At 70.8% G+C, this 57671-nt stretch carries 38 protein-coding genes (1 of these 38 running past the window's edge); 18 read left to right on the top strand and 20 right to left on the bottom strand.

Going from position 1 to position 57671, the window contains the following annotated elements; translation table 11 throughout:
- From QM619_RS00720 to QM619_RS00690, 7 genes are all read right to left on the bottom strand, one after another.
- Positions 1–2097: the 5' portion of a tetratricopeptide repeat protein gene (locus QM619_RS00720; RefSeq protein WP_415103287.1), read on the bottom strand. 201 nt of this gene lie to the left of the window's left edge; 2097 of the gene's 2298 nt are visible here — the first part of the coding sequence; it begins with the start codon at positions 2095–2097; the stop codon falls past the left edge of the window.
- Positions 2094–3224, bottom strand: a complete 1131-nt coding sequence (locus QM619_RS00715; protein WP_415103285.1) for a hypothetical protein — start codon at positions 3222–3224, stop codon at positions 2094–2096. The genes QM619_RS00720 and QM619_RS00715 overlap by 4 nt, the downstream gene beginning before the upstream one ends.
- Entirely contained in the window at positions 3221–4465 is a 1245-nt protein-coding gene (locus QM619_RS00710; protein ID WP_415103283.1) for a hypothetical protein, read from the bottom strand. The genes QM619_RS00715 and QM619_RS00710 overlap by 4 nt, the downstream gene beginning before the upstream one ends.
- The gene (locus tag QM619_RS00705; RefSeq protein ID WP_415103281.1) at positions 4462–6069 is read right to left on the bottom strand and encodes an AAA family ATPase; all 1608 of its coding nucleotides are present in this window, start codon (positions 6067–6069) and stop codon (positions 4462–4464) included. Before QM619_RS00705 ends, QM619_RS00710 begins: the two co-directional genes overlap by 4 nt.
- On the bottom strand, positions 6066–6620 hold the full coding sequence (locus QM619_RS00700) for a hypothetical protein (protein ID WP_415103279.1): 555 nt from the start codon (positions 6618–6620) through the stop codon (positions 6066–6068). The genes QM619_RS00705 and QM619_RS00700 overlap by 4 nt, the downstream gene beginning before the upstream one ends.
- Before the next feature lie 42 nt (positions 6621–6662).
- The gene (locus QM619_RS00695; RefSeq protein ID WP_415103277.1) at positions 6663–7886 is read right to left on the bottom strand and encodes a toxic anion resistance protein; all 1224 of its coding nucleotides are present in this window, start codon (positions 7884–7886) and stop codon (positions 6663–6665) included.
- A gap of 200 nt (positions 7887–8086) precedes the next feature.
- On the bottom strand, positions 8087–8290 hold the full coding sequence (locus tag QM619_RS00690; protein ID WP_298130889.1) for a cold-shock protein: 204 nt from the start codon (positions 8288–8290) through the stop codon (positions 8087–8089).
- A 202-nt stretch (positions 8291–8492) separates the two neighbouring features.
- Between QM619_RS00690 and QM619_RS00685 the strand changes: the two genes are divergently transcribed.
- Positions 8493–11666 carry an ATP-dependent helicase gene (locus QM619_RS00685; RefSeq protein ID WP_415103275.1) on the top strand — a complete coding sequence of 1058 codons (3174 nt, stop codon included), beginning with the start codon at positions 8493–8495 and terminating at the stop codon, positions 11664–11666.
- On the top strand, positions 11663–14803 hold the full coding sequence (locus QM619_RS00680; protein ID WP_415103273.1) for a UvrD-helicase domain-containing protein: 3141 nt from the start codon (positions 11663–11665) through the stop codon (positions 14801–14803). Before QM619_RS00685 ends, QM619_RS00680 begins: the two co-directional genes overlap by 4 nt.
- 154 nt (positions 14804–14957) lie before the next feature.
- On the opposite strand, the gene QM619_RS00675 is transcribed toward QM619_RS00680, so the two are convergent.
- A complete protein-coding gene (locus tag QM619_RS00675; RefSeq protein WP_415103271.1) occupies positions 14958–16241 on the bottom strand; it encodes a hypothetical protein in 1284 nt (427 codons plus the stop codon).
- A gap of 271 nt (positions 16242–16512) precedes the next feature.
- On the opposite strand from QM619_RS00675, the gene nudC reads away from it, so the two are divergent.
- Positions 16513–17379, top strand: coding sequence for an NAD(+) diphosphatase (gene nudC / locus QM619_RS00670; RefSeq protein WP_415103269.1), 867 nt, complete (start codon positions 16513–16515; stop codon positions 17377–17379).
- Positions 17380–17386: 7 nt separating this feature from the next.
- Here nudC and QM619_RS00665 read toward each other — a convergent pair whose 3' ends face one another.
- Positions 17387–17617, bottom strand: a complete 231-nt coding sequence (locus QM619_RS00665) for a hypothetical protein (protein ID WP_415103267.1) — start codon at positions 17615–17617, stop codon at positions 17387–17389.
- Positions 17618–17675: 58 nt separating this feature from the next.
- On the bottom strand, positions 17676–17942 hold the full coding sequence (locus QM619_RS00660; protein ID WP_415103265.1) for a DUF4342 domain-containing protein: 267 nt from the start codon (positions 17940–17942) through the stop codon (positions 17676–17678).
- A gap of 121 nt (positions 17943–18063) precedes the next feature.
- Between QM619_RS00660 and QM619_RS00655 the strand changes: the two genes are divergently transcribed.
- The 3 genes from QM619_RS00655 (at position 18064) to QM619_RS00645 (ending at position 22453) form a co-directional block, all read left to right on the top strand.
- Positions 18064–18603 (top strand): RNA polymerase sigma factor, encoded by a 540-nt coding sequence (locus QM619_RS00655; protein ID WP_415103263.1) that lies wholly within the window; start codon positions 18064–18066, stop codon positions 18601–18603.
- A complete protein-coding gene (locus QM619_RS00650) occupies positions 18596–20005 on the top strand; it encodes a hypothetical protein (protein WP_415103261.1) in 1410 nt (469 codons plus the stop codon). The genes QM619_RS00655 and QM619_RS00650 overlap by 8 nt, the downstream gene beginning before the upstream one ends.
- Before the next feature lie 78 nt (positions 20006–20083).
- Entirely contained in the window at positions 20084–22453 is a 2370-nt protein-coding gene (locus QM619_RS00645) for a hypothetical protein (RefSeq protein ID WP_415103259.1), read from the top strand.
- Positions 22454–22471: 18 nt separating this feature from the next.
- On the opposite strand, the gene recD is transcribed toward QM619_RS00645, so the two are convergent.
- From recD to QM619_RS00630, 3 genes are read right to left on the bottom strand one after another with little or no spacing between them, the layout of a single operon-like run.
- Positions 22472–24226, bottom strand: coding sequence for an exodeoxyribonuclease V subunit alpha (gene recD, locus QM619_RS00640; RefSeq protein WP_415103257.1), 1755 nt, complete (start codon positions 24224–24226; stop codon positions 22472–22474).
- Positions 24219–27431, bottom strand: coding sequence for a UvrD-helicase domain-containing protein (locus QM619_RS00635; protein ID WP_415103255.1), 3213 nt, complete (start codon positions 27429–27431; stop codon positions 24219–24221). Before QM619_RS00635 ends, recD begins: the two co-directional genes overlap by 8 nt.
- The gene (locus QM619_RS00630) at positions 27428–30535 is read right to left on the bottom strand and encodes an exodeoxyribonuclease V subunit gamma (RefSeq protein ID WP_415103253.1); all 3108 of its coding nucleotides are present in this window, start codon (positions 30533–30535) and stop codon (positions 27428–27430) included. The genes QM619_RS00635 and QM619_RS00630 overlap by 4 nt, the downstream gene beginning before the upstream one ends.
- Positions 30536–30958: 423 nt before the next feature.
- Between QM619_RS00630 and QM619_RS00625 the strand changes: the two genes are divergently transcribed.
- The gene (locus tag QM619_RS00625) at positions 30959–32278 is read left to right on the top strand and encodes a hypothetical protein (RefSeq protein ID WP_415103251.1); all 1320 of its coding nucleotides are present in this window, start codon (positions 30959–30961) and stop codon (positions 32276–32278) included.
- 48 nt (positions 32279–32326) lie between these two features.
- Entirely contained in the window at positions 32327–34378 is a 2052-nt protein-coding gene (locus QM619_RS00620; protein WP_415103249.1) for an ATP-dependent DNA helicase UvrD2, read from the top strand.
- Positions 34379–34450: 72 nt separating this feature from the next.
- Here QM619_RS00620 and QM619_RS00615 read toward each other — a convergent pair whose 3' ends face one another.
- The 4 genes from QM619_RS00615 to QM619_RS00600 all read right to left on the bottom strand — a co-directional run bounded on the left by QM619_RS00615 (position 34451) and on the right by QM619_RS00600 (position 38759).
- Complete coding sequence (locus QM619_RS00615) at positions 34451–35776, bottom strand: ABC1 kinase family protein (protein ID WP_415103247.1); 1326 nt, start codon at positions 35774–35776, stop codon at positions 34451–34453.
- 35 nt (positions 35777–35811) lie between these two features.
- Positions 35812–36684, bottom strand: a complete 873-nt coding sequence (locus tag QM619_RS00610) for a hypothetical protein (protein WP_415103245.1) — start codon at positions 36682–36684, stop codon at positions 35812–35814.
- A gap of 162 nt (positions 36685–36846) precedes the next feature.
- Entirely contained in the window at positions 36847–37008 is a 162-nt protein-coding gene (locus QM619_RS00605; RefSeq protein ID WP_298132887.1) for a DUF5679 domain-containing protein, read from the bottom strand.
- Positions 37009–37409: 401 nt separating this feature from the next.
- Positions 37410–38759 carry a zinc-dependent metalloprotease gene (locus QM619_RS00600; protein WP_415103243.1) on the bottom strand — a complete coding sequence of 450 codons (1350 nt, stop codon included), beginning with the start codon at positions 38757–38759 and terminating at the stop codon, positions 37410–37412.
- Between the two features lie 130 nt (positions 38760–38889).
- On the opposite strand from QM619_RS00600, the gene QM619_RS00595 reads away from it, so the two are divergent.
- From QM619_RS00595 to QM619_RS00555, 9 genes are all read left to right on the top strand, one after another.
- Positions 38890–39939 carry a PDZ domain-containing protein gene (locus QM619_RS00595; protein WP_415103241.1) on the top strand — a complete coding sequence of 350 codons (1050 nt, stop codon included), beginning with the start codon at positions 38890–38892 and terminating at the stop codon, positions 39937–39939.
- Positions 39936–40442, top strand: coding sequence for a PPA1309 family protein (locus tag QM619_RS00590; protein ID WP_415103239.1), 507 nt, complete (start codon positions 39936–39938; stop codon positions 40440–40442). The genes QM619_RS00595 and QM619_RS00590 overlap by 4 nt, the downstream gene beginning before the upstream one ends.
- Positions 40443–40463: 21 nt before the next feature.
- Complete coding sequence (locus QM619_RS00585) at positions 40464–43331, top strand: UPF0182 family protein (protein WP_415103237.1); 2868 nt, start codon at positions 40464–40466, stop codon at positions 43329–43331.
- A gap of 137 nt (positions 43332–43468) precedes the next feature.
- Complete coding sequence (locus tag QM619_RS00580; RefSeq protein ID WP_415103235.1) at positions 43469–45253, top strand: ABC transporter ATP-binding protein; 1785 nt, start codon at positions 43469–43471, stop codon at positions 45251–45253.
- Positions 45254–45375: 122 nt separating this feature from the next.
- The gene (locus QM619_RS00575) at positions 45376–47451 is read left to right on the top strand and encodes a hypothetical protein (RefSeq protein ID WP_415103233.1); all 2076 of its coding nucleotides are present in this window, start codon (positions 45376–45378) and stop codon (positions 47449–47451) included.
- On the top strand, positions 47439–48701 hold the full coding sequence (locus QM619_RS00570) for a glycosyltransferase family 2 protein (protein WP_415103231.1): 1263 nt from the start codon (positions 47439–47441) through the stop codon (positions 48699–48701). The genes QM619_RS00575 and QM619_RS00570 overlap by 13 nt, the downstream gene beginning before the upstream one ends.
- Positions 48698–49735, top strand: a complete 1038-nt coding sequence (locus QM619_RS00565; RefSeq protein WP_415103229.1) for an SGNH/GDSL hydrolase family protein — start codon at positions 48698–48700, stop codon at positions 49733–49735. The genes QM619_RS00570 and QM619_RS00565 overlap by 4 nt, the downstream gene beginning before the upstream one ends.
- On the top strand, positions 49732–51015 hold the full coding sequence (locus tag QM619_RS00560) for a lipopolysaccharide biosynthesis protein (protein WP_415103227.1): 1284 nt from the start codon (positions 49732–49734) through the stop codon (positions 51013–51015). The genes QM619_RS00565 and QM619_RS00560 overlap by 4 nt, the downstream gene beginning before the upstream one ends.
- A complete protein-coding gene (locus QM619_RS00555; RefSeq protein WP_415103225.1) occupies positions 51012–51908 on the top strand; it encodes a glycosyltransferase family 2 protein in 897 nt (298 codons plus the stop codon). Before QM619_RS00560 ends, QM619_RS00555 begins: the two co-directional genes overlap by 4 nt.
- 407 nt (positions 51909–52315) lie before the next feature.
- Here QM619_RS00555 and QM619_RS00550 read toward each other — a convergent pair whose 3' ends face one another.
- Both QM619_RS00550 and QM619_RS00545 read right to left on the bottom strand, forming a co-directional pair.
- Positions 52316–53314, bottom strand: a complete 999-nt coding sequence (locus QM619_RS00550; RefSeq protein WP_415103223.1) for a glycosyltransferase family 2 protein — start codon at positions 53312–53314, stop codon at positions 52316–52318.
- Positions 53311–55530 (bottom strand): glycosyltransferase, encoded by a 2220-nt coding sequence (locus QM619_RS00545; RefSeq protein ID WP_415103221.1) that lies wholly within the window; start codon positions 55528–55530, stop codon positions 53311–53313. The genes QM619_RS00550 and QM619_RS00545 overlap by 4 nt, the downstream gene beginning before the upstream one ends.
- Positions 55531–55694: 164 nt before the next feature.
- On the opposite strand from QM619_RS00545, the gene QM619_RS00540 reads away from it, so the two are divergent.
- A complete protein-coding gene (locus QM619_RS00540; protein WP_415103219.1) occupies positions 55695–56558 on the top strand; it encodes a glycoside hydrolase family 16 protein in 864 nt (287 codons plus the stop codon).
- A 105-nt stretch (positions 56559–56663) separates the two neighbouring features.
- On the opposite strand, the gene QM619_RS00535 is transcribed toward QM619_RS00540, so the two are convergent.
- The coding region (locus tag QM619_RS00535) for a hypothetical protein (protein WP_415103217.1) at positions 56664–57671 on the bottom strand (1008 nt) is incomplete at its 5' end.

Genomic DNA, 57671 nt, shown 5'->3' with positions numbered 1-57671 from the left:
GTAGGTCAGCTGGCTGGATTGATCCAGCCGGGCGTGCTGCAGCACCTTGAGCGCTTCGGCCAGGTGCGCGGTGTCCCGGCCGAGCGCGATCAGATGCTCGGTGGTCAGCTTCTGCGACTCCAGGTAGCCGCGCGAGGTCTGCGGAATCAGCTCCAGCGCGGCCAGCGAACCGGTCAGATCGCCGCGCGCCGCCCGGATCCGGGCCAGACCGAAGCCGGCCGGCGTGACGTAATTGGCGTCCGTCACCGCGCAGATCCGGTACAGGCTCTCGGCGACGTCCTGCTGGCCGCCGACCTCACAGGCCACCGCGAGGGCCAGCTTGGGCGCCAACTCGCCGGGCAGCTGCCCGTAGACGGCGTTGAACGACGACAGCGCAGTGCTGTGGTCGCCACGCACCAGCGCTCCCAGACCGGCCATCCAGACCGCGCGCCATTCCCACGGGTCCTCGGTGAGCAGGGTGTGCACCGAATCGTCCAGCACCCGCTGGTTGCCGGTCTCCAGGGCGGCCAGACAGCGTGCCAGCAACACTTCGGTGGACACCGCGGGCGGCCGGGTCAGCGCACCCAACCGGTCGACCGGATCGTTCAGGTCGAGACCTTCGAGCCAGGCCGCCTGCGGGTCGGACGGGTCGCGGCGCAGCTGCGGCAGCTGACGCCAGTCGAACTGGTTGCCGGACACGGTCGGCGGCTCGAACAACGGCGAACTGACCGAGGTGGACGCCGTGGCGCCGGCCGCAGTCGCCACCACCTCGCGCAGCACACCCAGCATCTGCTGGCGCAGCTCTTCGGCGGTGTTGAACCGGTCGCCTGCGTCGCAGGCGCAGCACTTCAGCAGCAGCCGGTACAGCGAGTCGTAGCGGGCGAACGCCGGCAGCTGGTCGGCCGGCGGAATGCTGAACTCGAACTCGCTCTGATAGCCGGGCACCTCGGCGCACAGCACCATCAGCGTCCGGCCGATGGTGAAGATGTCGGACGCCACGGTCGCGCCCGCCTGCGCCACCTCAGGCGCCTGATAGCCGACCGTGCCGTAGATCGCGGAATCGTCGTCGTTGACCCGCCGGACGCCGCCCAGGTCGATCAGCTTCAGCGAGTCGCCGACCTGAATGACGTTGTCGGGCTTGAAATCGCAGTACAGCAGACCCAGATCGTGCAGGTAGCTGAAGGCCGGCAGGATCTCGATCAGGAAGGCCAGCGCCTGATCGACCGGCAGAGGATCGTAACTGCCGCCTCCTGCCTCCATCCGCTGCTTGAGCAGCTGTTTCAGCGACCGGCCGCCGACGTACTCCATCACGATGTAGCCGTTGTCGTCGTGGGTGACGAAGTTGTAGATCTCGACGATCAGCGGATGTTCGACCTGGGCCAGGAACTGCTGCTCGGAGATGGTGGCTTTCAACGTGTCGGCGTCGCCGGTGTTCAGCAGACCCTTCAGCACCACCCAGCGGTCGGAGACGTTCTTGTCGCGGGCCAGATAGATCCAGCCCATGCCGCCGTAGGAGAGCGGGCCGACCACCTCGTACTGATGGGCGACCAGATCGCCCTGCTTCAGTTTCGGGCTGAACGAGTAGCCGGCACCGCACTGCGGACAGAAGCCGTCGGAGCGTCCTGCGTTGTCGTCGCGCGACTGGCCCACCTTCGCCCCGCAGTTCGGGCAGACCCGCTTGTCCTCGGGCAGTTGCGGGTTGCTCATCACCGCCTTCGCCGGGTCGACCGCGGGCGCGGGCGGGACGAGGGTCAGGCCCTGCCCGATCCGGCCCATCCGCCGGGTCGAGTTGGACGGACGCCGGATCGGCCGGACGCCGAACGAGGTCGCCCGCGCCGAGCCGAGGGCGGTCGACCCGAGTTGCACGGACGCCTTCGTCACCGACGAGGTGGTCGGCGCCACCGCCGACTCCGGCGGCATGCCGCAGGTGTCGCAGTAGCCGTCCACGATGGTGCCCGTGCAGCCGGGCTGCCGGCAGGGCCCGCTCGGGGTGTCGGACGGCCGACGTCCGGGGGTGCCGCGTCCGACCGGCATGGTGGTGGCGTTGCCGGGCATGCCGCAGACGTCGCAGTAGCCGTCCACGATGGTGCCCGTGCAGCCGGGCTGCCGGCATCTCATCGGGTGCTCCCCTCGGCCAGCGCGTCGAGCAGCGCCTGCGCGGCCGGCAGCAGCTGGCGAACCACCGCCATCGGGGCCGGACGCCGGGCCAGCAGCCGTTCGGCGGTCTCGGTGAGCGCGACGAAGTCGGGATCGGACGCCTGACCCAGCGCCTCGGCCTTGGCCCGCAACGCCGGCACCAGGGCGGCCAGGGCGTCCCGTTCGGTCAGTGCGGCGGAATAGGCGTCCTGGACCACCTGCATGGCGCGGGCCACCTGGCCCAACCGGGACAGATAGGCATCGATGGCGGCGCGGGTGTTCGGCACCGGGCCGAGCGCGGCGAGGTCCGGGACGGCGTACTTGGGCGCGGGGGAGACCGCGGCCACCGTGTTGGCGACCAGCTGCCGCAACGCCTGCTCGCGGGCGGTCAGATCGTCGCTCAACTCACGGGCCCTGGCCAGCGCGTCGCGATTCTCGCGGCGTTGGGCACCGCCGACGATCAGGTCGCGTTCGTAGCGGGCGGCGTCGATCTCCAGCGGGCCGAGCAGGCCGCCGATGTCGCCGCCGCGTTCCCGCTTCGCTTCGAGTTCGGAAGTCCGGGCGGCGAGTTGCTCGACCTGGACGCGGGCGGCGTCGGCGGACGCCGGCGGTTCGATCCGGATCTGCTCCCGGATGCGTTCCAGTTGGGCGCGCAGGTCGCGCAGCCGCCGGGCCAGCTGTTCGGCGTTCGGGTCGAGGTTCAGCTTCTGCCGCAGCTGGGCGACCAGCGCGTCGGAAAGCCGGCAGGCCTCGGGCAGCGAGACCGCCATGCCGGCCAGCTGCGCGGACGGCGCCGCGCCGGTGTCGAGGCGTCCCCAGATCAGCGACGACAGCCGGGCGCATTCGGCAGGGCCGACCCGTCCGGAGTCCCAGGTCACCAGCAGCAGGTCGTAGCGGCTCTTCACCGCTTGCCACAAGGCCAGGGAGAGCTGCATGTCGGGGGTCAGGGCGGTCAGCCGGCGGCCCAGGATCTCGGCGTCCAGGGCGGCGAGCTCGCTGCGCCGGGCGGCCGTCCAGGCGTCCAGCTCGCCCAGGTAGCCGACCATCGCCTGCGGCTGCACCGGCTCGTTGAGCTTGCCGGGTGCCGTCGGCGCGCTGACCGGGCTCACCGGTACTCCTCGATTCGCCGGGCGACGCCCCAGACCGCCAGACCGGCGCCGGCCAGGGTGAGGACGATCACCCCGGCGATGCCGGCGATGACTCCGTCGCCGACCGACTTGACGCTGCTGGTAACCGGGGATCGCAGGTTGGCGGTGATCGTGTTCAGCGACTGGTCGACGGCGGTGAAGGCGGTCTGTGCGGCACCGGTGACCAAGCCCGCGGCGACATCCCACTGGGCCTTGCCGACGGCGGTGGCGACCTGGGCGTGCGCGGCGTTGTAGGCCGTCAGATCGGGCGACGACGTCGTCGGCAGGTTCGCGATCGCGGCGTTCGCCGCGGTGTAGGCGGTCGACCAGCGCTGCAGGTAGCTGGTGCCGGCGGACTGCAGCCCGACGGCGAGCAGTTCGTCGGCGCGGGCCTGGTTCAACTGCTGTTGGACGCTGCTCGCGGCCTCCAGGTCGGCACGGGAGCCCTGCGCGAAGCCGGTGGCCGTATTGGAGGCGGTGGTGGCGGTGAGTGCCAGGACGGCGACCGACGCCAGGGCGCAGATCAGGGCCAGCGCGACGCCCGGATTCAGGTAGCGGTGGGATGCCCGGGCCAGGGCCACCGAGATCGCGATCAGGCCTCCTGCGGTGACGGCGAAGCCGCCGATCACCCAGGGCAGCCAGCCGGAGGTCAGGTCGCTCTGCACCCGGTCGCCGGCGGTCACACCGGCGGTCGCGAGCGGGGTGAGCAGTTCGTCGGTGAGCTGGGTGTCGGCCTTGGCGAGCAGCGCCGCGGCGGCCGTCCCGTTGGCGTTCAGCGCGTCCTGCAGGGTCATCGAATAGTGCACCAGCGCGCCGGTGAGCGGCACGATGCGGTCACGGTCCGCCTCGACCGCGGAGGCGTCCGCGAGGGTGGTGGCGAGCGTGGTCAGCTGGCTGGTGACGGTGGTGCGGACGTCGTCGGTCGGCGTCAACGCCCAGCTGTTGGCCGCCTGCTGCACCTCCAGGGCCTGAATGCGGGCGTCCGCCAGCCGCTGGTACTGGGTCAGGCTCTCGGCGGCCCGCGAGGACGCGTCGAGCGAGACCGTGAGGGCCGCGGCCACTAGCGCGCCGAAGGCGAGCAGCAAGGCGACCGCACCGAGTTGCAGCCGCCGCAGCCGGCGGACCGACCGTGGGGTCGAGGTACGCCGACGGGTGGTCGGGGTGCGGGTGGACGCGCCGGCAGCTGTCTGGACGGCCGGGGTCGTGGTGGACGTCGTGGTCATGCCGTGCCCTCGGCGGTGGGGTTCGGGGTCAGGGTGGTCGGCGAGGGCGGTTGGAGCCCGCCCGGACGTGCCGCCGGCCAGTCCACCGCCGGCGCGGCGTCCGCGGCCAGATCGTCGGGCAGCAGGGTGCGTAGCTGGTCGAGGGTGGGATCGGCGACGTCCCGCAGCCGCCAGGCGTGCTTGCCGATCGCCGCCTCCAGGACGTTGCGCGCGAAACGGCCGTTGCCGAACGTCTCATCCCGTGCCTGGGTGGCGAGCAGGGCGCGGAAGGCGTCCAGGCAGCCCTCGCCGAGGTCGTAGTCGGCGCCGCCCACCATGCCGGTAAAGATCTGCTCCAACTCGGCGTCGCTGTAGTCGTCGAAGCCGATGGTGGTGCGGAAGCGGCTGGCCAGGCCGGGATTCTGGGCGATGAAGAGCCGCATCGGCAGCGGATAGCCGGCGACGATGACGACCAGGTCGTTGCGCTTGTCCTCCATCTCTTTGACCAGGGTGTTGATCGCCTCTTCGCCGTACTGATCGCCGTTCAAGCTGTACGCCTCGTCGATGAACAGGACGCCACCCTCGGCCTTCGCGACCACCTCGGCGGTCTTCATCGCTGTCTGGCCGAGATAGCCGGCGACCAGTTCGGAGCGGTCGACCTCGACCAGCTGGCCCTTGGTGAGCAGCCCGACCGCCCGGTAGATGCCGGCCACCAGGCGCGCGACGGTGGTCTTGCCGGTGCCGGGGTTGCCGACGAAGACCAGGTGCCGGGTGATGGTCGGGCTCTTCAGGCCCGCCTTGGCCCGCAGCGCGTCCACCTTGAGGACGGCGGTCTGCCGGTGGATCTCAGCTTTGACCGTGGCCAATCCGACCAGCGCGTCGAGCTCGGCGAGCAGTTCGTCCAGGGACTTCTCGGGTTCGGCGGCAGGTTCCGGCTCGGGCTCGGGAGCCTGCTCGGCCGGCGGGGGAGCGGCCTGTACCGGCTGGGACGAGCGTTGGCCGAGCGCGTCGCCGGTGTCGGGGCCCTGGCCGGAGCCGGTCACGCTGTTCCCGAGCCCCGGAAACGCACCCGCGCCGAACGGGTCGAGCTGCTGCAGGTCGAGCAGCCGGGACTGGCTGGTGTGCATCCGCTCCAGCACGCTGGCCAGGATCTGCGGCGCCTGCTTGACGAAGTCGGCGTCTGCCGCGGGCGCAGAGAATTGCGGTGCCGGGGATAGGCCGCCGGCCGATCCCTGCGCCGCGTTCAACTGCGCACTGGCCGCCCCCTGCGCGGCACCGATGCTCAACGGGCCTGGGGTGCCGAGCAACGCGGCCGCGGAGGCCACCTCGGCCAGCGCCTTCGCGTAGGGCATCGCCTGGGCGGACCCCGCGTTGTGCAGCTGGGCCACCAGCGGCGTCGGCGAGGTGCGGAAGCGGCGTCCCTTGATCGCGGCGTCCATGAACACCTGGGCGCTGATCGGCCGGCCGGTCGCCGTGCACCAGTCGACGAACGAGCCGACCGCCGATTCGGCGACGGTGGCGGCCAGGTGCTCGCCTTCGGTGCGGGCCGTGTCGGCGTCCACGCCGGCGGTGCGGGCGGCCTGGGCCAGTGCGTCGAGGGTTCCAGCCAGGTCGGGGGTGCTCACGGACGCTCCAGATCGAAGGGGTCGGCGGGATTGGCGGACGGCGGGGCCGGGACGTTGAGGTCGGCGGCGGGCGGGTGTCCGAAGCGTTCCCGGAGGAAGCGGCCGTGGGTGATCAGGGCGGCTGCGTCGGTGGAGTTGGCGGCGTCGTAGATCTTCTCCATGGTGGCGCCGAGCAGATCGAGCTGGTCTATCAGCAACAGCAGCGGTGTCTTCCCGTTCTCGACCGGACGGCTGTCGGCCCAGTCGCGCGGCAGCCGCAGGTAGCCGCCGATCGCCTCCGGCAGGTAGTCGGTGGCGGTGGCGATCACCGAATAGCTGTCGTAGCTGCCGAGCCCCAGCGAATCGAGCCGAGGCAGGGTCTGCCGGACCAGCTTCGTGACACGGGCGGCGCGGGACCGGACCACCGAGGGCAAGGCCCCGGAGGAGATCAGCTGTTCGACGCCGTCCAGAGAGGCAAGGATGTCATCCTGTGTGGGGGCGGGGTCGACTTCGGGTACGGCGACGACCGGCGGTGCCGGATCTCGGCCGGTCAGCCAGTCCCAGAAGCCCATTGCTCGCCTACTACCTCGTTCTGTTCTCGTGGTGCGGAAAGGTCACAGGTTGATCTGCGGCATCGTCTGCGAGCGGGAATCCTGCTGGGCGACCCGCTCGAGGTAGTCCTTCGACTTCACCACTTCGTTTTCCAGGACGCCGATCGTCTGCGCCATCGTGTCGAGCGCGCGCGCCTTGAACTCATCGATCGAGTCCATAGTGGAGTAGATGTTGGCGAACGCCGCCTGCAACTGCTCCAGGCCGATCGTCGAGGACGCCGCCTGCTCCTGAATGCGGGCCGAGTTCTCTTTCAGCATCTCCGAGGTGCGCTGGATCATCTGCGAGGTGGTGGTGTTCAGCGCGGTGATCTGATCGAGCACCAGCTTCTGGTTGCCCAGCGCCTGGGCCACGATCACCGCCGTCCGCAGCGCCGAGATGGTGGTCGTCGAGGCCCGGTCGACGCCCTTGATCAGCTCGATGTTGTTCTTGATGATGATGTCGATGGCCAGGTAGCTCTGGATCGACACCGCGAGTTGGGTGAGCAGATCCTGATGCTTCTGGCGCACGTAGAACAGCACGTCCTGGCTCAGCGCCTTCGCCTTCTCGGGATCGGAGAACTGCAACTCGGCGACCTGTGCCGAGAGCCGGGCGTCCAGTCGTTCGGCGATGTAGACGTACTGGTTGAGCCGGCCCATCACCGTCCACAGATTCTGCTTCTCCATGTTCAGCGCGACGTTGTCCTTGGTCAGCTCGTCCTGACCGGAGCGCAGCGCGTGCAGGATGCCGTTGAGCTGCTGCTGGGAGCTCTGGTAGCGGCGGAAGTAGTCGGTGACCTGATCGCCGAGCGGGATCATGCCGAGGAACTTCTTGGCGCCGCGAGCCTTGCCGGGATCGAGGTCCTCGACGGTGCGGCGAAGCTGGAGCAGCGTCTGGCCGACCTTCGAGCCCTCGGACAGACCGCCCTCTTTCAGCGCCCGGACGGGGGCGTTCAGCAGCCGGTTCGAGGTCTCGGCCGCCTTGCGGATGTCGGCGTCGCCCATGCTGCGGACGGCGTCGGCCTGGGCGGCGAAGGTCGGCGACTTCTCTTCGGCCGAATCGAGCGCCTGCAGGAACTCGTTGACCTTGGCGTCGAGCACCGGAACCTGGGACGCCTCCACCTGCGGGGCCATCGCGGGCGCCTGGGTCTCGGTGACCACAGCGGGCACCTCGGGCACGGTCAGGGTCAAGGTGGCGGGCGGCTGGAGCGGCATCGCGGCGGTGCCACCGGCGGGAGTGAGGGAACTCATGGGTACCTCTCGATGCGGTCAAGGACTTCTCGCCCAATCTAGCGGGCGGCGGTGACAGCGGCAGTGGGGACGGCGTCCGGGACAACCCTGGAAGGTGGTCGAGCTGGTCGCTACGTCCGGTGTCCGGGTGTGGCGACATGAAGCGGGCCCCATTCCTGGAAATGGGGCCCGCGGGTTAGCGATGGATTCGAGAACGTAGGTCAGAGTGGCCGGACCCGGTCTGCCTGCGGGCCCTTCGGGCCCGATGTGATCTCGAATTCGACCTTCTGGCCCTCGTTGAGGGTACGGAAGCCCTGGATGTCGATGGCCGTGTGATGGACGAAGACGTCCTGCGTGCCACCTTCGACCTCGATGAAGCCGTAGCCCTTCTCGGCACTGAACCACTTGACGGTTCCCTGCGCCATGTACTTCTCCTTCAACTTATTACGACCGTCGTCGACGGCCACTGCCGAACGAGCTGTCCCAGGCGACCAGCGGTCGCCCTCGCGGCAGCGCCTGCAACACTCTCACATCCGTTGGCGCCTGTCACCCGGTTGGCTGAGCGTGGACGCCGCGTGTCGCCGCCCGGGAATTGTGGGTGGCGGGTGATTCGATGAGGTCATGCACATGGTCGAAGCACCCGTCTTCGAGGGGTTGGACGCCGAGCAGCGGCAGGCTGTCGAGGCGTACCGGCACTCGCCCGTCCTGGTGGTCGGGCCACCCGGATCCGGCAAGACCGCGGTGGTCGCCGCAGCCGCCGCACGCGACCTTCTCGACCGGGCTTCGGACGGTCCGCAGCCGCTGGTGCTGACCTTCGGCAGGCGGGCTGCCAGCCAGTTGCGCAACGAGGTGGCGCGGGCGATGAACCGCACCGTGAGCCCGCCCTGGGTGACCACGATGCACGCCTTCTGTCTGTGGCTGCTGCGCCGGGCCGCCGTGCCCGGCGCAGCCGCGCCGCGCCTGCTGACGGCCCCCGAGCAGGAGTTCCGGGTTCGTGAACTGCTGGCCGGCCGCGGCGTCGGGGCATGGCCGTCCGAGATCCATCAGGCGGTCGGCACACGGGCTTTCGCGCGGCAGGTGCGGGCGGTGATCGCCCGCGTCCGGCAACTCGGGCTCGACCCCGAGGACGTGGTGGACGCCGGGCTCGCCGCCGGTCGCGACGAATGGGTGAGCGTCGGGAACTTCTTCGCCGAATACCTCGACATCCTCGATCACGAGGGCAGCCTCGACTACGCCGAGCTGGTTCACCGGGCCCGCATCGCGCTCGCCGACGAGCAGCTGGCTGCGTCCGTGCGGGGCGAGATCTCGCGGGTGATCGTCGACGAGTACGGCGAGCTCGACCCGGCGCAGATCGGGCTGCTGCGGTCCCTGGTCGGGCCCGGCGGGCCGATCCTGGCCGTCGGGGATCCCGACCAGGTGGTGTTCCGCTTTCGCGGCGCGCATCCGCGGGGGCTGGCCGACTTCGCCGACACGTTCCGGGCGGCGGACGGCACGCCTGCCCCGGTGATCGCACTGGAAGGCGTCCATCGCGGTACGCCCGGCATCGCCGCGGCCTGGCGGCGGGTTGCGCGACGGTTGCCGCTGCCGGTGTTGGGCCACGCCGCCACCCGTGCGTTGCGCGACGACGACGCCGGCGAACCGGGGCCGGGGGTGCGCACCTTCATCTGCGCCACTGAGGCCGAGCAGGCGCAGCTGATCGCCGAAGAGCTGCGCCGGGCGCATCTCGACGAGGGCTACCGGCATGCCGACATCGCGGTGCTGGTGCGGTCCGGACGGCGACAGATCGCGCCGATCGCCCGTGCCCTGGTGGCGGCCGGCATCCCGGTGGAGGTGGCCGGCGACGAGATTCCGCTGATGTCCGAGCAGGCCGTCCGGCCGCTGCTGCTGGCCCTCGAGGTGGTGCTGCGCGGCGAGGGACTGGACGCCGACGAGGCCAAACGGCTGCTGACGTCGCCGCTGGTCGGTCTGGACGCCGTGGGGCTGCGCACCCTGGGCCGGCTGCTGCTGGAGACCGAGCGCCGCGAGACCGGTTCGGCGTTGGTGGCCCGCAGCCCCGGTCAGCTGATCGCCGACGCGGTGGCCGAGCCGGACCGGCTGGCCGTGCTGCCGGAGACCCCCGAGGTGGTCGCCGTCCGCGGGCTGGCCGGGTTGCTGGCACAGGCCGGTGAGGTGCTCAACCGGCCGGGCAGCGGGGCGTCCGAGGTGTTGTGGGCGCTGTGGTCGGGCACCGAATGGCCGCAGCGGCTGCGCGCCGTCAGCCTGGCCGGCGGCGAGGGCGGGCGCCGTGCCGACCGTGACCTGGACGCGGTGATCGCCCTGTTCGCCTCGGCCAACGCCAGCGAGCAACCGGCCGGCCCCGGCGGGGTGCGCGGGTTCCTCGCCGAGGTGGCGGCGCAGGAGATTCCGGCCGACACCACGCGGGAGGCCGAGGTGCGGGGCCGCGGCGTCCGGCTGCTGACCGCGCACCGGGCGAAGGGCCTGGAGTGGCCGCTGGTGGTGGTCGCCGGCGTCCAGGAGGGGCTGTGGCCGGCACCGGGGCAGGGCTCGGCGATCTTGGAGCCGGCCGAGCTGGTCAGCGACGGCCTGGTCGGGCGTCCGGAGCCGCGGGAGGCGCTGGCCGACGAGCGTCGGCTGTTCCACGTCGCCTGCAGCCGGGCGAGTCGCCGGCTGATCGTCACCGCCGTCCAGGGTTCCGACGGCGAGGCCAACCAGCCGTCGAGGTTCATCGCCGAGCTGGGCGTCCGGCCGGTCGAGTTCCGGCCCAGCGACCGGCCGCTCACCCTGCCGGCGCTGGTCGCCCAGTTGCGGCGCCGGGCCGCCGATCCGGGCTGTTCCGTCGCGTTGCGCGAGGCCGCCGCGGCCCGGTTGGCCCGGCTGGCGGCGCTCACCGACGGCCACGGGCGTCCGCTCGCCCCACAGGCGCGTCCGTCGCACTGGTGGGGGGTGCTGGACGCCACGGGACGCCCGCCGCGACTGACCGGTCCGCTGCGGATCAGCCCGTCGATGCTGACCGGCCTGCTGACCTGCCCGCGGCAGCACTACCTGACCCGGCAGGTGAAGGCCGACCCGCCGCGCAACGCGGCCGCCAGCCTCGGCTCGGTGATCCATGTGCTGGCCGAGCACGCCCGGAACTCGGGCCTCGGCTTCGACGAGCTGATCGCGAAACTCGACGAGGTATGGGCCGAGTTGCCGTTCGCCACCGCCTGGCTGTCGGTCGCCGAACGCGACCAGGCCGAGGCGGCGCTGACCCGGTTCCTGAACTGGTCCGACGCCAACGCGGGCACCGAGGTGCTCGGCGTCGAGGTCGACTTCGACGTCGAGATCGACGTGGCGGGCCAGCCCGTCCGGCTGGTCGGCACCGTCGACCGGCTGGAGCGGACGGCGGACGGCCGGCTGCGGGTGGTCGACTTCAAGACCGGCAAGCGGCCTCCGACCGCGGACGCCGTCGCCTCGCACGAACAGCTGGGGGTCTACCAGTTGGCGATCGAGGCCGGCGCCTTCGAACGCCTGGCCGGGCCGGCGGCGTCCAGTGCGGGGGGCCGCCTGGTGTATCTCCGGGTGCCCGGCGGCAGCGACCTGGACGACTACCCGAAGGAGTTCCATCAGGCGGCGTTGTCGGAGCGTCCGCATCTGGCCGACGACGACGCCGACCACGCCACTTGGGTACACGAGCGGCTGGCTCGCGCCGTCCGGACGGTGCGGGAGGGGAGGTATCCGGCGACGCCCGGTCCAGGGTGCACCTGGTGCCCGTTCGCGGCCAGCTGCCCGGCCAAGCCGGCAGGCCGGCAGGTGGTGGCATGACGGGGCTGCTGCGGACGCCCGAGCAGCTGTGCGACGTCCTGGGTCTGCCGTTCTCCGAGCAGCAGCTGGCGGCGATCACCGCACCGCTGGAACCGGGGGTGATCATCGCCGGCGCCGGCTCGGGCAAGACCACGGTGATGGCGGCACGGGTGGTGTGGCTGGTCGGCAGCGGCCAGTTGGCGCCCGAACAGGTGCTGGGACTGACGTTCACCCGGAAGGCCGCGGCCGAGCTGTCCGCGCGGATCCGGACGGCATTGCAGCGGGCCGGGGTGATCGACGACAGCGGGGTGGACGAGGCCGGCGAACAGCTGGTGCTCACCTACGACGCCTTCGCGGCCCGGCTGGTTGCCGAGCACGGGTTGCGGATCGGCGTCGAAAGCGACCCGGTGATGATCACCGGCGCCTCCCGCTACCGGCTGGCGGCGCGGGTGGTGACCAATGCGGCGGGTCCGTTCGAGTATCTGTCGTCGTTCGCGCCGGTGACCCTGACCGAACGGCTGCTGAAGCTCGATTCCGATCTCACCTCGCATCTGGTCAGCGCCGCGGAGGTGGGGGCGCATGCGCGCGAGTTCCGGACGGCGCTCGCCGAGGCCCCGCTCAACCGGTATCGCCGCGAATACGCCTCGGTGCGCACCGCGCGGGCGATCACCGGGCAGCGCCTCGAACTGCTCGGGTTGACCACCGCCTACGCCGACCTGAAACGCAACCTTGGCTATGTCGAGTTCGCCGATCAGATGGCGGTGGCGGCCGAACTCGCCCGCCGGGTGCCGGCGGTGTCCGAACTGCTCCGCCGCCAGTTCCGGGTGGTGCTGCTGGACGAATACCAGGACACCTCCTCGGCACAGGCGGCGATGCTGCGCGCGCTTTTCTCCGGCGCCGATCCGGCGTCCGGACGAGGTCATCCGGTGACCGCGGTGGGCGACCCCCATCAGGCCATCTACGGGTGGCGCGGGGCGGCGGCCAGCAACATCCTGCAGTTCGCCGACGACTTTCCGACCGCGCAGGGCGCGCCGGCATCGTCGTTCGCACTGACCGTGAACCGGCGGTCCGGGCCGACGATTCTGGCGGTGGCGAACGTGCTGGCCGCCGGGCTGCACACCGACCCCGCGATGGGGGGTGGCGCGGCGGCGCTGGCGTTGACCGCGCCCGAGGGCACCCCGCCCGGCAGGGTGGAGGTGGCCGGCTTCGACACCTGGCCCGACGAGGTGGCGTTCATCGGGGAGCGGATCGCCGCGCTGCACAGCACCGGACGGGTGGCGTCGTGGTCCGACCTGGCGGTGCTGGTGCGCCGCAACGCGCAGATCCCGGCGCTGTATGCGGACCTGAAGGCGCGCGACGTCCCGGTCGAGATCGTCGGGCTGGGCGGTCTGCTGGAGCTGCCCGAGATCGTCGAAGTGTGCTCGGTGCTGGCGCTGCTCGACGACGTGAGCGCGAATCCGGCGGCGATCCGGCTGCTCACCTCGGCACGGTGGGCGATCGGGGTCGCCGACCTGGCGCTGCTGGGACGCCGGGCGACCGAGCTGGCCGCCGTGGAGGGGCCACGCGACGACGACCTGGTGGACGACCTGGGCCGGGCGTTGGCCCGCACCGAGGGTGTGACCGTGCCGAGCCTGTTGGAGGCGCTGCACGACCCTGGTGACCTGCCGTACAGCCCGTCGGCCCGGCGCCGGTTCGACGTGATCGCGGCAGAGTTGGCCGGTTTGCGGCAGCATGCCGGCGAGCCGGTGCTCGATCTGGTCCGGCGGGTGATCGGGACGCTCGGCGTGGAGGGCGAGCTGGCGGCGTCCGGGTCGTCGAGTGCCCAGCTGGGTGCGTTCACCGACGCCGTGGCCGCCTACTGCGATGTGGACGGCGAGGCGTCCCTGGGCGGGTTGCTCGCCTACCTGGACGCCGAACGCAACCACGGGGTCGGGCTGGATCAGGCGGTGGCCAGCGACGCCGACTCGGTGAAGCTGCTCACCGTGCACAAGGCAAAAGGCCTGGAGTGGGAGGCGGTTTTCCTGCCGGGCATGGCCGAAGGGGTCTTCCCGAACGACCGGGTGACCGAGAACTGGGTGACGAACGCGGCTGTGCTGCCGGCCGAACTGCGCGGCGATGCGGCGGCGATCCCACAGCTGGCCGAGGCGTCCGATGCCGCGTTCAAGGAGTACGCGGCGGCCCTGAAGCAGCAGGCGCGGCATGCGGAGGACCGGTTGGCGTATGTCGCGGTCACCCGTGCCAAGCAGTTGCTGGTCGCGACCACCCATTCCTGGGAGGGTGAGCTGATCAAGCCGCGGCGTCCGTCGCCGTATCTGCGGGCGATCGAACAGCACGGCGTGGTGCTGCGGGAAGCGCCCCCGGTGGCCGGCGACAATCCGTTGGCCGGTTCGGGGGCGGCGCTGGAGTGGCCGGTGATCGGCGACCCGGAGGCGCGAGAGCGGCGGCAGCGGTTGGCGGCCGACGTCGAGGCGGCGTCCGCGGTGCTGGTGCCGCTGGATCCGGTGGGATTGTCCGCCGACGAGCGCGCCGAGGTGGCCCGGTGGGACGCCGACCTGTCGGCGTTGGTGCGGGCGGCGGAGGAGGAGGTGACGCCGGGGAGCCCGGAGTATCTGTCGGTGACCGGACTGGTGCGCTTGGCACGCGAACCGGAGGAGTTCGTCCGGGACGCCAGCCGGCCGATGCCGCAACCCCCGGTGGCCGCCCAGCGATTGGGCACCCGCTTCCACCGCTGGCTGGAGGAGCGGTTCTCGCTCGCGCCGTCCTTCGACGTCGATCCGGGCCAGGAACCGTCCGACGACCCGTATTTCGCCCGGTTGAGCGCGGCGTTCGAACGCGGCCAGTTCGCCGCACGGCGTCCGTTGGCGGTCGAGGTGCCGTTCAGCATGCTGGTGGCGGGCACCATCGTCCGGGGCCGGATCGACGCGGTGTTCACCACCCCCGACGGGTACCTGGTGGTCGACTGGAAGACCGGTGACGTGAACCGGGCCGATCCGGCCCAGCTGGCGATCTACCGCCAAGCCTGGGCCGATCTGGCCGGCGTCGAGCCGGACCAGGTGCAGGCCGGATTCTTCGACATCCTCGCCGACCGGTTGGTGATGCCGACTCTGCCACCCGAATCGGCGTGGGCGGACGCGGTGCACCGGCTGGGCCGCAGCTGAGCATGGTGGATGCGGCTGCCGCGGTGTCAGCGTGTGCCGCTGGCTTGGTGCACGGCGCGGACGGCGGCGAGGGCCAGAGTCCTCGCGGCGACCCTTGGCTCCAGCAGGGTGCTGTGGGCCTGCGGCACCACGGGACGGGGCGCCGCGTCGTCGGTTAGCGCCTTCTGACCACGGGCGATTTGACCAGTGTCTTGCCCTTTGCGCTGATCAGCTTCGCCTGCGCATGGCGGTAGCCGGTCTGCTGCCCGGACCACCAGGTGGTGGCGTTCGCGGTGCTGAGATGCGTGCCGCCTTTGCGCCACCAGGTCACCACCAGCCGCGCGCCGCTCGGTGCCCCCGTCGCCTTGAAGCCGAAGCTGCTCTTGCCCTGGTCGGTGACCTTGATCGTCACCTTCGGCTTGGGTACGTAGTTCCTTTTGATGACCTGCAGCTTGTCGAACGGGAAGGCGGCGTATTTGCCGTGCAGCCCGCCCCACATCACGTTGTAGGACTCGGCGTCGCCGAACAGCTCAGGGTAGGGGTCCTTGGCGAAGGTCGAGGCGTTCTCGAGTGTGAGGTTGATGCCGCCACTGCCGTCGACCACCATGAACCCGTACTTCTGGGCCGCCTTCGCGATGGTCTTCGCGACCGGGTGCAGGTTCAGCGAGTCGATGTCCAGGTTGGCCGGGAGGCGCAGGTATTGCCCCTCGGAGATGGTGTTGCCGGTCCGTGGCAGGCGGCCGTCTGTCCGGGTCGCCGGCTTGGAGACGTAGCTGTCGATCACCTGGGGAGGAACGTGCATGCCGATCACGTGATCGATGCGCCCGGCGCGGAGCTCCGCGACCTTCACGGTGTAGGGCTCCAGCGCGACTCCGGAGGCCGAGACCCCGGTGGGCGCCGGGAACGTTCCGTTGGATTGGTAGGTACTGGCGATGGAGCCGCCCCAGCAGGCGTACCACTTGTTCTTCTTCTTGTACGCCTGCCATAGATCCACGTAGCGGCCGGTGTCGGCGTTGAAGACAGCCAGCTGGCCGTCGGTGCCGGCGGACTGCACGGCACGCGCAGGGATATGGACGCCCTTCAGCTTCTTGAATTGACTGGGCGTGTAGCCCTTTTTCTGGCAGTCGTGAAATCGGATGTCGTAGGACGGGTCAGTATTTCGGGCGGTCCACAGCGGATTCGAGAATTTGCGTATGGCTAAGTTCATGGATGGCAGGTCACGGGCCGGGACGCCGTACTGCTCGATCCCGTATCGCTTGATGTTCTTGACGATGGCTACGCTGTTCGTATCGACGGGAGCCGTGGCGGAAAGCGGCTGGTAGGCGGGGGCGGTGGTCGCCCAAATCCGCGGGTAGGCGTCGGCAGGCTCCGCTTCCGCCGGCGTCGTCGTCCCGGTGATCGTGAGAATAGTGATGAGTGGGATGATCGTCAGCAGTGATCTCAGTCGGATGTAGCGCATGGAATTGCTCCTCGTGTCGTCGCATCCTCCCCGCCCTCGGCAGAAGTTACTCCATGAATTGGGAACCTATTTCAACTAAATGAAATGCGGACGAGAGATCGGCCGTGAGGTTTTTAGTTCCGGTAAATGTCGCGTGGCACTGCATGCGGGGATGAAGGGCTCGAGCGTCGGCGAGCAGGGGCAGGGTTCTCGGGCGTCGGCGAGCCCGGCCCGTGTCCCCCGCGGAACGTCGACGCAGCCTTGCCCGAGAACCGGCACTAGGTTGAGAACCATGGACGCATGGAACGGACCTGGGCACCTGGATCGTTGCGAGCATCAGCGGCCGGATGCCGGCTGGCTGTCGGCCTGCTGGGCCGATCCGGCAGCCCTGCTGCTCAGCGTCGATGCGGCCGGACGCCTGGACATCGGCGCCGGCCCCGCCGTTGCCGGGCGGCGTCCGGGTGGTGCCTTCGACGAGCAGCGCCACTACCTGCTGGGGCTGTCCGATGGGCGTCCGGTGTTCGTGCAGTCAGCCGAGTTCGCTGGTGGTGCAGGCCTGCGCGAACTGTTGCCGGTGCTGGGCGAGGCCGATCGCGAACTGGTGGTCGCGGCGGTGGCGTTGGTGCAGTGGCACCGCACGCTGCCGCACTGTGGGCTGTGCGGGGCGGCCACGGTGGTCACGCTCGGCGGCATGGTGCGGCACTGCCCGGCGTGCGGACGCGACCGCTTCCCGCGGAGCGATCCGGCGATCATCGTCGCGGTCGTCGATGCCGACGACCGGCTGCTGCTCGGACATCAGGCGGTGTGGGCGCCGGGCCGGTTGTCGATCTTGGCCGGCTTCGTGACGGCAGGGGAGTCTCTGGAGCAGGCGGTGCACCGCGAGGTGGGCGAAGAGACCGGGCTGCCGCTGTCCGCCGTCCGCTACGTGGCGAGCCAGCCGTGGCCGTTTCCGCGGTCGCTGATGCTCGGCTTCGTGGCCCGTGCCGCCGGTACCGACATCCAGGTGGACGGCGTGGAGATCGAATGGGCCCGCTGGTTCGCCCGTGACGAGTTGATCGCGGCGGTGGAAGCCGGCGAGGTGAGCCTGCCTGGCGAGGCGTCCATTGCGCATCGGCTGATCGGCGACTGGCAGGCGGCAACCCTGGTGTCGCCGGAGTGACCTAGGCCTAGGCGATCGTGGTGGCGACGATGCAGATCGCCAGCATGCCGAACCAGCCGGTCGCGCCGACCAGGGCATGAAGCGCGGGGACCGGACGCCTGAAGCTCAGGACGTCGCCGCTCACCGCTCGATAGCCCGGTCGGACGATGCCGGGATAGCGAGCGCGGTACGAGGCGAACATCAGCAGATCGCCGAACAACTGCCCGCCGGCTCCGGTGACAACGTCACCACCATGCACCTCTCGATTGGGACCATCCGCCGGGGGTCGAAGGCATGATTTACGACGCCGACGGCGCTCAGCTCGACTCGGAGCGACGCTCCACGACGACCGTGACCTTGGTGACGACCGCGGCGACGGCACCGACGCCGAGCAGCAGGGGAGCCACCATGGCGGTGATCGCGCCCACGGTCAGGCCCGCGTTGAGCGGCACCTCGAGCAACGTCTTGCCCTCGCGCTTCAAAGTGATCCGGCGCACGTTGCCTTCGTGGATCAACTCCATGATCTTGCTCACCACGTTGCCGAAGGTGACCTCGAACTCTTCGGTATTGCCCTTGCTGCTCATTCCGCTACTCCCAACGGTTGGCCGTGCAGTCCCCTCCATTGTGCGCGTGCGACCGCGAGGCCGCTATAAACGATTTCGCGATCGGGTGCGACGAAGTCGGCGTCTGGTGCGTAGGTTGATCGTGACCGGTTTGCTCGTGAGTTGGGAGGTAGCGGTGGGGGACGCCGACCCGTCGCCGGCCGGCGAACTCGACTTCGAGCAGTTCGTCCACGAGCATTCGGTCGCGTTGCAGCAGTTCGCCCACCTGGTGATCGGCAACCCCGAGGATGCACGGGATGCCGTCCAGGACGCACTGCTCGGGGCGATGCGGCAGTGGTCCACCATCCGGGGCACCGGCAATCCCGCCGGCTACGTGCGGCGCAGCATCGTGAACGCGAACGTCTCCCGGTGGCGCAAACGCCGCCGGGAAGTGGTGGTTGCCGAGGTTCGCGAGGACGCGGCGTCCAACGACAACCGGTGGCTCGACGCCGCCTATGTCGGCGCCCTCACCGGCCGGCTGTCGACCCGGCGCCGGGCTGCGCTGGTGCTGCGCTATTGGGACGAGTGCAGCTACGCCGAGATTGGCGAGATCCTCGCCTGCAGTGAAGTGAGCGCGCGCTCGCTGGTCCACCGGGCATTGCGCGACCTGCGGATGGCCGTCGAAAGGGGGAGCCATGGCTGACGATCCGTTCTCCGACCGCAGCGAACTGGAGGACGCGCTGCGGCGCCACTTCCGCGCCGAGGTCGACCGCACGGACTTCCGTCCGCTGACGGTGGAGGAACTCAGCGCCGCCGAACCCGCGAAGGCGCCGTCGCGCCGCTCGCGCTGGCTGCTCGGGGCGGCTGCGGCGGTCGTCACGGTGGGCGTGGCCGTCCAGGTGGTGGTCGGGCAGCTCAGCCAGAGCCCGGTGAACGGCATTCCGGCGACCGTCTCCGCGTCCGGCACACCGGGGGGCACGGCGACCGCCCCGCTCTGGACGCCGCGGCTACCCGCTCCGGTCGACGTCGGACGCTACGCCCAGGTCACCGTCGACGGCGCCGTCTACCTGCTGGCCGGCCGGGCAGAGGACGGCAGTTGCCGCCTGGACGCCTACCGCTACCAGCCCGGCCCCGATCTGTGGCAGCGGCTGGCGGACGGGCCGGGCCGGCCCCGGACGGCCTGCGCCGAGACGTGGGCGTTCGCCTCCGGCAGCCGGATCTACCTGATGGTGGACGGCGGCTCGGGGGCCGGAGCGTCGCGGATGGAGCTGTACTCCTACGACACCGGCGACGACGCCTGGGCCCGGCTCACCGGACCGGCATTGCCCGACGACGCCGGCTGCACACCCCTGGGCATGGACTACGGCATCTTCTGCCTGGACGGCACCGGATCCGGGGCAGCACCGATCGGTTTCCACAGCTTCGACTTCGCCGGCCGGCGATGGACGACGGGCGAAGCGCAACTCGCCGGCGGCCAGACCCGGCTGTCGGTGCGCGCCCACCGGGTGAGCCTGCCGGGCGGCGAGCGGGTGCTGCTCGACGCCCGGCTGCCGGGCGGCGGAATCTCGCTGGTCACCTGGGATCCGGCTACCGGCACGCTCGATGATCCGATCGGTCACCGCGGCACCGGCACCGATCTCGGCGTCGCCCAGATCACCGGCGACGGCTGGGTCTACGCCAATCCGCCGACCGATCCGGCCGCGCTGGGCATCGCCGGCGACGACCCGCGAGCCACCACCGGCCTGGCGGTGAACCTCGCCACCCAGTCCTGGCACACCGTCGTGGTGCCGCATCCCGCTGGACCGCTGGCCACCGCATTGCCCAGTGACGCCGGCTGGGCGTTGCGCTACTACGGCGCGCAGGCGTCCGGTTACGTGGACGCCAACCACTATCTGTACCGGCCCGGCCAGCAGAGCTGGCTGGCGATCGGACCGCTTCCCCCACCGGGGGCAGGAGGTGGCGAATACGGCTGGGTCGGCAACGTCCTGCGTTGTCAGAGCGATGCGCCGCGGAACTGCTGGGGGCTGACCGTCCGATCCTTGTCCGAGGTGGCGCGGCCGCTCGATCAGGCCGCCATCGACTCCAGCAACGCCCAGGTCCGCTGAGCAGACGCCGGCCCGCCAGGGCGAACGTCGATGGCTGGGGCGCTAGATTCGGGTCAGCCATGCGACAAGGAGTTTCGGATGTCGGCACACCCCCATCGGACGCGCCGCGGGCCGGTGACCGGCCTGACCGCGGTGCTGCTCGCGGCATTGCTGGGCGGCTGCAGCGCCGAGCCGGTCGAACCCACCATGACGTCCGGCGCATCGACCGCGGCCGCGCCGGGCGGGCTGGTGCTCGGAGCACCGATCAGCCTGCCCGATCTGCATGTGCCCGGACGGCTCCAGGTCGTGGCCGGCACCGCCGATCGGTTCATTATCGCCGGCGACGGCGCACCGGGACGCTACTCGGCCGACAACGGACGCACCTGGCAGGAATTGCCGGCCGAAGTCAGCGTGCGGTCCGACCTGCAGCGCGACGGCGGGCCGTCGTTCGGCTCGCACATCGGCTATCAGGGGACGTTCGCCGGCCTGGTCCCCGTCGAAGGCGGTGCCGGCCATCTCGGGCTGCAGCGGTGGAACCCGGACACCGGCGACGTGACCTTCTATCCCTACCCCCTGCCGGAGACCTCCGGGGAGGGGTCGGCGCCGCTGTATCCGGTCGACTACGTCGGGACGGCGCTGGTGCTCAGCGACGGCCGGATCCTCCGCTTCGTCGGCAGCGACCTTCGGCCGCTCACCCCCGCCTTCGCCGCGACGGCGCGGCAACGGGGATTGCGCACCGCCGTGACCAAGGACGGCGCCACCGCCGTCCGGATGGGCTACTCCGAGACCGGCAACTACGGCTACCTCAACATCGCCTCGACCGACGGGAAGACCCCCGGCAAGGCGTATCGGGTCGACGGGCTGCTGGCGATGGACGTCAGCGCGTTCACCATTCACTACCTGACCGGCACCAGCACCGATCTTCGTGCCTGTCGGGCGAACGTCGACAGCCCGCTGAAGGCGTCCTGCAAAGTGCTGGCTCGCGGCGACTACCGGCGGTCGCGTTACGACGCGCGGCTGACCACCTCGATCGGTGCGGCACAGGTGTATCTGACCCGGCGCGGCGGCGGCGGGGTGCGGCAGTGGATGGTCCGGGAGGGACGGGTGAGCGCCGTCGGCAGTACTCAACGGTGGCAGTGGCTGCCGTTCCGCGACAGTGGTCAGCCGATGGCGCTGGTCGACCGTGCCGGCCAGCTGATGGCGGCCGAGGTGAGTCGCGACGGCACCCCGACACCGCTGTTCACCGCGCCGGCGATCGTCGCACGGGCACAGGACGCCGTGCTGTCCACCGGGCGGGTCAGCTATCTACAGGAGTCCTTCACCGCCGAGAGCGGCACCCGGCCACAGGTGTGGACGCGCACCGTCGGCGACGGTCAGTTCGGACCCGCGCGACGGCTCACCGAGCGTCGGGTGGCGGCGGTGAGCGCGTCCGGCGTCCGCACCGTCACCCAGCGCGACCGGACCGCCAGCCAAGGCGCGACCGTCGTGGACTGCTACGACGGCGACACGTGGACCGGCAGCGTGGAAGGCGGCCGGGGCGCGTGGCTGCGGACCCTGAGCGGCCCGTATGCGCTGACCGGCGATCGGGTGGTGCGGGTCGATGGCACGAAATACGACACCGGACCCGTGATGGCGCTGTTCGGCAGCCTGGCGGTGGAGGCGAGCACTGCCGACGAGACCGCGCAGCGACGGTTCCAGGTCCGCGATCTCGCGCGTCCGGACGCCGAACCGGTGCCCCTCGACCTGCCGCAACCCGCCGGCCGGGTCTACCGCAACGACGGCTGGGCGGCCTGGAACGACTGGATCGTCGCCGGCTACCAGGAGGGCGGCGGCTACGACCAGCTCGTCGTCAACCGCCGCCGCACCGGCACCATCGTCGCGATCACCGGCGAAGAGCAGGTGGTCGCGCTCGGCGACAGCTGGGTGGTGGTCACCACCGGCAGCACCGCAGAGCTGCGTCGCCTGGACGGCGCTGGCGCCGTGCGCGTCGCGAGTGCGATCCGTGGCCGGATGACCACGGACGGGATGCGCACCCTCGCCTGGACCGACGACGCCGGCACGCATGTGGCCGAGGTCTCCGGCCTGGCCGTTCCTGCACCTCGGCTGCTGGGCGCAGTGGGGACGGACGGGTTCAGCCTGCGCCGTGGGACGTGGCGGCCGGCGTTCGACCTGTCCGCGGCGGTGGCCGCCGGCGCTGTCGAGATCCGGCGCAGCATGGGGGAATCCGGCGCAGGGGAATCCGGCACAGGGGGATCTGGCGCAGGGGAACTGGTGCGGACGCTGCCCACCGAGGCCGGCCCGCAGGGTTCGATCCGCGGTGTGGTCTGGGACGGCAAGGACGCCTCCGGCGCGCAGGTGCGGCCCGGCACCTACCGCTGGACCCTGGTCGCCGAGGGGCCGGACGGCGGCACCGTCACGAATGTGGACGGCACCGGTCCGGCGTCCGGAACCATCGAGGTGACCCGCTGAGGGAGGGCTGGTGACGGCTCAAAGCCGCTCCCGCAAGCCGGAGGCGCGTCGCGCCGTCCGCTGCACCGCTTCGGCGAGCGCTTCGGGCGTCCCGATCAGATGGACCGCGTCGCGAGCCCGGGTGACCGCGGTGTACAGCAGTTCGCGGGTCAGCAGCGGCGACTCGATGTCGGGCAGCACCAGGGTCACCTCGGCGAACTGGCTGCCTTGCGATTTGTGCACGGTGAGGGCGTCCACCGACTGGATCGAGCCGAGCAGATCGGGGCTCAACGGACGCGTCCCGCCGGCGAAATGCACCAGTGGGCGTCCGGAGCCGGTCAGCACCACGCCGGTGTCGCCGTTGTAGAGCCCCCAATCCGGTTGGTTGGTGGTGACCAGCACCGGACGTCCCGCGTACCAGTCGCCCTCGGCGCCGAACCCGGCCACGGACGCCCGCAGCCAGAACTCGGCCTGCCGGGCCCAGGTGGCCGCGCCGTGCGGGCCATGCCGATGCGCGCAGAGCAGCCGGTGCTGGTCGAGCAGCCGCAGGGCCCGATCGGGGTCGCCGCGGACGGCGGCGGTGTGGATGCCGCGTCCGACGTGCACCACCCGGGCCCGCAGGGCGTCCTGCGGATCGTCCGGGCTGGTCAGCGTCAGGTTGGGGTGTCCGGCGGTGGTCAGTGCGAGCACGCCGTCCCGATCGCCGGCGCGGACCGCCTCGGCCAACTCGCCCAGGACGCCGGTGAACCGGTAATTGCGGCGCAACCGGACCACCGGCGTCCGGCCCCCGGTGCCCCGCCAGGACGCTTGGGTCAGGTCGCTCAGCACCGCACCGGCACCGACCGAGCTGAGCTGGTCGGGGTCGCCCACCAACACCAGCCGGGTGCGTTCGCCGAGCGCCTCGGTCAGCCGCGCCATCATGGTCAGCGACACCATCGACAACTCGTCGACGATCACCACGTCGTGCGGCAGCGGATTGTCCTGGTTGTGCCGGAACGCCGGACGCCGGTACGGCTGGGCGCCCAACAACCGGTGCAGGGTGCTGGCCGCCAGCCCTGCCACCCGGCCCGATACGTCGTCCGGCAGATCACCGGACGCCTGGCGCAGTGCCTCGTCCATCCGGGCCGCGGCCTTGCCGGTCGGAGCGGCCAACGCCACCCGCTGGACGCCCTGCCGGAACAACAGCGCCAGAATGCGGGCGATCGTGGTGGTCTTGCCCGTGCCCGGCCCGCCGGCCAGCACGGTCAGACCCGAGGTCGCCACCTGGGCGGCGGCCCGGCGCTGGTCGGGATCGGCGTCCGGTGGTGGGAACAGCTCGTCGAGCCACCCTTCGAGGCGGTCGGCAGCGACGGTGTCCGGCCTGGTCAGGGTGCGATCCAGCAGGCTCAGCCGAACCTGCTCCTCCTGTTCCCAGTAGCGGGTCAGGTAAAGCTTGTGGTCGACCAGCCGGAGCGGCAGCCGAGGGTCGCCGCCGCTGCCGTGGGCCACCACCGGGCTGGCGCGTAACGCGGCCAGCCACCCTTCCGGGTCGGGCCACAGTTCGTCGGGTACCTCGACCAGCTCGTCGTCGCGTCCGGTGACCCCGTTGCGCACCCGATCGAGTTCCAGGCAGACCGATCCGGCCCGCAAGGCACGGACGGTGAGCGCCGCCGCGAGCTGCACCCGTTCGTCTGGTTCCCGATACAGCCGGGTGAACTGCCGGGCCGGATGCAGGTCGGGCCAGTCGAGCACACCGAGGGCATGGAACTCGCCGACCAGGCCGGTCGCGGCGATCGACAACGCCGGCTCACTCATCGCCGACACCTCCCAGCACTCGTGACAGCTGTTCGACCAGCGCCGCCGGCGGTTGCCAGGCAAACACCCCGGTCTCCGGCCCGCTCAGCGCCCCACCCATGCCGCGGACGAACAGGTACAGCACCCCGCCGAGGTGCCGCTCGGGCCGGTAGCCGGCCAGCCGTCCGGCCAGGAACCGGTGCAGCGCCACGCAGTACAGCAACGCCTGCAACGGATAGTGCGAGGCGCACATCGCGCCGACCATCGGGCCCTGGGCGTAGTGACCCAGGGTCAGCTCGTCGCCACCGAGCCGGTTGGTCTTGTAGTCGACCACCAGGAACCGCGGTTCGGCAGGCGACCCGACTCGGAACACGGCGTCGATGCTGCCGGTCAGGAATCCCTTCAGCGGCTGGTCGGCCAGCGCCGGGTCAGCCAGCAACGCCGGGTAGCCGATCAGCGGGTCGTCGGCGGAGAGATGGCGACGCATCAGATCGGCGACATCACCGAGGGTGAACGCGCCGGCCGGAGCCATCGGCAGATCGAAGCCGAGCTCGGCCAGCCGATCGCCGATCGGCAACTGGGCAAGGCTGCGATCGTCTGCGAGCGGCCCGAGCGGGGTGGTGAAGGCAGGCAACAGCGCCTCGGCAAGGGTCTCTGCGCTCACCCCGGGCAACGGGAAACGCGGCAGCCACTCCGCCGCGGCGGCGACCAGCCGGGACCGCAGCGCGGCGTCGTCGGCTCCGGGATCGACCTGCTCGAACAGGGCGTGCACCAGGGTGCCGAACTGGGTGCCGCCGGGCAGGTCGCGCATCGGTGAGGGTGCCGTGTCGAGCGCGGCCGGCACGATCGCCTCGGACTGCTCGGGTTCGTCGGGCAGCAACGGCGCCTCGCCGTGCACCCCGGCGGTCAGCCCCGAATAGGACGTCCGGCGCCAGTCGGCGTCGATGGTGCGGTCGAAACGCAACGCTCGCAGCGCCGTCACCGGCGTCGGCCGGGGCGGTGGGGCGGCCGGTGCGCCGGGGGTCATCGGCCCGACGCTCACCCCCTGAGCCTCGAGCACCCAGGGCAGTTCGGCCGGCGCCTGGGTGCCGGGCCGGCGGTCGAGCGGATAGTAGGACGCCGGCGCCGCCGGCAGCCGGGAACGGTCGCGGTAGAGCACCCGCTGCAACGCCGAACGTGGGGTGCGTTGGGTGCGCGCCCACCAGGCGACCACCTGCGATCGAGCCCGGGTGAAGGCGACATACAGCAACCGCAGCGCTTCTTCGGCGTCCTCGGTGTCGGCGCGCCGCCAGCGCTGGTTGCGGCCGGAGGCGTCCCGGCCGCCCAGATCGAGCACCGCCTGCCCGGAGTCGTCGTGGAACAGCAGGCCGCGTCCGTCGTCCTCGCTGCCGGGTGCCGCCCACAGATCGGGCAGCAGCACGATCGGGTACTGCAGCCCCTTGGCGCCGTGCACCGTCTTCACCTGCACCGCCTGGGCGTCGGTCTCCAGCCGGCGGGTGCGCTCGTCGTCGGCCGTCTTCCGGCGCTCGTTCTGCAGCCATTCGGCCAGCCAGGCCGCGCCCGGCCGGGTATGCCCGGACGCCCCGTGCAGCACCTCGGCCAGGTGCCGGAAGTCGGTCATCATGCGTTCGCCGTCCGGCCGGGCCAGCACCCGATCGATGAACGAGGTCTCCGCGCCGATCGACGCGAACAGCGCCGCCACGCCGGCCCGGGCCAGGATGCGATCCCACTGCCGCAGGGTCGCTGTCCAGTCGGCGAGCTGACCGTCGTCGGCGGCCGCCAGATCGCCCAGCGACAAGCCGAAGAACGAACTGAGCAGCGCATGCCGCACCTCGTTGCGGCGCTGCGAGGCGAGCGCCCGCAGCAGCACCAGCCAGTCGTCCGCGGCCGGCGAGGCGAAGATGCTGTCCGAGCCGCTCAACGCCACCGGAACGCCGGCGGCACGCAACGCGTCGGCGATGCGGGCCGCGCCACGATTGGTGCGGACCAGCACCGCGATGTCACGGGGCTGGACGCGACGCCACACGCCTTCGTCGACGATCTCCTGACGATCGAGGATCGATCGCACCTGCCGAACCAGGTCGGCCCGGATCTGTTCGTGGGCGGCCCAGGGCCGCACCTCGTCGTCCAGGGTGCGCAGGGTGACCGGCGCGATGGCCGCCCCGACGGCCCGGACGCCGCACCCCGGCCGGTGCGCCACCACCGGATGCACCTCGATCGCCTCACCCAACCGGAGACCGTCGAACAACTCGGCGAGACCCCGCACCAGGGCCGCATCGCTGCGGTGGTTCACGCCCAGCGAATACCGGTCGGACGCCGCGCCGACCGCCGTCGCATAGGCGGCGATGTCGGCGCCGCGGAAGGTGTAGATGGCCTGCTTGGGGTCGCCGATCAGCACCATCCGGCGGTGGCCGTCGAACAGCCGCCGCAGGATGTCCCACTGCACCGGGTCGGTGTCCTGGAACTCGTCGACCAGCACCGCGTCGAAGCGGGCGCGCAGCCGCTCGCAGCTGGCCGCGCCGGTGTCGTCGTCGGCCAGAGCGTCGCGCAGCCGGACCAGCTGGTCGTCGAAGGTCAGCACGCCGAACTGCCGGCGTCGCTCGGCGGCGACCTGCCGCACCCGAGCGCCGAAACCGACCCGCTCGGCGACCACCCCGTCGCAGTCGGACGGCACGATCGGACGCAACACGTGCGCCACCGCGTCGTCGGCCAGGCTCAGCGCGCCGCGGACCATCACCCCGTTGCGCTTCTCGTCGCCGAGCGGGAACGGCGGCAGCCGCGCGTCGAACGCGTACCGGTTCAGGTAGAGATCGTGGGCCACCTCGCGAACCAGCGGCGCCAGGTCGGCGACCACCCGACCGGACGGATCGGAGCCGGCCAGAATGCCGAGCTGGGCATACATGGCGGCACAGAACTCATGGATGGTCATCACCCGGGCCCCGTCGAAGGCGGCCACCGCCGCGGCCAGCCGGTCGCGGACCGGACCCGGTTCGGCCTGGGCCAGCGTCTGCAACAGATGGGTGCGCACCCGGGCCCGCAGTTCGCGGGTGGCGTTGCGTCCGAAGGTCACCATCAACAGCCGGTCGATGCTGGTGGCGCCCTCGCCGATCAACCGGACGGCGAGCGCCGCGATCGCGTGGGTCTTGCCCGTTCCGGCAGACGCCTCCAGCACCGTGGTGCCCTCGGGCAGCGGTCCGTCCGGGTCGAATTCGGTGAACTCGGTCATCGCACCGACACCGCCTCGTAGCTCGCGATCGGCTCCCAGATCAGCCGGGCGGCGGCGAACGCCAGCACCGATTCGTCGGGCTGGTCGAGGTCGTCGGCGCCCACCGGAACCGCCAGCAGATCGTCGGCCTCCGGGTAGAACCGGGCCCACTGCTCGTTGCGGTCGTCGCGATAGGCGAACTGCAGGTCGCGCAGGTCGGCGAACGGATCTTTGCTGTCGGTCAGCATGCCGGCCAGCCGCGCGCCGAACCGCAGCGGCAGCGGCAGCGGGGCGTCCAGGCCGACCTGGTACAGCCGCACCCACCGGCAGAGCAGCTGGTGGGCGGTGGCCGGGTCGGGGCCACGCCAGCGTCGCCGGGCACCGCGTCCGACCAAAACGGCCTGCCACGGGCCATCGGCGGTCGCCGACAAGGCCAGCAGCTGCAGCCACAGACCCACCGAGCGGGACTCGGAGGGCTTGGAGAAGGTGGCCTGCACCACCAGGTCGCGCTGGCTGGCGACGCGTCCGGTGAGCCGGACGGCGCCGCAGTCCAGCGCGATGTCGTGGTGCCGGACGGGATCGTCCGGCGAGGTCGGCAGCGACTCCACGATCGGCCCGAGCTGGCTGGCGAGACCGTCGAGCAGTCGGGTGCCGAGGGCGCCCGGCGGAACCGCGCCGCGCAGCCATTCAGCGCGCACCGCCTGATCGAGCGGACGTCCCGACCGGGCCAGGCCGAGCAGCCGCTCACCCACGCTCCAGCGGTCGAGCCCGTCGAGTTCGATCGGGATCTCGTCGGGCAGCCGGTCGGCCTGCCAATAGCTCAGCCCGCACCGCTCCCGGAGGAAATGCCGGACTGGGTCGCGGACGAACGCGGCCAGATCGTCCAACCCCACCTCGGTCAGCGGCGGCGCGGGCGGCACCGGGGTAGGCGGTTCGGGACGCCGGCGCGGCCCGCTGACCGCGATGGCGCCGCGCAGCCCGGTCGGGTCGAAGCTCTGCGGCCGGTCGTGGGCGAACAGGCTCGGGCTGAACGGCTGCAGCGGATGCTGCCGCTCGCTGACCCCGGCCGGCTCGAGCAGTTCCAGCAGGTCGGCGAGCGCGGCGGGCGGTGGGATGGGCTCATTGGTCTGCGCCGAGCGGGACTGATGCACGATCACCACCGCATCGCCTGCGGCCATGATGGCGTCGGCCAACGCCTGGCGGTCCTCTGTCGGCGGGTCGGGCTCGCCGGGCCGCGGCTCACGCAGCATCAGATCGTCGCCGTCGCGTTCCGGGGTCCGCGGGAACACCCCGTCGTCCAACCCGACCAGGCAGACCACCCGATAGGGGACGCCGCGCAGCGAGTGCAGCGCGCACACGGTGAGCGAGCCGTTGCCGAAGGTGGACCGGGCCTGGCCGCGTTCGAACTCGTCGCTGACCAGGTCGGTGACATCGGTGAGGCTGAGCGGTTCGTCGCCGGCGCCGCGCTCGCCCAGGTCGGCGATCCGGATCAGCGCGTCGGTGCGTTGCCAGGCGTCGTCGCCGGCCACCAGGGTGAACGCGTCCAGTGCCCACTGCAGGCGGACGATCCACTCCCGCAACGGCGCCGGCGTGGCGCAGTCGGTGGCGAGCCGGGAGAGCCGGCTGATCAGTTCGGACACTCCACCGACCATGGTCAGGTCGCCGTCCTCGACGTCGTCGAGCGGCAGCACGGTGCCCACCACGGGCAGTTCGTGCTCGCCGAGCGCGACACCGAGCAGCATCCGCTGCAGGCCCGTCGTCCAGGTGTTCTGTGGGACGTGGTCGAGCCCGTAGCCGGCCCGGTGCGGGGCGGACAGTCCCCAGCGCACCCCGGCCTCGCCGGCCAGCCGGGTGAGCCGCTCGATGGCGTCCTGGTCGAGACCGAACCGGGCGGCGACCGCGGGCTTGGCGCAGAAGTCGATCACGTCGGCGGCGGTGGCGCGGGAGGCGACCAGGGTGAGCACCTGGATGAGCAGCCCGACCAGGGGATTCACCTCGGCCGAACTGCGGTCGGCCAGCTGCACCCGGAAGTCGTTGGCCGGGTGGCGTCCTGGTACGCCGGTGGGCAGCCGGAACGCGGCCTGTACCAGCGGCGCCGCCGCAGTGAGGTTCGCGCAGCCGACGATGACGTCGCGCGGCTCCAACGTCGGATCGGCGGCCAGCAGACCGGTGATCGCATCGCGGAGAATCTCCACCTGGCGTTCCAGCCCGTGGCCGCCATGCACCTGCACCGAGTCGTCGGACGGCGGTGCCGCAGGGGTCTCGCCCCGCAGCGTCCGCTGTAGCCAGCCCAGGGTTCCCGGCCTCTCGGATGCCGCCGGCAGCTCCCGGACGACGGCGCGGGTCAGCAGCCCGGCCTGGGCACTGCGCTCGAACCGGGTCAGTCGCGCCGCCGGACCGGAGGCCGGTCGGGCCGGCACCGCCGTTGACCGTCGCAATGACACATGTACCTCGCGGTGCGCCGCGAGGGCGTCCAGCACGTCGAGCCACCAGGGTGAGAGCGGACCGGGCTGAACGACGGACAGCGACTGGGGCAATGGCAGGGTGCCGGGTTCGCGTCGCAACCGGGCCACGAACTCGGCGCTCGCGGCGAGCGGGCTGGCCGCGGTGGCCGCGAGTCGCCACAGCACCGGTTGCCAGGTGTCGAAGCCCAGGTCGGTGCCGTGTTCGTCGGTGTTCTCACCCGCCTCCCACCGGGCCACCATTTCCGGACGCCAATGCAGGTACCGGGAGAACAGCCCGGCCAGCCGGTAGGCCACCGGGTAGCTGCTGCGAGAGCCGGCCAGGTGGCGGCGAAGCTGTTCGAGACGCGGCTCGTCGGGGTGTTGGGCGATCACCTCCAGCAGCCGCCAGGCCAACTGTCGCGGCTGCCAGAACCGGCCGGGGTCGCCCAGATCGCGCAACAGCTGTCCAGGGGTGACGAATCGGACGCCGGCGCAGATGCCCTCGCCGGGACGTCCGAGCCGGTGCGCCAACTCGTTGGTCAGCCAGCGCCGCAGATGCGCATGCGGCGTCACCACCAGGTCGAGCGCGAACGGGTCGGGGCGCGCGCCGCCCAGCCTGGACGCCAACTCGTCGGCCAGGGCGGAGGCGTCGTCGCTGCAGTCAAGGAACAGTCCAGTCATCGTGGGCAACACCCTAGGACCCGGCTCCGACAGTTCTTGGCCAGTCCTCGGGGCGGCAGTGGCCTGACGTGCGAGATCAACAGCTAGTTCGCGCCGTTCACGCCTATTTCCTGGCGCGTCGCTGTCGCGTCCAGCGCGGTGTCGAGGAGCACGCGCGCGTAGTCGCTCCGAGGAAGCCGCCAGTCGCCGCTGGTGGAGTTCAGATCAGCTCCGTCCGCGTCGGGAATTGGGCGGATCGACCCCGCAGTTCGGGATGCAACCACGGGGTGAGTTTTGGTGCGGTGTTGCGCAAGGCCACCGCGAGGGCGCGATCTCTCCCAGCGCCAAGGTGCCGCTCGTGGATGGGGCGTGCATCGCGGATAGTCAAAAAAACGCCATGGAAATACCTGGACATCTAGGCGTGAACCTCATATAATCGAACACATGAATGAGGGTCTGGCCAAGGATCGAGCCGCGTCGGCGGTCGACCGGCTGCGCGGTGCGGCGGAGCTTCGCCGGCTCGCGGACGGCGAGGAACTCCATGCCGTCTTCGAACTCGCCGTGGCCCACGAGTGGACGACCGACGACGAGTTCGACGTGGTCGGGGAGCGTCCGGTCCGACTGGGTGCTGACGGTACGCGGCGAGTGGGGGAGTTCCTTCCGTTGGAGATCGCCGCCGCGACCGGGCGGTCGGTGACCGCAGCCACCTGGCTGGTCCGCGATGTGCTCAATCTGCACGCCCGGCATCCGTACCTGTGGAACGCGGTGACCAGCGGGAGTGTGGCGACCTACCGGGGCTTCCAGCTGGTCCAGCTGTGCGCGACCTACGACCTGACCCTCGATCAGGCGCTGCGTGTCGACGACCGGCTGAAGGGCAAATACGGACGGATCGCCTGGCCCCGGCTGATGCGGCTGGCCCGCGGGCTGATCGCCCAGGTGGCCCCCGACAAAGTCGAAGAAGCGACCAGGAAGGCCCGCTCCACACGATTCGCCAACACGGCCCCCACGGGCGACCCCGCGGTATCAGAGGTGTGGGCGCGCGTCGACACGACCGATGCGCAGCAGTTGGAGGCCACCATCCGTGCCATCGCGACGACCTTGGGACGGCTCGGCGACGCCGATCCGCTCGACCTCCGCAGGGCGAAGGCCCTGGGCATCCTCGCCACCCCGGCGCGTGCCCAGGCGTTATTGGGCGGCGCCGACGACGAACGTCACCTGCCGCGCACCACGGTGTACCTCCACCTCAGCCCCGACATGATCACCGGAACCGACGACAGTTCGCCGGATTCTCCGGTGGCGCGTTCCGAGACGCTCGGCCCGGTCACCAAGGCGCAGCTCGCCGAACTGTTCGGCACCCACCGCGTCACCATCACGCCGGTGCTGCACGCCGGCACCGACGAGGCCGTCGACAACTACGAGATCCCGCGGCGGATCCGCGAGTCGGTGGTGCTGCGCGACGGATGCGAGGTCTTTCCGCACTCGTCCCGTCCGGCCCGAAAGCTCGACCTGGACCATACCGTTCCCTTTGTCCCCGGCGCTGTCGGCCAGACCAGGCCCGACAACCTGGGACCGCTCACCCGTCGCGTGCACCGGGCCAAGACCGCGGGGCGCTGGCGGTTGCAGCAGCCGCGCAGCGGGGTGTTCTGGTGGCGTTCCCCGACCGGACAGCAATATCGCGTGACCCCACGGGGAACCGACGATCTGCAGGACTGGTCGCAGGGGGAACGAGTCCTCACCTGGCTGGTCGACTCGCGGCCTCGCTGAGCGACCGCGCCGCGAGTTCTGTGAGAGCGGCGTTCTAGAGTGTCCGACGTGCCCGATCCCGACGCCCTGCTGGCCGCCCTCGACCCCGAACAGCGGGCCGTGGCGACCACTTTCGGCGCGCCGGTCGCGGTGATCGCCGGCGCCGGAACCGGCAAGACTCGCGCCATCACGCACCGGATCGCCTACGGCTGCGCGACCGGTGCCTACGATCCGGCCGCGGTGCTCGCGGTCACCTTCACCACCCGCGCCGCGGGCGAGCTGCGCGGACGGCTGCGGAACCTGGGATTCCCGCGGGTGCAGGCCCGCACCTTCCACTCCGCGGCGCTGCGGCAGGCACAGTATTTCTGGCCGGCCGCGATGGGCGCCGAACTGCCGCGGGTCAGCGAGCAGCGCGCCGGGATGATGGCCGAGGCGGCCGGACGCCAACTCGGCCACCGTGCCGAATCGGGCACCCTGCGCGACCTGCTCACCGAGATCAGCTGGGCCAAGGTGAGCAACGTACCGCCCGTCGACTACGCCGAACTGGCCGGCAGTGAGGGCCGGGAGGTGTCGGGCGTTGACGCCACCGCGGTCGGCCGCATCTACGGCCGCTACGAGCAGATCAAGAGCGACCGCGGGGTGATCGACTTCGACGACGTGCTGCTCTGCACGGTGGCGCTGCTCTCCGACCACGACGACGTCCGCGCCCAGGTGCGGCGCACCTACCGACATCTGGTGGTCGACGAATACCAGGACGTCAGCCCGCTGCAGCAGAAGCTGCTCGAACTGTGGCTCGCCGAACGGCCCGACCTGTGCGTCGTGGGGGACGCCGCCCAGACCATCCATTCCTTCGCCGGCGCCCGTTCCAGCTATCTGACCCGGTTCGCGGTACGCCATCCGGACGCCGAGATCATCCGGCTGGTGCGCGACTACCGCTCCACCAGCCAGGTGGTCGACCTGGCCAACCGGGTGCTGCATTCCCGCGGTCCGGCCGAAGGCGTCCGGCTGGTCGCGCAGGGCGGCAACGGTCCTCAGCCCCGGTTCACCCAGGCCGCCACCGAGGCCGACGAGGCGGCCCAGGTCGCCGCCTGGCTGGCCGGACTGATCGCCGACGGCGTGCCGGCGTCCGAACTGGCCGTGCTGTATCGGATCCACGCCCAGTCGCCGGCCTACGAGGCGGCGCTGTCGAAGGCCGGTGTGCCGTTCAGCCTGCGGGCCTCGGAGGGCTTCTTCCAGCGGCAGGAGGTGCGCCGGGCGGTCGTCGCGCTCAAGGGACAGGTCGCGGCCGAGTCGGAGGACCTGATCGCGGCGGTGCGCGGGGTGCTCGCCGGCCAGGGCTGGACGGCGGAACCACCGTCGGGCCAGGGCCAGGCCCGCGAACGTTGGGAGTCGCTGGCGGCGCTGCTCGGTCTCGCCGAGGAGTTCGCCGCCGAGCACCCAGACGCCACCCTGATCGACCTGCTCGCCGAGATCGACGAACGAGCCCGTGCCGAACATGCCCCGTCCGGTGCCGGCGTCACGCTGTCCACCCTGCATGCCGCCAAAGGCCTGGAATGGGAAGGGGTCGCGCTGGTCGGCGTCCAAGAGGGCACCTTGCCGTTCGTGCTCGCCCAATCGCCCGAGCAGGTCGCAGAAGAACGGCGCCTGCTCTACGTCGGCATCACCCGCGCCAAACGCCACCTCTGGGTGTCCTGGGCCACCTCCCGCAACGGCGGCGGAGCACGCCGCAAGGCGTCCCGGTTCCTGGACGGCATCCGGCCCGAGATCGAGCCGGCACGCCCGGCGTCCGGTGGCGGACGGAAGCAGCGCAGCCGGCTCAGTCTGACCTGCAGAGTGTGCGGCGAACCGCTGGCCGCCGGCGCCGAACTGAAGCTCGGCAGGCATGCCGCATGCCCGTCCAACTACGACGAACACACCTGGGAACTGCTGCGCGAATGGCGCCGGCAAGAGGCCGCGGCAGCCGGGCTGCCCGCCTTCTGCGTCTTCACCGACGCCACCCTGATGGCCATCGCCGAAGCCCGCCCGAGTACCGAGAAGGAACTGCTGGCGATCGCCGGGGTGGGCCGCTCCAAGGCCGACAAATACGCCGAGCCGGTGTTTGCGATCCTCAACACCGACTAGCAGGGCCGAGATCCCGGCGTTCGCCGGGATGACGGGCAGGGGCCGGTCCTCGTGGGATGACGGGAGATCCGATCAGTCGTGCCAGCCGGGCAGGAGCTCGGCCAGCACCCCGCGGAACCGCGCGGTCACGTCCAGCTGTGCCAGGACGGCGATCCCGCCCATCCAGACCCGGTGGATCAGCGCATACACCGGCGGGATGGTCAGCTTCATCGCCACCCCGTCACGGGTCGAACTGCCGCGGACATGCAGGAACTGCTCGCGCATCCAGTCCCGGTCGAAATGGAACTCCTCGACCCGAGCCGGCTGGACGAATGGACCCAGGTAGCCGAGCAGCTCGCCGGCGTCCACGTCGCGGGCGATGAAGCCCTCCTCGGCCAGCCCGGCCGTCATGGCGTCTGCGTCGTCATCGATGGCCAGCCGGATCAGCCGGCCCATCGCGGACGGCAGCCCGTCCGGCAACCGGGCGACCAGTCCGAAGTCGACCACGCCGAGCCGGCCGTCGGGCAGCACCAGGTAGTTGCCGGGGTGCGGGTCGGCGTGCAGCAGCCCGGCCCGGGCGGGTCCGGCGAACAGGAAGCGCACATAGGCCAGCCCGACCCGGTTGCGTTCGGTCGCCTCGTCGTTGGCGACCCACGCCAGCTTGCGTCCGTCCAGCCAGTCGCTGATCAGCACCCGCGAGGTGGCGTGATGCACCTGGGGAACCGCGAACTCGGCGTCCCCGGCGAAAGCGGACGCCGCCTGCGCCTGACTCTCGGCCTCCAGGGTGTAGTCGACCTCCTCGGCGATCCGGGCAGCCAGTTCGCGGCTCATCGTGACCACGTCGACCCCGCCGGCCAACGGCGCGACCACACTCGCCAGCCGCTCGATCTGACGCAGGTCGGAACGCAGCGCCCGGTCGGCGCCGGGGTACTGGATCTTGACCGCCACCGGACGTCCGTCGGCCAGCACCGCGCGATGCACCTGGCCGATGGACGCCGCGGCCGCCGGCCGCAGATCGAAGGACGCGAACCGCTCGCGCCAGCCAGGGCCGAGTTCGCTGCGCAGCACCGCCTGCACCCGCGACGAGGGCAGCGGGGGAGCGCTGTCCTGCAGTTTCGCCAGATGCTGCCGGTAGGGCTTGGCGACCTCCTCGGGCAGGAACGCCTCGAACATGCTCAGCGCCTGACCGAACTTCATTGCGCCGCCCTTGAGCTCGCCGAGGACGGCGAACAGCTGCTCGGCGGCCGCCCCGCGGAGTTCGGCGTCCACCTGGTCGGCGTCGGCGCCCAGCAGCCGTCGGCCCAGCCCGACCGCCTGGCGTCCGGCTGCACCGAGCGGCAGTGAGAGCATGCGGGACGCTCGCGCCAGCGACGAGGTGGGCAGTTGCCGGTCGTCGGTGCTGTCCTCCGGGCCGTCCATGGCGCCATTGTGCCAACATCGCGGAGCGGCCGAACCTAGCTGACTGCGCCGCAGCCGCACCCCGGGTGTGGTCGCAGCCGGCGCATCCGCAGCGCGCGTTCGGCGTCCAGCGCAAGGGTGGCTCCGAGCGAGTCCGGCAGCCCGCCGGCGAGCCAACAGGCCGCGTGGAGCACGGCCAGACCGGCCGCCCAGTGCAGGTCTGGCACGGGGGCGTCCACGGGTCGCGGCCGGCTGAGCTGCAGCAGCAGTTCCGGCCAGGCGGGATCGCGGCGGGCGCGGTGCAGATCTTCGCAACGCAGGCAGGGGGTGCGGCCGGGGACGACGAGCGGGCCCACGCTCGCTCCCAGATCGGTGCCGCAGACGACCAGCTGAGCCCGGCCGCCGACCTGGCGCAGCACGGCCCGGTCCGGCTCCAAGGCGCGGGCGCAGACCAGCACCAGCCCGGTCTCCTCGCCGCCCGTGTGACCGGAGACGCTGAGCCGGTTGGAGTGCTGCTTGAGCAGTCGGGTGAGCACGGTCGGCGTATCGGGGACGCCGGGCCAGACCACCCGGACAGGTTCGGCGATGGACGCCAGCAGCAGCCGGGTGACCAGCAGCGCGAGACGTCCGGTGCCCACCACGGTGACCGGCTCGGAAGGCGGAATGCTGCGCCGCAGCAGACCGGCCCGCTCCAGGGCGCCGAGCAACTGGGGCAGCCATTGCCGGGACGCCGGGCCGGCGATCAGCTCGATGCGGTCCGGCTCGCAAGGCTTGAGCAAGGCGTCGATGACCTTCTCCGCCCGAGGCGGCAGGCGGCCGACGATCAGGCCGGCCGGTGGTTCCAGGCCGAGCTGCAGGACGCCGTCCGGGCGCCGCAGCGCAGGCAGGGGAGCCGTGAGCTGCCACTGCTCGGCTTGTCGGGGGACCACTCGCTCATCGTGGACGACGGCCCCGGCCACGTCACCGGATCGGCGACGACTGACAACACCATCGCCGAAACTGACAACACCTCACCGGCCGCGGGTAGCGGAGACCGTCCGGACATGCCGAAGGCGCCGCACACCAGGTGCGGCGCCTTCGGGCGTCGTACTTCAGGCCTTGGGCAGGAAGCGGGTCAGATTGGTCCCACAAACGGGGCACTTGGCCTTGGCGATCCGCGTTCCCTTCGCGTTGACCGTCACGTCGCCGCTGGCGTCGCGATGGTCTTTGCACTTCACGCAGTAGAACGAACCGCTGTAGGTGTCGTCGGCCACGTCATTTCCTCCTATTGATGGTGTGCGCCGGCAGTGTTCACGGCGCGGCTTGCCGGTTCAGCATACGGCACGGGTGAGAGTGCGACGTTCAGGGGTCTGGCGCGTCGCCGGTGGTCGCGCGAGCGACGAGGACGAGGCCTCCCGGCTTCGTCCGCTTGCCTTCCCCTGCGAGCGGAGTGGGCCGGAAGGCCTCGTCCGGAAAGACCGTAGTAGGGGTCGGGCGGCTGGTCAACACGGCACCCGGATCGCTGGACGAAGGCGTCGGACGCCGTCGTGACGATCACGCCACGACCTCGGAAAAATACGTCGTGCGACGCAGCAGACGGCGTCGCAGAATGATCGGCATCGCGCGTGCATCGGGCACGTTGGTGATTGTCCGAGGACGAGCTGGCCACCGCCGGTTATCCCTCGCCGCGCTCCTGATCGAGCAGCTTCTGCAGTTCGGCGTCCAGCTCGTCCGGCGCGGCCACATGGCCGTTCTCGGCGTAGCCCAGCGGGTCGTCCAGATCGGCCGAGGTCGGAATCAGATCGGGGTGATTCCAGGCGGCGTCTCTGGCCTCCGTGCCGCGGGTGGCGCGGACGGCGGCCCACAGATTCGCGGCGTCACGCGTGCGCCGGGGCCGCAACTCCAAGCCGACCAGGGATTTCAGTGCGCTCTCCGCGGGACCGCCGGCGGCCCGGCGGCGCCGGACGATCTCGGTCAGCGCATGGCCGTTCGGCATCCACCGGCCCATCGTGTGACCGACCACCTCGTCCACCCAGCCTTCGACCAGGGCGAGCAGCGTCTCCAGCCGCTCCAGCACCTCCGTCTGCTCGGGGGTCACCGCCGGTTCGAACAGCTTGCCGGCCAGAGTCTGTCCGGCGCGTTCGAGATCGTCGGCGCTCATCGCGGCGCTGAGGTGCTGCTCGATCGCCTGTTCCAAGGCGGATGTGTCGATGGTGATGTCGCGGGCGTAGTGCTCGACCAGCGCGTGCAGTTGCGGTCCGAGCCAGCCGACCGCGGCGAACAGCCGCTGCCGGGCCGTCTCGCGCAGGGCGAGGAAGAGCAGCACGTCGGCCGCCGTCACCGACTCCAGTTCGGCGCCGAAGACGTCGATGTTGGTCGGCAGCAGGGCCACCTGCGGCCGGGCCCCCAACGGCAGCCCGATGTCGCTGATGCTCAGCACCTCTGCCGACAGACTGCCCAGCGACTGGCCGACTTGTGCGGCGAACATGCCGGACGCCGCCGCCCGCACCATCGGCTTCATGAACTCCTCGCCCGGCCCTGCCTCGCGCGACATCAGCGCACCGAGCGCGGCCGACAGCGAGGCGACGATCGGGTTCGCGAGCTTCTGCCAGGTCGCGAAGGTGCCTTCCACCCAGGCGGCCCTGCTCCAGGCGACCGCCGGCGTGCTGACCCTGGGAAAGCCGATCTCCTCGTCCAGCCACAGATCGGCCAGACCGGCGGCGTCCCGCACCTGTGTGCCCTGGGCCGTCGACGGCGTCGGGTCGGGTCCGAGCGACGCGGCGACCCGCCGGGCGATGTCCTTGGTGAAGGTCCAGTTCATGCCACTGGCGGCGTCGGTGGGTCCGAAGCCGGCCATCTGGGTCTGGAACTGGGCCATCACCGCCTGCAGGCGCTGGGTGAGGGTGGTCATGTCGAACTCGCCGTCCGGGCCGGGGGTGATGCCGAATTGGGCGAGGAACTGCGCCAGCGGGTTCTCCTCGGGCGGCCGGTCGCCGTTGTCGGGGAGGTCCGGGTCGGTAGCCATGGCTGGGCTCCTGAGGTCGAGGGTTGGGATCGTCATGCCGGCAACACCGGCGTCCTACCCGTTCATTGTCTCGCACCTGGCAAGGAGTCGGCGGGCGGTCGGCACCGGGCGAGTCCGGTAGGGTCGGGGGGTGACCAAGCAGACCTGGACGGCCGCCGTCTCAGCCCTGCTGTTCGTGGCTCTGGCGGCCGTGGTGTCGCTGACTCCGGTGCCGTTCGTGAGCTGGTCCGCCGGTACCACGGTGAATCTCTTCGAACCGGTCGACGGTCAGTCGCGGGTCGAGATTCAGGGAGTTCCTACGCACGCCACCACCGGTCAGCTGCGTCTCACCACGGTGTCGGTGACCCGTGCCGACAGCCAGTTGACCCTGCCGGAGGCCCTGCTGTCCTATTGGCTGTCGTCCCGTGAGGTGCTGCCGCGCGATGCCGTGTACCCGCCGGGAATCGGTGTCGACGAGATCCGGGTGCGAGACGTCCGGATGATGGACGACTCGCAGTCGGCCGCGGTGGCTGCCGCATTGCGGGCTGCGGGCGAGAAGGTCGTGGAGTATCCGATGGTCACCGCGATCTCGAACGGAAGCCCGGCCGACGGCCGGCTGGAGCCCGGGGACTTCGTCCTGAAGGTCAACAAGCAGACGGTGCGCACCATCGCCGACGTGCGAGATGCGATCAACAAGTCGGCCGTCGGCGAGGCGGTCGTGTTCGATATCCTGCGCGACCGGCAGGCGCTGGCGCCGACCATGATCACGGTCGGGTCGCACGCCAACCCGTCGCAGCCCGTGGTCGGCATCGAGTTGGCGATCGGCTACTCCTACGCTCCGCGGGTGGCGTTCCGAATCAGCCCCGACATCGGCGGTCCGAGTGCCGGGTTGATCTTCGCGCTCGCCGTGTACGACATGGTGGCGCCCGGCGACCTGCTGGCCGGCCGCTCGGTCGCGGGCACCGGCACCATCGCCGGCGACGGCACCGTGGGGTCCATCGGCGGCATCCAGGAGAAGATCGCCGGGGCGGAGACCGCCGGCGCGACCGTCTTCCTGGTCCCTGCTGCGAACTGCCCCGACGTGCTGGGCCTTGCCACGTCGATGCGGCTGGTCCGGGTGGCGACGCTGTCCGAGGCGATCGCGGCGCTGGAGGACCTCAAAGATCCGGCCCTAGCTGGCAATGTCAGGGGATGCTCGTGACATCCGATGCGCTGATCGCCGCGCTGATGGAGATCGAGCGACACGTGGCCGGGGTCGGCTGGGATCAGCCGGCACGGCTGTTCGCGCTGGTGCCGACCACCGAGCTGATCGCGGCCGAACCCCACTTGGCCGAGCACTTGACCGGTGGTCTCGATCCGCAACCGGGTCAGCTGTCCGCCATCGAGCAGGACGGGTTCGCCGGCGGCTCCGACCTCGGCGAGGCGCTGGCCAGAATCGCCTGGCCGGCCACGGTGTCCGGGGTGGCGCTCAGCTTGGAGCGGTTCTTCCTGCCCGGCACGGCCGACGCCGACCTGCCCGACGCCGCGGCGTCCGATCAGGTCAGGACGCATCCGGGACGCGAAGAGATCCGCGTCGTCGTCGGGGCGCTCCGCGGCGGCGATTCCCATGGCGTGGCGCGCATCCGCAGCCATCCCGATGACCTGTTGTCGGGCACCGATCTGGTTCCCGGGCTGGCGACCGCGCTGGCACGTACATTGGACTGACACCGAACAAGGAGACCCCGCGTGAGCCTGCCTGCAAGTGTCCACCGACGATCGCCACTGCTGCTGACCTTCGGCATCGCAGCGCTGCTGTTGATCCTGTTCGCGGTCTTCACTCAGGTGTGGACCGAGAAATTGTGGTTCGACTCGATCGGCTTCGGAACGGTGTTCTCGACCGAGCTGATGACCCGGGTTCTGCTCTTCCTCGGCGTCGGCGCGCTGATGGCGGTGCTGGTCGGCGGCAATATGTGGCTGGCCATCCGGCTTCGCCCGCCGGCCCGTGCTGGCGGTGAGAGCGCTGTCCTGGACGCCTACCGGCGACTGCTGGAGCACAACGCCAAATTCGCCGTCGCGATCCCCGCGCTGGCGCTGGCCGTGCTGGCCGGCATGTCGGCCACCACCGAGGTGCTGCCGGTGCTGGCCTGGCTCAACGCCGTGCCCTTCGGGCTCCTCGATCCGACCTTCAGCCTCGACTACAAGTTCTACGTCTTCGAGCTGCCGGTGTGGCAGAGCTTCCTGTCGTTTCTGCTGACCGCGATGACCTTCGGCCTGATCGGCGCGATCGTGGTGCATTTCGCCACCGGCGGGCTGCGGCTGGTGCGTGCCACCGGACGGCCGGAGCTGGCGCAGGCAGCGCGCGTCCATCTGTCGGTGCTCGCCGGCGTGCTGCTGGTGCTCTACGGGCTGCAGAATCTGCTCGATCGGTATGCGATGCTGCTCAGTCAGGGCACGCTGTTCACCGGCATCCATTACACCGACGACCATGCCCGGATCGGCGCCAAGCTGGTGATGGCGGTGATCTCGTTCCTGGTCGCCGCATTGTTCTTCGCCAATCCGGTGATCAAACGGGGCATCTATCCGTCCGCCGCGGTGGTACTGATGGTGGTCTCGGGCCTGATCCTCTCCTTGATCTATCCCGCCGTGGTGCAGTCGTTCGTGGTCGTCCCGAACCAGCCGGACCGAGAAAGCCCATACATGCAGCGGCATATCGACATGACGCGGCAGGCCTTCGGTATCGACAAGACGGAGATCACCGACTACGAGGCGGACACGAACGTCGAAGCGGGCCAGCTCAAGGCGGACGCCGAGGCGCTGCCCGGCATCCGGTTGATGGACCCCGCGGTGATCGGGCCGACCTACGAGCAATTGCAGCAGGTGCGCGGCTATTACACGTTCCCCGAGGCGCTGGACGTCGACCGCTACGTGATCGACGGCACAGAGACCGACGTGGTGGTCGCGGCTCGCGAGATGAACCTGGGCGGCCTGCCCGACCCGAACTGGAACAACATCCATACGGTGTACACCCACGGCTACGGCCTGGTGATGGCCTACGGCAACCGCCGGCAGACCGACGGCTCGCCGGACTGGATCGTGAAGGACATTCCGGTGGCCAAGGGCGGCAAGCTCCCCGACTTCGAATCGCGGATCTATTTCGGCGAACAGTCGACGCAATATGCGATCGTCGGCCGCGAAGAAGGTCAGGATCCGATCGAGCTGGACACCCCGAACGGCCAGTCGAATGTGTATGCGGGCAAGGGCGGCGTGCCGATCGGCGACCCGTTCAGCCGGCTGCTCTACGCGGCGAAATTCACCGACGTCAACCTGTTGCTGTCCGACCGGGTGAACAGCCAGTCGCGCATTCTCTACAACCGGACGCCCAAAGAGCGGGTGCAAGAGGTTGCGCCGTGGTTGACGGTGGACTCGAACATATATCCGGCGATCGTCGACAACCGCACGGTGTGGATCGTGGACGCGTACACCACCTCGAGCAGCTATCCGAACAGCCAGTTGGTGAATCTGCGGAATTCGTCCGCCGACACCCAGTCACGCGTGGTCGGCGCGCAGGTGGACGCCAACATCAACTACATCCGGAATTCGGTGAAGGCGGTCGTGGATGCCTACGACGGCTCGGTGACGCTGTACGCGTGGGATGAGAGCGACCCGATCCTGCAGGCGTATGCGCGGGCCTTCCCCGGCACCGTGCAGCCCAGGAGCGAGATCAGCTCCGACCTGCTCAGCCACCTGCGCTACCCGGAGGACCTGTTCAAGGTGCAGCGCGAGATCCTGAGCCGCTACCACATGACCGACCCGAAGACCTGGTACGCGCAATCCGACCTGTGGCAGGTGCCCAACGACCCGGTCAAGGCCAGCGCGGACGCGAAAGAGCCGCCCTACTACCTGTCCATCAAGTGGCCCAAGGACGAGAGCCCGGTGTTCAGCCAGACCACCGTGTTCGTGCCCAAGAACCGGTCGAACCTGGCCAGCTATCTGTCCGTGGTGGCCGAGGCGACCAGCCCGGACTACGGCAAACTGCGGGTGCTGCGGATGTCCGACACCCATCAGATCGACGGGCCGGGGCAGACCTTCAACGCGATCAACATCGACGGCAAGGTCGCCGAGACCCTGCGTCCGTTCCTGAACCAGGGCGCGGCGTCGGCGACCTACGGCAACCTGCTGACCTTGCCGATGGGCAACGGCCTGTTGTACGTGGCGCCGATCTACACCATGCGCCAGGGCAACACCGGCTCGTACCCGGCGCTGACCTACGTGGTGGTCCGGTTCGGTGCGCACGTGGGCATCGGCAACACCCTGCAGCAGGCGCTGGACGAGGTGTTCGCCGGCAGCGCCGGCGCGAACACCGGTGAGCAGCCGACCGCCTCGCCGACGCCGTCCGGTACGTCGACGCCAGGGAGCACACCGTCTCCGACCAGCACGCCGACCGGCACGGCACAGCCGAACAACCCGGCGGCGGTGGAGCAGCTGGCCAAAGCACAGGAGGCGTTCGTGGCCGCGGACGCAGCGCTGCGTAAGGGCGACCTGGCCACCTACCAGGCGAAGGTGGACGAGGCGAAGGCGGCACTGGCCGAGGCGCTGAGGCTGATGGGTCGCTGACCAGGCCCGACACCCACGGGACCTACCCGTGGTTGGGCGGGACGGACGGTCGCGTGGCGGCCGAGCCGTCTGGACGCCTTCGGGCCCGTGGCGCGGCGGTCGGTACATTTGTGGGCTGCTCGAAACGAGGGGACCCGATGAGTCACACCGCCGAGGCGCCGCTGCGGGCGCTGTGGGAACGCCAACGCCGGTTCCGGCCGCGCTTCGTGGGCGCGGTGATTGCGTCCACCGTCAACAAGGTCGCGGACGTCTTCCCCGAGCTGCTGATCGGCGCGGCCGTCGACGTGGTGGTGCGCGGCAAGGCGTCCTTCGTCGGCGCGGTGCTGGGCGTCGAGTCGCGGGTCGAGCAGCTGGCCTGGCTGGCGGTGATCAACGGCGTGGTCTGGATTCTCGAATCGGTCTCGGAATACGTGGCCGACGTGCTGTGGCGCGGCCTGGCACAGGGGGTCGAGCACGAGCTGAGGGTCGAGGCCTACGACCATGTGCAGCACCTCGACGTCGGCTGGCATGAGACCAGACCACAAGGGACGACGCTGGCCACCCTGAACGACGACGTCAACCAGCTGGAGCGGTTCCTCGACGTCGGCGCGCCGGCGTTGCTGCAGACCGCGCTCAACGTGGTGCTGGTCGGGGCGGTCTTCGCGGCGTCCTCATGGCAGCTGCTGGTGCTGGCCTTCCTGCCGATCCCGGTGATCGTGGTCGGGTCGCTGCTCTTCCAGCGCCGGCTCGAACCGCTGTACGACGCGGTCCGGGCCAGCGTGGCCGACCTGTCCGGCATCCTTGCCGCCAACCTGGCCGGGATCACCACGATCAAGGCGTTCACCGCCGAAGACCGCGAGCGGCGCCGGGTCGCCGAGGTCTCCACCGCCTACCGGCAGGCCAACCTGGCTGCGATCAAGCAGTCGGCGGCGTTCGTGCCGCTGGTTCGGATGGCGATTCTGGCCGGTTTCACCTGCACCCTGCTGCTCGGCGGCTGGGCGACCCTGAACGGCGAGCTCGAGGTCGGGCTGTACTCGGTGCTGGTGTTCATGACTCAGCGGCTGCTCTGGCCGCTCACCGAGGTGGCCGAGGTGCTCGACCTGTACCAGCGCGGACGCGCCTCGGCCAGCCGGATCCTGGCGCTGCTCGACGTCCCGATCACCGTGCCGGCCGGACGCCGCTCGCTGCCGCAGCCGGTGCGTGGCCGGGTCGAGCTGCTCGGCGTCCGGGCCGGGTACGCCGACGGACCAGACGTGCTGCACGGCATCGACCTGGTGGTGCCGGCCGGGCAGACCCACGCGATCGTCGGGTCCACCGGTGCCGGCAAATCGTCGCTGCTGCGCCTGATGCTGCGCTTCGACGACCCGCGCTCCGGGGCGGTGCTGCTGGACGGCGCCGACGTCCGCGACCTCGACTGGGACTCGCTGCGCGGCTCCACCGGCTACGTCGCCCAGGACGTCTACCTGTTCTCGGGCACCATCGCGGAGAACATCGCCTACGGCCGTCCGGACGCCGGACCCGACGAGATCCGGGCGGCCGCCGATGCCGCTGCCGCGCTGGACTTCATCGAAGCCCTGCCCGATGGTCTGGACAGCTGGGTGGGCGAGCGGGGAATCACCTTGTCGGGCGGACAGCGGCAGCGGTTGGCGCTGGCCCGCGCGCTGCTGCGGGATCCGGCCGTGCTGGTGCTGGACGAGGCGACCAGCGCGGTGGACAACGAGACCGAGGCCGCCATTCAGCGCTCGCTGCGCGAAGCAACCCGGGACCGGACGGCGATCGTGGTCGCGCACCGGCTCTCCACGGTGCGGCACGCCGACCGGATCTGGGTGCTGGACGCTGGACGGATCGTCGAGTCCGGCACGCACGACGAGCTGGTTGCCGCCGGCGGCAGCTACGCGGCGCTGTGGTCGGTGCAGACCGGTGAGGTCGCCTGGCGCGACTAGGCGTTCCCCGTGCCCGCTCGTCTGGTCCTGTGTCGCAGGGGACGGGACGGTCCGGGCACTGGACCTCGACTCAGCGAAAGAATCATCCGAGGTAGGTTAGGCTCACCTAAGTAAAGGTTCCCATGACTCTGACTGCTTCCGTGCTGCCCGCTGCCATCCGCCGCCCGCTGCTGCCGTCGCCGACGCGCGCCTGGGCCGTCTGGGCTGCACTGGTGCTGTCCGTGGGCACCCTCGTGGGGCAGGCGGTCCCGGCGCTGGGCTGGATGACGGTGGCGTTCTGGACGGTGGTTCCGGGCCTGCTCCTGGTGCGGCTGCTGCCGCCGACCGGGCTGCCCGCGATCGGCCTGGTTCCGGCGCTGAGCGCATCGGTGGCGGTGCTGGCGCCGACCGTGTCGCTGTGGCTGGGGGTCTGGCCGCCGCAACTCGGGACGGTCGTCATTGCGGGCCTGGCAACCGGCTATGCAGCGATGTCGGTCACCCGGCCGAGTTGGCCGGCGATCGCGCTGCCGACTGACCGGTGGTCGCTGGTGACGCTCGGCATCGGTGCTGCGGCGTTGGTGCTGTGGCTGGTCTCGCTGCCGCTGATCGCGTCCGACCACGCTGCCACCTTCGGCCCGCTGGTCTCGGTGCCGACCTTTGCGGCCGCCCTGCTGCTGGCGGTGCTGGCCTTCCTGATCGCCTTGCGGCATCGGCATGTCGGGTTGCTGTGGACGATGCTGGCGCTGACCTGCCTGATTCAGCGCGGCACCGCGCCGCTGACCCTGGATGCGCCGTCCGTCGACTGGGCGTACAAACACCTTGGCGTCATCGACCTGATCACCAGCACCGGCATGCTGCATCGCGGCCTGGACATCTACCAGGGTTGGCCCGGCTTCTTCGCCGCGGTCGGTTGGATCAGCGTGGCCAGCGGTGTGTCGGCGTTCGCGATCGCGTCCTGGTTCACCCTGGCGGTCACCGTCGCCGGAGTCTGCGCGATGTACACCCTGGCCCGCGCGCTGCGGCTGTCGGTTCCTGCCTCGCTCGCGGCGGCGATGCTGGCGCTGGTGGTGAACTGGGTGGCGCAGGACTACTTCTCGCCGCAGGCGCTCGGCTTCGTCCTGGCGATCGTCACCACCGCCCTCGTCGTCCAGGCCAGGAACAGCCGGATCTGCGCGGTGCTCGCGGTGGTGGTCTTCGCGGCCCTGGTGGTCAGCCACCAGCTCACCCCGTTCTGGTTGCTCGGCGCGATCGGCGTCCTGATGGTGTTCGGGCGGGTGTCGTGGTGGCTGGCGGGTCTGCTGGCCGCGGTCGCACTGGGGCAGTTGGCGGCCAATTTCGAGATCGCCAGCGCCTACGGGCTGTTCACCGGTGTCGACGTGCTGCGCAACGCGCAGACCGGAGCGGCGGCCGATCTGGGCAGCCTGGCCCTGACCGTGCACGGGGTCAGCAACCGAGTGGCCACCTTGGGCATGTGGGGGGTCGCGGCGGCGCTCGCGATCGTCCAGCTGATCCGGCAGCGCTGGGCGCGCTGGCGCCGCGGACCCGGTCTGGTCACCGCCGTGTTGGCGTTCTCGCCGTTCTCGATCCTGTTCGCGCAGAGCTACGGCGGCGAGGCGTTGCTGCGGGTCATGCTGTACTCGATTCCGGGCTGCGCGCTGATCATCGGACCGTGGCTGACCCGCGTCGTTGCCGGCGATCTGCGCGTCCGGCTGACCGGCGGGGCGGTGCTGGTGATTCTGGCGATCGCGGCTGCCCAGGCCTATTTCGCGACCTTCTACCACTACGCGGTGACCAAGGCCGAATATCAGGCCCAGACCCTGCTCGAACGGAGTGTTCCCGGAAAGGCCTACCTCAGTCCCGGCTCGGCGTTCTGGCCGGTGCGGGCCAGTGAGGCCTACGCCTGGCGGCTCACCGACGATTGGGAGTACGACCGTCCGCTGCAGAACGAGGGGGACGGGCTGCGCTCCGACGACTACCTGCTGGCGTTGGAGGCGCACCTGGAGAACCGGAGCGCGCCCACCTTCGCCCTCTACGGCCCGCGGATGGACGCCTACGCCGACTATCGCGGGATCGCCCCGCTGGGCACCATCGACGTGCTGTGCGAGAAGCTGCGCACCCGGCCCGGCTGGGACGTGGTGCTGGACGCCGACGGCGTGACAGTGCTCCGTTACGTGCCGGTCGCCACCCGTGGCCAGGAGGCGGCGACGTGGCGTCCGTGACCTCCGATCCAGGCGCACTGGTGCCGATCCGCTGCGTCGACTGGGCGGTCGAGTCGGCCGACCCGCAGGGGGGAGCTGACCCCACCCTGGAGCCCAACGCCGACGGGCGGCTGTTCGTGCTGGCCACCGCCGGCGGCTGGCCGTCCGCGATCGTCGACGTCCGGGCCGACTCGGCGCAGGCGGCGGCCGAGATCGTGCGCCGCCGGGTCTCCGAGGAAGCGGTGCGGCCGCCGTCCGGATTCGTCGCCGGAGGCCGGGCCGACATAGCAGTGAGCGTGGTGGTCTGCACCCTGGGCCTCGAGCCCCGGCTGGTGGAGACCGTCGCCGCCCTGCTGGCCCAGACCCATGCCGCGCTGGAGATCGTGGTGGTCGACAACGATCCGGCCTCAGGACGGGTGCGGACGTTGCTGGCGGAGGTCGCCGACCCACGACTGCGGGTGATCGACGAACCGCGGCGCGGCCTGTCGGCGGCCCGGAACACCGGCCTCGCACAGGCGGCGCATCCGGTGGTCGCCTTCACCGACGACGACGCCATGCCCGCGGCCGACTGGGTGGCCGCGCTGGCGGCCGTCTTCGACGCCGACCCGCAGGTGGACTGCGTGACCGGACTGGTGCTGCCGGCCGAGGTGGCCACCCGCGCCCAGCTCTTCTTCGAAGAGGCCGGTGGCTTCGGCAAAGGGCTGGGCGCCGGGCACTGGCGGCGCGACGGCGGCGGCACCGCGCTGGGCACCGAGCCCGGCCCGCGGGGGCTGGCCTTCCCGTTCGACGGTGGCTTCGGCTCGGGCAACAACATGGCGTTCCGGGCGGCCGCCTTGCGCGCCCTCGGCGGCTTCGACGAGGCGCTCGGGGCCGGCTCGCCGACCCGCGGCGGCGAAGACCTGGACGCTTTCCAGGCCGTCTACCTCGCCGGCGGCACCGTGGTGTACTGGCCGGCCGCGATCGTCCGGCATCATCACCGGGCCGACCAGGCCGCGCTGGTCGAACAGCTGCACGGCTACGGCGTCGGGATGGCCGCGGTGGTCACCAAACGCTTCCTGAGCTCGCCGGCGGTCGCGGCGGACGTGCTGCGCCGGCTGCCTGGCGGGCTGCGGCTGCTGCTGGACGCCCGGTCGGCCAAGAACCGCGGCAAATCGGCGGTGTTCCCGGCCGAGGCGACCCGTGCGGAACGACGCGGCTACCTGGTCGGACCGGTGGTCTACCTGCGCACCCGGCGCCGGGTGCGGCGAGCATCGGCGGTGGCCGTCCGGTGAACACTCCTCGACGTCCGCGCCTGCTGCTGGCGATCGTGCTGGGGGTGGCGCTGCTGGCCGGCGTCCTGGCGCTGACCAGGCCGGCGCCGGCCACGCCGCTGCGGCTGGTGGTGCTCTCCGATTCGCTGTCCGAGGGCATGGGGCAGGTGACCGGGCTGGAGAAGACCTGGCCGCACCTGGTCGGCGCACGGGTGCGGGCCGAACGCGGCGAGTCCGCCCGCGACGGCGGCACCTGGCTGCCGGCGTCGGTGAACGGCGAGATGTTCGGCTTCCGCATCGGCACCGCGGGCGCGGGCGCCTGGGCAGCCACCGCCAAGGTCGGCATCCCCGGAGCGATCGCGGGTGCCAGCGTGACGTGGCAGACCGACGGCTACGACAGCGCGGTCGTCCAGGTCGTCGCGGAGCGCGCCGGTCAGTCGTTCTCGGCGTCCACCGGGGAACGACGGATCGATCTCACCAGCCCGGACGCCGGCCCGCACAGCTTCACCGTGGACTCCCTGGACGACACCTTGACCGTGCAGGGCGACGGGGTGGTCGTCGGGGTGCTGGCCCGCGCTGGCAGCGGTTCGGTGGACGTCTACAACCTGTCCTGGTCGGGCAGCAGCACCAACGACTGGCTGGGCTGGCTGGATCGGCCGGCACTGCTGCCGCTGATCCAGGCGATTCAACCGGACGTCATCGTGCTGTCGCTGGGTGGCAACGACTTCTGGCAGAGCGGCGACCCGGACCGGTTCGGGGCCCATTTGCGCCGGATGCACGACCAGGTGGCGGCCGTCGCGCCGTCCGCCTCCTGGGTGCTCGGCACCCAGCCGGTGCCCGACCAGACCTCGGCGCAGGACTGGACCCGATTCCAGCAGGTCACCCTCGACTACGCCGCCGAGCTCGGCGCGCCCACCATCGACCTGGCGCAACAGATGCCCGGCGCGTCCGCGGCCCCCCAGCTGTACTCCTGGGATCGCACCCACCTGACCGACGCCGGTCACGCCTTCATCGCCGGCCTCGCCGAACCCGCGATCGACAAGGCCATCCGATGACGGCGTCCGAGACCACGACACCGACCAGGCCCACCTGGCGGGCACGGCTGGGCCGGGCAACCCTGGAATTGGACGCCCTGGCGCTGACCGCGTCGACCGGCGTGACGGCGCTGCTCGGGCTGGCCTACTGGACCATCGCGGCGCACCGCTTCCCGATCGCCGAGGTCGGCCGGGCGTCCGCGATCGTGTCGGCGGCGACCGCGCTGGCGACCGTGTCGAACCTCAGCTTGGGCGGGATGTACGAACGGTTCCTGCCGGTCGCCGGACGGGACACCCGGCGGTATCTGCTGCAGGGCGGGCTGGCCACCGCCGGGCTGGCGTTGCTGCTCGGCTTCGGCTTCCTGCTGGTCGGCCCGACCGAGCGGCTGTTCGTGCACGACTGGGAATGGCTCGGCTTCCCGCTGCTGGTGCTCACGCTGGCTCAGTTCGCGCTGCTCGACAACACCCTGGTCGGCTTGCGGCGGGCGCGCTGGGCGGCCGGGAAGAACATCGTCCATGCGGTGGTCAAGCTGGGATTGGCGGCCGGGGCGGCGTTCCTCGCCCTGGTCGGCGGCGAATCGCTGGTGGTGGCCTGGGCCGCGCCCGCGCTGGTTCTGGTGGTGATCTATCTGCCGGTGGTGTGGCGACACTGCGCCGCCGAGACGATCGTCGGCCAAGCACCGGTGCTGCCGCCGCGCCGCGAGCTGTGGTCGTTCTTCGGCAGCACCGTCGGAATCATGGTGGTCGGCGCGTTGGCGCCGCTGGTGATCCCGCTGATCGTGGTCGACCGGCTCGGGCCCGAGCTGAACGCCTGCTTCACGATGGCCTGGACGTTGTTCTCGGCGCTGGCGCTGCTGCTCGGCACCGTGGTCGGCCCCTACATCGCGCAGGCCTCGGTGCCGGGCGCCGACGTGCGCCGGCTGACCCTGCGGTTCGCGAGCATTCTGCTGGCCCTGTCGGTCTCGGGCGCGGTGTTCCTGTGGTTCGGCGCGCCGCTGCTGCTGGGCCTGCTGGGGGAGCGGTACGCCGTCGAGACCGAGTCGCTGGTGCGGCTGATGGCGCTCAGCCTGCCGTTGTCGCTGGTCGGCATGCTCTACGCCGGTGTCGCCAGAGTGGCCCGGCGGCTGCGGTTGGCGATGGCGATGCAGATGCTGACCGCCGTGGTCGCCGTGGCCGGGACCGCGCTGACCATCGGACGGTTCGGGCTGGACGGCATCGGCTACAGCTACCTGGTGATCGAGGTGCTGACCACCGCGATCCTGCTGCTGCCGACCTGGCGGACCATCCGGCGGCTGACGTGAGCCTGCCGGTGGTCACCGTGCTGATGCCGGTGCACAACGGGGCGGAGCACCTGCTGGCGGCACTGGACAGCGTCGTCGCACAGGATTTCGCCGACTTCGAACTGTTGGTGGTCGACGACGGCTCGGACGACGACACGCCGGAGATCCTGGCCGGGTACGACGATCCGCGGCTACGGGTGCTGCGGCTGGAACGCACTGGCCTGATCGGCGCCCTCAACCGCGGTCTGGACGAGGCCCGCGGCGAGTTGATCGCGCGGCTGGACGCCGACGACGCGATGCTGCCCGGCCGGCTCGGACGCCAGGTGGAGCAGTTCCGGCGCGACCCGCGGCTGGTGGCCTGCGGCGCCGACTATCTGCTGTTCGGCGCGGCCGAGGGGGTGGTCCGGACGCCGCGCAGCGACGCGGACTGTCGCGCCCACCTGGTGTTCGGCTCACCGATCGCCCACCCCGCGGTGATGCTACGGGCGGGCGCATTGCGTGCCGGCGGCGTCCGGTATAGAGCGGATTACCCGCATGCCGAGGATTTCAAACTGTTCAGCGAACTGGCCGAGGTCGGCACGTTGGCCAACCTGGCCGAGCCGGGGCTGCGCTACCGCGTCCATGCCGGCCAGATCAGCCAGCTCGAGGCGGGCCCGCAACGCGCCATGCACCTGCGGATCTGCGCCGAGAACCTCGCCGCACGCGGAATCACGATGAGCGTCGAGAAGCTGGAGCGGCTGCTATGGCCCTGTGGTGGAGGCTTGCTGGCGGCATTGCGATACGCGCTCCGCAGCCTCCCGGAGGTGGTCCTGCTGGGTTGGCGCAGCAACCGCGCCGCAGGCGTCCGCCAGGCGCTGATCGTCGGACGTGAGCGGTTGCGGGCTCTGCTCAGCCGTTCCGGCGCGGCGTCCTGAACCAGGCGGACGCCACCACCGCGAGCAGCATCCAGGTCGCCGCAGAGCCGAACGCGACGGTGGGCGAGACCGCCGTGTACGCGGTCGCCCGCCATCGCCCTGGCCGCACTGGCGGTGAGCAACTCGGTGGCTCGCAGGATCAGCAGCGTGGGCGCGAGGTTGCCGCATTCGAAGAGCACCACCGGAAAGCAGTGGACGCCCCAGGCCAGCTGCCACAGCCCTTTGAGATCCAGGCGAACATTCTCGTCATCCACCGACGCGATCCCCGTTCATGATGGCGCTCCACGCGATCGATGACCTCACTGAGGTGATCGCGCACCTCGCGAAGCGGTTCAGCAGTCATAGCCACAACTGTGGCGCCCTGCGCCTCGAAGTCAAGGCCTCGAAGTCACGACGGTCGAGAGCGGTCAGCGGCGGCGCAGGATCTGGGCGTACAGCCAGGGGTTGAGCGCCAGCACGGCTGCCGCGATGGTCTGGCGCCGGGCGCCGCCGCGCCACAGTCGGGGAAGGTCGGGCAGCCGGATCAGTTCGCGGGCGCGCCGGACGACGTCCGTGACGTCGCCGCTGTGGGCGCCGGCCAGCTTCGCCCGCAGCGCCATATTGGCTGCCGGGAAGACCACCCCGTCGTAGCGGAAGCGCAGCTGCGCCCAGCGCCAGGCGTCCGCTTCGGCGCCGGTGAGGACGCCGGCGTCGGCGAGCAGGCGCCGGACGTGGTCGTCCTGGACGAACAGATCGTGGGTGTGCGGGCCGAACCGGCGTGAGATCGAGCTCTCGTTGATCAGATAGCGGTAGAGGGGTGCGTCCACCAGCGCCACCCGGTCGGCGGTCAGCGCGATCCGCAGCAGCGGCGCGACATCCTCGTAGACGTGGCCCTCGGGGAACGGCGCCTCGCCGAGCAGCTCGCGGCGGAACAGCTTGTTGCAGGCGTAGCCGCGAGCCTCGCTGAGCAGCAGTCTCCGGGCCAGGTCGGCACCGGACATCGCCGGTGCGTCGAAGGCGTCCTCATCGATGCTGAGGGTGCGACCGGCCTCGTCCACCCGCGCCGTCCGGCACATCGCCAGCTGGGCGTCCTGGGCCAGCAGCGCATCGCGCATCGCTTCCAGGAACACCGGCTCGACCGTGTCGTCGGAATCGCAGAACCAGACCAGGTCGGTATCCAGCCTGGCCAGGCCGGTATTCCGGGCGGCGGACAGGCCCCGGTTCGCCGGCTGGGTGACCACCTCGACGGCCAGTCCGGCCCGTTCGGCGGCTTCCAGCGCCCGGTCCATGGAGGCGTCCCCGCCACGGTCGTCGACCAGGATCACCCGGTCGGGGGCGATGCTCTGCGCGCCGATCGAGGCGATGCAGCCGGCGACGTAACGCTCCACCCGGTAGACCGGGACGACGACGCCGATCGTGGCGTTCACCGGGCGCCCCCGCGGGAGCGCAGATAGCGCAGCGGGCCGAGCAGCATGCCGAGCTTCTCGGCCCGGAGCAGGTCGGCCGGGAAGTCGGACGGCAGCGCCGCGTTCTTCTTCGAGTCGGCCGCGAACAGCATGTGCGCGGCGGCCGGGATACGGGCGGCGAAGCCGATCAGGTGCCGTGGCTGGGTAAGCAACAGTTTGGTCAGTGCGGCGGTCAGACCGACGCCGTAGCCGAAGATCTGATCGCGCAACTGCGCGTCGCCGGCGCGGTGGTGATGCCGGACGATCGCCGCTGGGTGGTACACCACCGCGGCTCCGGACAGGTAGACCCGGCGGCACAGGTCGAGATCCTCACCGGCATGGGTGGGGGTGCCCGGGCCGAGGGCGGGGTCGAACCCGCCCAGCCGCGCGAACGTGGTGGCCCGCAGTGCCACCACCCCGGAGCCGAACTCTCCGGCGGTGTAGGGGAAGGCGGCGCCGCGGCGTCCGGCAACGGCATCGGTGGGGGAGCCGACGGCTTGGGCGAGCGCCGACAACGCGGACGCCAGGCTCGGGTCGCCGGCCGGATCCCAGTGCGTGGTGGCATAGCCCTTGGCGAATCCGCCGTACTCCTCGAAGCGCAGCTGTTCGGCCGATTCGAAACCGGCGGGCACCACCAGTCCGGTGGCGCAGCCGATCCCGTGGTGCGCGGTCAGCGCCGCGGTCAGGTGCAACGTCCAGTCCGGATCGGGTACGGCGTCGTCGTCGGTGAAGGCGAGCAGCGCGCCGGTGGCGTGCCGGGCGCCGGTATTGCGGGCGTGGGACGCCCCCCGGCGCGGTTCGCCGACGATGAACAGGCGTGGATCGCTGATTCCGGCGAGCAGGGAGGTCGCCCCGCCCGAGCCCGGATCGTTGTCGACCACCAGCAGCTCGTCCATCGGCCCGCGCTGGGCCAGGACGGCGCGCACCGTGTCGGCCAGCACCGGGTTGCGGCCCAGGGTGCAGATCACCACGCTGACCGTCTCGCTGGTCGCGGCCGGTGGATCGACCGGCTCTGTCGCCTGCTCCGCGGACGCCAGCAGCGCCGGATCGGCGGCGGCCACGGCGGCCCGCCAGTCGGTGCTGCTGCGGGGCGGCGAGTCGAACCGCACCCGTACCTGACCCAGTGGCCAACCCTGGCTCCGGACCAGGGCCTGAACCTCACGTGGAGGTTGAGATTCGGTGGTGTTGTCCCTGGTCAGCTCGATATCGATGACCGGGATCGGGTCGAATCCGGGCGCCGAGCCGGTCACCCGTGCGACCCCGCGGGCGCGTGCGGAGAGGTACCCGGCACCGGTGACGGCGAGGCCTACGAGGCAGCAGAGGGCACGGGCGAGCCCGCCCCGATCGCCGACGAGGGCCTGCCGCAGATAGCGTGCCGGAGCCTCGGTGACCAGCCGGAATGCATGACCGCGTTCGCTGGCCAGCGCCGCTCCCGCACCCACCAGTGAGCTGAGCGCCGCCTTCGAGCGACCTTCGTTCCAGCAGCGCCGGACGAAATAGCGCACCGTGCCGCGAGCGTCCGGGACGAGGTGATCCACGACCGCCGCGGTGTCGCGCAGCACGAGCCGGCCCGGTAGCTCGGTGTGGATCCGGATGCCCAGTTCGGTCTCCTCGCAGCCGGTGGGCAGTTCACCGGTGCGGCCGAGGCGTTCCGAGAACCCGCCGACTGTCTCGAATGCGTCCCGTGCGACCGCCATATTGGCGCCGATCGGGTTGCGGATCGGGGCGCCGTCGGCGGGCAGCCCGCGGTAGTCGCAGCCGACCACCCAGCCGAACTCATCCGGCAGCCAGGACGGCGGCGACCCGGCCGCCCACCGCGGCTGGACGGCGCCGCCGACGGCTGCGACCTGGCCGTCGGCGAACCTGGCTCGCAGGGCGTCCAGCCAACCGGCGCGCGGGACGGCATCGTCGTCGAGGAAGGCCACGACGGCCGCGCTGCTGCGCTCGATGCCGGTGTTGCGACCGCCCGACAAGCCTCGTCCGCCGGCATTGGGTACCACCTGCACCGCTGAGAGGGAAGCCCAGGCCTCGCCGGCGCGGGCGAGCAGTGCAGGATTGTGGTCGATCACCACGACCAACTCGTCGTGTTCGCCGAGTTGCCGCAGACAGGCATCGACGGCCTCGTGAAGCACCGGCCAACGACCCTCGTCGTAGGCGCAGATCACCACGGCCACCCCGGCCGCACGAGACACGGTCATTTAGGTAAGACTAACCTAAGTATGATCTGTTCTGTCGTCGGATCACCCCCCGGAACACACACCCACGGAGGCAGGCTCATGATCGTCCTGAACGCCGACGCTGGAACCGTCCGATACAGCGCTAGCCTTTCCAGTCAATGAAGCCGTCTCGAACCCGCGGCCGGATGGCCATCACTGTGACCGCGCTGTCGACGGCCGTGGTCGCGACCTTTCTGCTGGGCGGCGCCGACTCGTCCGCCGCCAGCCGGCAGCGAGGCAGCCGCGTGGTGCCGGTCGGCACCAAATGTCCGATCGGGACGCAGTGCGGCTCGCTCAGCTGGCACGACGAGTTCGACGCGGCGTCCGGCAGCATCCCGAATTCGGCGCACTGGGGATTCGATACCGGCGCCACCGGATGGGGCAACCGCGAGTTGCAGGAGTACACGGACTCGCGAACGAACTCCTACGTCGCCAGCGACAGCACGCTGCGCATCGTCACCCGGAAGAGCGAGGGATCGGCCGCGGACTACACCTCAGCGCGGCTGGTCAGCCGCAACCGGGTCACCGTCGGCTACGGCTACGTGGAGGCACGGATCAAGTTGCCCAGCTGGCCGGCGTCCGGCCTGTGGCCGGCGTTCTGGCTGCGTTCGCAGGGCGAACCGTGGCCGGACGGCGGTGAGATCGATGTGATGGAGACGGTGAACGGCGCCTGGGGATACTCCAGCACCATCCACGGCGGGCCGGAGCATTGGCAGCAGTATCAGTGGCATTCGACTGGCGCGGTGAATGACGGCGAATGGCATCGCTACGGTGTATTGATCCAACCCGAGCGGCTCGACTTCTACCACGACGGCACGCTCGTTCACACGGTCACCCCGAGCGGCGTGCCGGACGGTGGCACGTGGCCCTTCGATGTCGCCGACCGCCGCTACTACTTGATTCTGAACATGGCGATGGGTGGCTCCTATCCCGGAACCCCGGACGGAAGCGCCACCCTGCCGGCCACCATGCGGGTCGACTACGTCCGGCACTGGCCGCTTGCTGGTTGAGTAGGCCGAACACGGCCAGGTCTCGACAAGCTCGACCAACGGAAACCGTGGCAATGAATAAGGGTGGCGGCGCCGAAGCGCCGCCACCCTTGATGGTTCTCGAGGTCAGCCCACCCGGAGGGTCAGGCTGGTCGACGAACCCTGCAACGCGTCATCACCGCTGAAGCGGATGGTGACCTTGTACTTCCCGTCCGGACGCAGCCAGGGCAGATCGGCGGTGACGTAGTAGTCGGACGCCCTGACCGAGACGGTCTTGCCGCCGGCGCGGATGATCAGCCGGCCAGCAGGCTTGATCCAGTCCCTGGAGCCAATCTCGACTCGGACCAGTGCCCGCTGCTCACCCTGTGCCCGCACCACGGTCGCGGTGACCTTGGAGTTGGCCCTCGCGACGTCGATCGTCCGGCTGACGCTCTCACCCCAGGCACCCTCGGGCGCGGTGGCCTCGACCCAGACCTTGAGCTCGGCACCGGCGTCGGCACCGGTCAACTGGTAGGTGCGTCCGGTCGCGCCCTCGATCGCCTTACCGTCGCGGACCCACTGGTAGCGGAAGGTTGCCTTCTCGGCGTTCTTCCAACTGCCCGGGTTGGCGGTCAGCACGTTGTGGCCCTTGGCCTTGCCCAAGATGTTCGGCCTGCTGGTGACCGTCGGCTTCGGCAGTGCTTTGTCCACGTTCAGGTCGAGGGTGACGGTGCGCAGCACGTCATTGCTCTTGAAGTACCCGCTCCACAGCAGCAGCGAGTGCGTGCCCGCCTCGAATGCCGGCGTGGAGCCGAAGGCGCCCTGCGTGGTGCCGTCCGGCAGGATCAGCTCCTGCTCGAAGGTGCCGTCGGCCTTGGCCTCGAAGGCGAACCAGCGGTCGCTGCCACTGGTCTTCTTGACCTTCCCCTCATCGAGCTTGACCACGATCCTGGAGCCGGCCGTGCCGTCCTTTGTGGTCCAGCCCTTGCCGACCAGCGTGATCTTGCCACCCACGGTCGGGTCGCCCTTGATCTCGACAGTCGCTCCGTCCGGAGCCGGCGTCGTCGGAGTGGTGGTCGGGGTGGTGGTGACCGTGGGCGTGGGAGCCGTGGTGGTCGGGGTGGTGGTGACCGTGGGCGTGGGAGCCGTGGTGGT

The organism is Micropruina sp. (assembly GCF_047606665.1).
Classification (GTDB): domain Bacteria; phylum Actinomycetota; class Actinomycetes; order Propionibacteriales; family Propionibacteriaceae; genus Micropruina.
This window is presented reverse-complemented; position numbering and strand designations above follow the sequence as displayed.

Bases quoted from the DNA above. Each gene is read 5' to 3' on its own strand.
- QM619_RS00710 (WP_415103283.1), bottom strand. From the start codon at position 4,465: ATGACCACGACGTCCACCACGACCCCGGCCGTCCAGACAGCTGCCGGC.
- QM619_RS00700 (WP_415103279.1), bottom strand. From the start codon at position 6,620: ATGGGCTTCTGGGACTGGCTGACCGGCCGAGATCCGGCACCGCCGGTC.
- QM619_RS00695 (WP_415103277.1), bottom strand. From the start codon at position 7,886: ATGAGTTCCCTCACTCCCGCCGGTGGCACCGCCGCGATGCCGCTCCAG.
- QM619_RS00690 (WP_298130889.1), bottom strand. From the start codon at position 8,290: ATGGCGCAGGGAACCGTCAAGTGGTTCAGTGCCGAGAAGGGCTACGGC.
- QM619_RS00685 (WP_415103275.1), top strand. From the start codon at position 8,493: ATGGTCGAAGCACCCGTCTTCGAGGGGTTGGACGCCGAGCAGCGGCAG.
- QM619_RS00680 (WP_415103273.1), top strand. From the start codon at position 11,663: ATGACGGGGCTGCTGCGGACGCCCGAGCAGCTGTGCGACGTCCTGGGT.
- QM619_RS00675 (WP_415103271.1), bottom strand. From the start codon at position 16,241: ATGCGCTACATCCGACTGAGATCACTGCTGACGATCATCCCACTCATC.
- nudC (WP_415103269.1), top strand. From the start codon at position 16,513: ATGGACGCATGGAACGGACCTGGGCACCTGGATCGTTGCGAGCATCAG.
- QM619_RS00660 (WP_415103265.1), bottom strand. From the start codon at position 17,942: ATGAGCAGCAAGGGCAATACCGAAGAGTTCGAGGTCACCTTCGGCAAC.
- QM619_RS00650 (WP_415103261.1), top strand. From the start codon at position 18,596: ATGGCTGACGATCCGTTCTCCGACCGCAGCGAACTGGAGGACGCGCTG.
- QM619_RS00645 (WP_415103259.1), top strand. From the start codon at position 20,084: ATGTCGGCACACCCCCATCGGACGCGCCGCGGGCCGGTGACCGGCCTG.
- recD (WP_415103257.1), bottom strand. From the start codon at position 24,226: ATGAGTGAGCCGGCGTTGTCGATCGCCGCGACCGGCCTGGTCGGCGAG.
- QM619_RS00635 (WP_415103255.1), bottom strand. From the start codon at position 27,431: ATGACCGAGTTCACCGAATTCGACCCGGACGGACCGCTGCCCGAGGGC.
- QM619_RS00630 (WP_415103253.1), bottom strand. From the start codon at position 30,535: ATGACTGGACTGTTCCTTGACTGCAGCGACGACGCCTCCGCCCTGGCC.
- QM619_RS00625 (WP_415103251.1), top strand. From the start codon at position 30,959: ATGAATGAGGGTCTGGCCAAGGATCGAGCCGCGTCGGCGGTCGACCGG.
- QM619_RS00615 (WP_415103247.1), bottom strand. From the start codon at position 35,776: ATGGACGGCCCGGAGGACAGCACCGACGACCGGCAACTGCCCACCTCG.
- QM619_RS00600 (WP_415103243.1), bottom strand. From the start codon at position 38,759: ATGGCTACCGACCCGGACCTCCCCGACAACGGCGACCGGCCGCCCGAG.
- QM619_RS00580 (WP_415103235.1), top strand. From the start codon at position 43,469: ATGAGTCACACCGCCGAGGCGCCGCTGCGGGCGCTGTGGGAACGCCAA.
- QM619_RS00575 (WP_415103233.1), top strand. From the start codon at position 45,376: ATGACTCTGACTGCTTCCGTGCTGCCCGCTGCCATCCGCCGCCCGCTG.
- QM619_RS00560 (WP_415103227.1), top strand. From the start codon at position 49,732: ATGACGGCGTCCGAGACCACGACACCGACCAGGCCCACCTGGCGGGCA.
- QM619_RS00545 (WP_415103221.1), bottom strand. From the start codon at position 55,530: ATGACCGTGTCTCGTGCGGCCGGGGTGGCCGTGGTGATCTGCGCCTAC.
- QM619_RS00540 (WP_415103219.1), top strand. From the start codon at position 55,695: ATGGCCATCACTGTGACCGCGCTGTCGACGGCCGTGGTCGCGACCTTT.